Source organism: Roseateles albus (genome assembly GCF_028595345.1).
Taxonomy (GTDB): domain Bacteria; phylum Pseudomonadota; class Gammaproteobacteria; order Burkholderiales; family Burkholderiaceae_C; genus Paucibacter_A; species Paucibacter_A albus.
The window spans coordinates 1-55,862 of the sequence record NZ_JAQQXT010000008.1 but is presented as its reverse complement, the minus strand read 5'-3'; the positions used below and the strand labels follow the sequence as shown (position 1 = coordinate 55,862).

Sequence of the window (55,862 nt, the reverse complement as noted above, 5' to 3'; positions counted from 1 at the left end):
GCAAGCGCTTACGGATCCGGCTCAAGGCCTCCGGCGTGACGCCCAGGTAATGCGCTATGTCCCGCACCTGTATGCGCTTGGCCAAGGCCGGATAAGTCTGCAAAAAGGACTGGTAACGCTCCTCGGGGCGCATGGTGAGCAGTTCGCGCTCGCGCTGCTCCTTGCGCACGATATGGCTTTGCAGCAGCTGCGAAATCGCCCGCTGCCAGGCCGGGTGAAGAGCCATCAACCGCTTCATCGCGGCGTAATCGATTTGTTCGACCTGGCAGTCCTCCAGCGCCACGGCGCCGTAGTCGGTCTTAAGGCCGGCAACCAAGACATTGGGGCAGGCAAAGAAGTCGCCCTCGCCAATGAAGGACTTGATCCATTCCTCGCCCTCCGCGTTGGTATAGCTGAGTTTGACCAAGCCACGGCGCAGCACATAGACGAAGGGCTGCCACTCGCCGGGCGCAAAAATATCGACGCCCTTGGTAAATTGGCCGAGTTGGTAAGCCGGTGCCAAAAAATCCCAGTCTGGCAAGGCTTGATCGGCGGCTTTTTCTAAAAGGATTCGGGTTTGTTGCATGGCTGTGGTGGAGTCTACTTGGGCTCGCCTGGGCCCACTAGTCGCACAAGGCTGCTGGGCCCAGGCTGCTAGCATCGCTCGGCGCACATGAACCCTGGAGCCTCGGATGAACAACGACACTTTCTTCGTCCTGACACTGCTGGCCCTGGCTATCGCCTTGTCCCAGCTGGTGGGCATTCACACGCGGCTGCGGGAGAGCGAAGCCAAGCTGAACGCCTTGCTCACACATATGGGCATCAAATGGGGCCAGTACGCCGAACCTTCAGATGAAGTCAAAGCCCTGGCCAAGGACCCGAAAGCAAAAATTGCGGCGATCAAGGCCTACCGTGAGCAAACCGGACTGGGTCTGAAGGAAGCGAAAGACGTGATTGAAAAGCTTGGTGCGAGCTCATAGCCGAATCACATTGACCGCCTCGCCGAACACCGCCCGCACCAAAGGCAGCAGATGCGCATGGTGACTAAGAAAAATCACCTGGGTTCGCTCTGACAGCGCTGCCAATGCCCGCAAGCCGGCCTCGGCGCGGGCGTCGTCGTAGTTGATGAATAAATCATCGGCGACAAAGGGCAAGGCATGAACCGGATTCTGCTCGATATGCAGCTCCAAGGCTGCCAAGCGCAGCGCCATAAACAGCTGGTCGCGGGTGCCTTCGCTCATGCCGCCCACGCCCACCAGCCGGCCATCGGCGCGCAGGCCGTGCAGGCTCAGCGGCTGTGCCTCGAAGTCAACGCTGAGGCGCTGAAACGAGCCCAGGGTCAGCGCGGCAAATATTTCGCCGGCCCGCCCCAACATCGGACCCTGCTTGGTTTCGCGGTAACGATCGATGGCCCATTTCAGCAGGCGTGAGGCGGTGTAGACCTTGACATAGCGCTCGGCCGCATTGGCCATCTTGGCCAACGCGTCTTGGCGCTGACCCTCGACGCGCGCAGCATCGTCCTGCCCCGCAATCAGGCCCAGAGCCGTCTGCGCTTTATCGAGTTCGGCGCTCAAGCCCTCGCTTTGCTGTTGCGCTTCAACGATCTGGCGCGCCAGCTCGGCCACAGCCACCGAGATCTGCGTCCCATCCACGCCCGCCACCTCGGCTTCTAGCGCAGCGAGGCTGAGGCCATCATCGCCCTCGGCCAGCGCGCTCTGCGCAGCCCGCAGCGCGGCTTCGGCCACGCGGCGCTGGTCCGAACTCGCGATGCAATCCCGCAGGCCGGCCAGCTCGCTCACACCGGCCTGCCGCAAGAGCGGCTGTAAACGCGCCCTAGCTTCGCTCAGCCGCAGCCCGGCCGCATCCGCCTTGCTTTGCAGGCCGGCCAGCTCCAGGCGCAGGCGCTGCGCTTCTTCCTGGGCACGCTGGGCGGCGCCCAACTGGCCCAGCAAGGTCTGCACGCTCGCATCGCCCGGGCCGCCGAGGTCCAGCTTCAAGCTGCCCGCACAAGCCTGCCACTCCAGCTCGAAGTCGCTCAGCTCGCGTTGCATGCGCTCGATCCGCCGCAGGCGCAGATCGCGCATCTGCTGCAAGCCGGCGTCGATGTCCGACCAAGACGCGCAGACCTGCTCAGCGGCATCCGCCAGCACCGTCTCGGGCAAGCTCATTGCTTGCAAGGCCTGCGCCCAAGCCTGCTGCCACTGGGCAAACTCGGCCTGCGCAGCCTGCCGCTTGTCCAGCAGCTGGCTGGCGGCATGGCGGCCCTGCTCGATTTGCCGCGACAAAGCCTCGGCGCGCACCGTGGCCGCCGCCGCCGCGCCCATGGCTTGGTCGGCCATCAGCATCAGGGTCTCCAGCGCCTCGCCCTCGTCAAAAGCAATCTGGGCTGCGCGCAAGCCGCCGGCCAAACCCGCCCAGGCCTCGGCCGCCTGCTGGCTGACAGCCTGCTGCTCTTGCACGGCCTCCTCCAACTGATCCTGAGCTTCCAACACGCGCTGGCGCGCCTGCCGCAAGGCTTCCAGGTCCAAAGCCGCCAGCCCGCCCAGGCCCAGTCTTTCGCTCAGTGCCTGCCACTCGGCAGCCAGCGCTGAGGCAAGGTCGGCCTGCTGGCCGTGCGCCTGCGCCATTGCCTCCCTCTGCTGGCGCAGCCTGGCCAAAGCGTCCAATTTGGCCTGCAACTCGCTTGCCTCGCGCGCTTTGGCGTGACGCTGGTCGGCCATGCCGTCGGCCTGCGCCATGCTGGCCTCGAAGCCTTGAGCAGCCTGCTGCAGCGCCGCCTCGCCCAGCTTGATGCGCTGCCATTGGGCGTTACGCTGTTCGCGCGCCTGCGCCAGATCGGCGGAAGAAATCGGTTGATGGGCCTGGGTGTATTGCTTGATCTCCAGCTCGAGTGCCGACTCATCGGCCCGCAGCTCGGCGAGCCGCTCCTGCAGAGCCTGCAACTTGCTTTGTGCATCAAGCTGGCGCTGCAAGCGTTGCTGCATCGCCGCCTCGGAGGGCAGGCTCAGCGCGCGCAGCGCCGCCATATCCAGATCGGCCCTGCCCCAGGCGCCCAGACCGTTGCGTGCGTTCAAGAGCTCCCGCTCGGCGCGCTGGCGCCTGAGCTCCACCCGGGCCAGCGTGGCGCGCACGTCGCCCAGCGCTCGGGCTCGGCTCAGGGCTAAACCCAAGCTGGCCGGCAGCTTGACACCGCCATGCGACTGTCCTTGGGCCTGCAAAGCCAAGGCCTGCAGCTCGGCCGCCTTGTCGACCTCGGCGCTGAGCGCGGTGCGGCATGCGAGGTCGAGCAGACCATAACGCTTGGCCAAAGCGGCAAAGCCGGCGCGCACCGGCAACGGCGGCACGCGCAGCGTTAAGGCTTGCTCATCCAGGTCAGGCCACCCCAGGCGGCGCAACTGGGCCGCAATCTGCTGCCAATGACCGCTCAACTCGGCGCGGCAGGCCTCGATTTCCCGGCCATGGCCGCGCACCTGCTGGCGGCGCTGCTCCAGCGCCAAGATTTCCGCCTCTTGGCGCAGCAAGTCCTCATCCACCTGCAGCGCCGCGAGCCGCTCCGCCGCCGCCTGCGCCTGGCCCATCAACAGCTCCTGCGTGCGCCCGGCAGTGGCCAGCTCCAGTTCAAGCTCGCCCAGCACAAGCGCCGCGTCCGCCGGCAGCAAGACCACATGCTGCAGCTCCGTCAGGCTGGCCTGCGCGGCGGCGATCTGCCGCAGGCTAGGCGCTACCCGGCGTACACGCTCAAACACGCTGCGCTGCAAGGCCAGCCCGTGCATCTGGGAGCGCAGCGCCTGCCGGGCTTGCTCCAGCTCGGCCACTTTGGCGCGCGCGTCCAACCATTCTTTGGTGCGCACGGTGGCGGCCTTCAAGGCCAGGTCGGCCGCTGCCAACTCGTCGCTGCCGGCGTAATAAGCACGCTCACCGGAGCGGCGCTTGGCCCAGAGCTTGTCGGCCTCGGCATCGAGCCGCTCGCGCACCGCGCCCAAACTGCCGATGCCGGCAGCCGACTGGAACAGAATCTGCCCCAAATCGTTGGAGGCGCTCAGAATCGCCTTGCCGCCTGCCTCCAGCCGCCCGTGGTCCAGCCCGAACATCTGCTCAAAAAAGCTCCGGTCGCTGGGCCCCAAGAAAGCCGCCAGGGCCGACTCGGGCAAGGCCTGACCCCGCGCGTCGAACAACGACTTGTTGCGCGCCTTGCTGCGCTCAAATTGCAGCTTCAACTCACCCTGCGACAAGATGGCCCCCAAGCGCATATCGGCCTTGGCATGCAAAAAGTCGTAGCTGGAGCGCGTCTCGATGCCGAACAGCAGGTCGAGGATGGCGTTGCGGGTGGTTGATTTGCCGGCCTCATTGGCGCCGACGACAAAATGAAAATCGCGCGCAATTGGCGCTGCTGGGGTAGCGCCGGGGGCAGGGAACTCCAGGCGCTGATCGGTGAACTTGCCGTAGCGAAGCAGGTCTAGTTCTTGGATGCGCATGGGTAGGTTTCGACTTGTTTTCGCGGCTCAGACATGGCGGCGATGGTAAGCCAAGCTCAGGCCCTGCTTGCGCCCTACAATCCGCGCCAAATCACCGGAGTGAATCCCCATGACAGCGCCCATCGACTTCTATTTCGACTTTGCCTCGCCCTATGGCTATATTGCCTCGGAGCAGATCGACCAGATCGCCGCTCGCCATGGCCGCACGGTGACTTGGCGTGCCATCGTGCTGGATGCAAACTTCCAGTCGCTGGAGCGCATCCGCATCCCCAACAACATCATGCGCAGCGACTACATCCGCCGTGATGCCGAACGGCTGGCCGCTTTTTACGGTGTGGAATACAGCACCCCCAGCAATCTGGGCGCCCACACCGAACAGGCCGCCAGGATTTTTCACTGGATACATGACCGCCAACCTCAGCGGGGCCGCGACTTCGCCAGTCGCGTCATGAAGGCCTATTTCGTCGACGACCAGAACATCGCCTCCGAAGAAGTACTGGAAGCGCTGTGCACCGAGATGGGCATGAGCGCCGAAGACTTCGCCGAAGCCAGCGCCAACCCGGCCAGTCGCTCGCGCCTGAAGGCCGAGGTTGACATGGCAGAAGCACGCGGTGTTTTCGGCTCGCCCTTCTTCATCGTTGAAGGCGAGCGCTTCTGGGGCAATGACCGGCTGCCGCAGCTGGAGCGTTGGTTGGCCAGCGGGCCTTACTGAGGGAAGCTGAGCCGGCTGACGGCAAAGTGCCTGGAGCTACCAGGCGGTCTTGGCTGCTTGAAGGCAATACGCAAGGCCTGACCCTCTCGCCTATGTCTGTCTCGCCCGTTTTTCTTTTATCCCTTTCATCCACTTCATCCTGGCTGAAAATTTCCTCCGGTGCAGCCGCCGCTAGTCTTCGCCTAAATAACGATTTCCGAACGACTTGTACGAGCAAGAAATCGGAGCCTGGATGGAGGGGATAAAGAGGATAAGAAAAAAGATTGCTGCGAAGCTGGCACAGCTGGGACATGAGCAGAACCTTGTTTACGCCGCTTCGCAAGCGATGGACTTCTCCGTGCCCATTGCTGTCGCCCGTCGCGCGAGATCGTCCGACGCAGGAAGGTTGACTGCAGTCGCTCGAATTTGGCAAGTCAGCGGCCGCTGCCTAATACGGTTTAACCTCAGGCAGCAATCCACTCCTGAAGGAGAACCGGAGGTTCAAGAAATTGGAAACAGGCTCGCTCGCGGCATGCTATCGGACCGCGCTTCAAGTGATTCAGGCTGCTTGGCTGACGAGCATCTTAATGGCGTTGCGCTGCTGGTCGATAGCGGAATTGATGCGGGGCAGCAGCATCGCTAACGCATGCCCTTGGCACACAGAAAAATTCAGGGCTTTGTTAGTCAATGGTGTGCGCATCACGACGACATCGGCATTCTCGTGCTTCTGCAAGGCCCTTTCCAAGCGCTCGGCCTCAAGGTGAGAGGTCACAACAAGCACATCACAGCGGTCGGCGCTCAGCATGGCCAGACCCTGGCTGAGGCGACCGCTGAAACGCTCCACGCGCAGACCCTCAGCACGCAAGCGTTCAAACTCCGCACCTAGCGTCATTCCCAATCCGGTACACATGGCATGGCCACGCAGATCGTCCGGGGCTCTGTATGCAAAAACATTGTTGCGACGAGTGACCAGCCAGACGTAGCCGCTCGTGACAGAGTCGCTGAAGGCGAGCGACTGTTCGCGTTCGGGTGACTTGCTTACCCCCAAGGCCAAAGCCTGCCCCCCTTTCACCGTCTGCAACATCCTTGCAAACGGCACATACTTAATCTGCCATTCAATGCCGGCGGCCTCCCCTATCAAACGAACCAGTGGCAACACGAAATTAATGGAAGCACCTTCTAAGAGCAATAGGTCTACCCGCAAAGCGCCGCCCGCACGTGCATAGAGCGGCACCATGCAGCTCAGACCTAGCCATTGCAGGCATTGACGACGATGAAGCGTGCAGTCAGCATCGGCGAAGCGCTTGTGCCAGTCGTTCTTGACCTTCATGTCCACTCACCCCGGATTGAGTTGCAGTTCATCGCATCAATGCATCAATGCCGCAGCAACCGTGCCAACCAATGTACACGCAAAAATTCCGCCTCGCTTCTGCTTCGCAGGATCAAGTAGTAGACAATTTTCCGTGTTTTGTCGGGTCGCGTGCGCTGCAGGCTTCGATAGCAGCAGGTCACTCGGGACAGGATGTTGGATTAGCCAACACTGGGGCTGGTCAGTGACCGCTGTTTGTCCGCCACCGTGAGTCCGGCTCTCGACCGCCAATGACCGCAGCTGCTGTGGCATTGACCTACAAACCAGGACTTTGAGCTTCGGCAATGGGCACACCACCGACCTTGGACCACGAATGCAAACTGCCGATTGCAACCGCTTGAATCTGGCGTTCGAACAGAAAGAGCCAATGCCTGATCTTTTCCCTGCACTCTTGCCGCGATAGGCGGGCGGCGGCTCGGTTTTGACTCCTCATCGGCGCTACCCGCACGATACGGAAGGGTCTACGCGAGCAATTTGAGACCTCGCCTGCGCCTCGTCGCAAGGAACGAGAGAACAGAGCGATTCAGCGCAATGCGCCCAGGCGCAGCATCAACTGACTCCAGTTTTCCACGCCGTCCACCTGCCCTGCGGCATCGCGACGAAACCGAAAGGCCTCGCCCAGGCTACCGTCATCACGCAGGACGCGAAATTCGTCCTTGCCCATTGATTTGAGCACTTGCATGTCGCCCGCCGGGTCATGGGTGGGCAAAGGCAGCAGTGCCAATTGCTCGCCCCAGGGCACGATCACCATTTCACTCGCCCAGGGCTGGGCGTTGTAGCGGCCGGCATAAGCCAGCAAATCAGCGCTTCCCACGGGCAGCTTCATGCCCTTCTCCATCAGCTTGCGGATCGGTTTGGTAAAGCGGGGGCCAAAGTCCTCGGTTTCATTGGCATTGCTCATGGCGGCCACGGCCAGTTCATCCTCCAGTACCAGCGACAGACTCGACTGGTAGCCAGGGCACAGACCGCTGTGGCCGGCCAGCGTCTGGTTGCCATCACGGTAGACCGCAAAGCCCAGACCCCAGGTCTCCTTGCCATCCGGGTTGGTCCATTGCACGCGCTGCATCTCCCGCAAGGTGGACACCTTCAACAACTCGCTGCCGCCCTGCTTGCGCAAGCGGAATTGCCAGGCTGCAAAGCGCGCCAAGTCTTCCACCGTGGAGCTGAACCCGGCCGCCGGTGTGATACCGCCTGCGACATAGGGCTTGAGCGCCTCGCGTGTGCCGTCACGACGCGGCGCACTCCAACCTTGGGCCAGCCGCTTGCCCTGCAGTTCGGTCGGTAAGGCGGTGCGCGTGTCGGCCAACTGAAGCGGCACCAGGATATGGCGCTGCACATAGTCCTCGTAAGGCATGCCCGACAACTGGGTGACCAACTCACCCAGCAAGGACATGCCCAGATTGCTGTACTGGAAGCGATCCGCCGCCCGCATAAAGCTGCTTTGCCCCGCCAAGGCTTGCATCATCTGCTCGCGCGTGGGGAACTTGAATTCCGGCGGAGTCCAGTAGGCAAAGTCGGCTTCGCGCGGCAAGCCGGACGAATGCGTCAGCAGGCTGCGCACGCTGATGGGGCCGCTGTCGGGGTCCGTTCGCTGCAGCGTGAAGCCGGGCAGCAGCTTGCCGATGTCATCATCAAGCGAAAACTTGCCCTGCTCCCATAACTGCATCACCGCCACCGAGGTGAACAGCTTGGAGATGGAGCAGATGCCGTAGACGGTGTCGGTGCCGGCTGGGAGCTTGCCGGCGGCATCGAGCTTGCCGTAGCCCTTTTTCCACAAGAGCTCGGGGCCATGCTGCAGCGCCACCGAGAGCGCCGGGACACGTTCGTAGGCCACTTGCGCATCGAGCCAGAGGTCCAGCAGCCGCAACACGTCTTGCGGCTGGGTCGGCGTTGCGGATGGCAGCGCCGCTGGCGCGGCAGCGCTCAAAACAGGGTTGCTGGCCTGCTGCGCAGCGGCAGCGCCGGCCAGCAAAAAGGTACAGGCCAGTGCCAGGCGGCTCCACCGGACGGATCTTGAATGCATCTTGCGTTTCCTCTGCTCACCAAGCGGGCTGAGGCATCCTATAGCAGCCGGCACAACAAGCAAACTTGGCGTTAGCCCTGATTTCTCAGCCTGCTGCCCGATCCAGTGAGCCTTTGGCGTTGGCGTCGCCGCTTAGCCTAGCAAGCCCTGCGCCAGCTTGCGCAGGGCAGCCGCATCCAGGGTCTTGCCCGGGCTTTGCTCGCAAATTGCGGCAACCCGGTTCAACACGCCGGCAGCAAAGCGGTGTGCTGCGGCCAGCGTTTCTTCGTCTGTGTCATAGGTGTCATAGGCCTCAACGGCGACACCGCTGTCCGAGGCAATGGCCTTGATGTCGATCTTCTGGGCGGGGGATTGTGTGGCCATGCTGGCACTCCTGTGGCGATTGAATTGGGCGCTACTTTACTGTCTACCGGCGGCATGCGCCTTGTCGAGTGCTTTGCGCAATTTTCGCGCCCAGCCCGAGGCGATCAATTCACCCTCGCTCTGATTCATCACGCGGTTGGTCCAGCTCAGCTGACCGCCCCGGATATTCGACTCCTGACGGTCGACCACTCGCGCCAAGACCTGGCCCGTTTCGGAGTCAAAGGCCTCCAGAAAAAGCGTCATCTCGCCGGCGGACGTGACATAGGTCTTGCTCCGTCCGGCAGTTGCCACATCGGGGGCGTTGACATAGAGCTCGATGATGCTGACCTTGAGCTTGAGCACATCCGGCCCGGCCGTGTCCACGACCTGATAGCCATCCTTGGCCTGCAAGGCCTTGACGAATTCATCCCGCACCAGATTGGCCACGCCGGAGCGAATTTCCTCGCGTTCCTCGGCGGTGATCCTGAAATTGCTGCCGGGGCGTTTGGGGTCCCAGTTCTTGGAGAAGGCCACATCAACCGGCCCCAACATCACCTTGCTATATCCAGCCAGCGACGCGCCCGGCCGGGCGTAAACCAGATCCGCATCCTTGGACTTGCGCTGCTCCAGCCCGTCATGACTCAACTGCTCCTTGACTGCCGCTTTACTGTCGGCCTTGCTTGCGGCGCCAGCCTGCAAGGGCGCTGCGACCATCATCAAACACAAGGCCAAGGAAAAGAACTTGGGAAGGTTCAAATGGAATTGACGCATGAAATAACTCCTCCTGAAAGGCAATCGGTGGCGACCTCAGCCACACACCATTCTGCACCGGAAACCCTCGTTAGGTTCCCGCCTGGCCCTGCTCCGCCTGCGCCAGCTGAGCCAGCAGCGCCGGCGTGACGGCCGCCACAATACCCGCCATATCGCCGGCGCGAATGGCCTTGAACTCGGGCAAGGCGTCGATCAATTCCAGCGGCGCCTTGGCGGTGAGCTGCTGCAAGTCCTCAGTCAGGCTGCGCATGAAGTCGCCGTCTTGCGGCACCTCGGCCAGCAGCGCTTGCAAGTCGGCGATGGCGTCGGCGCGTGCGCTGATCTGCGCCGCATCCAGGGCGGGCGTGGTCTCTATCCTGAGTTTTTCTATCCACAACCTGTCGCCGCTCAGGGCGGCGGCCTGCGCCAAGACCTCCTCGCGCAACTGCGCCTCCAGGCCAAACAAGGCGCCATGAGCCGGCGTGCGCCCGACCAGCGTCACCCGCACCGCCAGCGGCCAGGCCCCGGTTTGCGCGAGCAGCAAAGCCTCCAGCGCCTGGCCCGCCAAGCTGACCACTGCCGGCAGATCGGCCGCCCCGCCCACCTCCACTTCCAGCCGCTCCCAGCGCAAGACATCGACGATCAGGCGCTCCACGCTTTGAATGCCGGCCTCGCTGGCTGTGACCATGACCGCACCGCGCGGCCCGGCCTCGCGGATATGGCGCCCCTGCAGATTGCCGGGGAAAACCACCCAGGGCGCCTCGCTCAGCACCGCATACTCATGCACATGGCCGAGCGCCCAATAGTCATAAGCCTTGGCCTGCAGCTCCTGGACAGAACAAGGCGCATAACGGGCATGCGCAGCGTAGCCTTCCAGCGCCGTGTGCAAGACGCCGATATTGAGCCAACCGGGCACGGCCGCCGGGTAGCCCAGGGCCAGGTTCTCGGTCGTGGCGGCCTCCTTGAAGCTGCGGCCATGCAGCGCGACCCGCAAGGCCTCTATCTTGTGCGTTATCGCCTTGCGGCTATCGAACAGATGGACATTGGCCGGCAGCGTCAGCCGCCGCGTCATCTCGCTCTCGGCATCGTGGTTGCCGTAGAGCAGATAGACGGGGATGCCGGCCTGGTTCAGCCGGCCCATTTCGCGCACGAAGAAATGCCCGGTGTTGTAGTCGCGCCAGTTGCCGTCGTAAAGGTCGCCCGCGATCACCATAAAGTCCACCGCCTCGTCGATGGCCGCATCGACCAGCCTGGTGAAGGCCTCTCGGCTGGCGCCGCGCAGCGCCTGCGCCGGAGCGTTCTGATAACTGGCCAGGCCGCACAAAGGGCTGTCCAGATGGATGTCGGCGGTGTGGATAAATTTGATCATCAGCTTTGCTCCCGGCTCTCGGCCAGACGTTCCAACAGCCCGCTGGCGCGCCGCGTGCGCTGCGCCAGCGCCTTGGCGAAACCCGGTGGCCAGCCGTTGACCAGGGTGAAGGCCTTGCGGGCGCGGGTGATGCCGGTGTAGACCAGCTCGCGCGTCAGCACCCGGCTGGGCTCGGTCGGCAACACCAAGACCGTGTGCTCAAACTCCGAGCCCTGCGACTTGTGCACCGTCATCGCAAACGCGGTCTCCACATCGGCCAGCCGGCTCACCGCCACCGAGCGCAGCTTGGCGCCGTCGGAGAAATAAGCACGCAGGCGCTGGGCCGAGCCTTCCGTGCCAGCGGACTCTCGCTGCGGCCGCAAGACAATGCCGATGTCACCGTTAAAGACGCCCAGGCTGACATCATTGCGCGTCACCATCACCGGCCGGCCCTCATACCATTCACCGCGTTTGACCAAGAGCCGCTGCTCGGACAAGGCCTGCTCGACCGCCTGATTCAGGACTATGGCGCCGAACTGCCCCTCGCGCACCGCACACAAGAGACGAAAGCGCTCGAAGGCCGTCAAGATCTGCCCCACCCATTGTTCAAAGCCGGCCGCGTCTGGCTGGGCCGGGCCTTGTTTGACCAGCTCCAGATAGCGGCGGTAGCCGCCCTCGGCGCCGGGCCGGCCCTGCACCGCCAGACGCAGCAGAGCGGCCAAATTGGGTGGCTGCAACTCATGCAAGATTTCGCGCTCGCCGAAGCGCAACAGCTCGCTCGCCGCGCGGGCGTCGCCGCGGTTGACGGCCAAGGCCAACTGGCCGATCGGCCCGCCGAAACGGTGGCTGCGGCGCAGCATCACGGTTTGCTGGGCCAGCTTGGAAGCTTGGCTCGCCTGGTATTCGGGCGCGATAGCCTGCCCGGTGACGGCTTGCGCGTAGGCGGCCGTTGCGGGCAAGTAACGGCCCAGCTCAGCGTCGGTGCAAAGGTCACCCAGGACCGCGCCCGCCTCGACCGAGGCCAGCTGATCCTTGTCGCCCAGCAGAATCAAGCGACAGCCGGCAGGCAAAGCCTCCAGCAAGGCCGACATCATCTCCAGATGAATCATCGAAGCTTCGTCGACGATCAACACATCCAGCGCCAGCGGGTGGGCCGCATCGGCCTTGAATTTGCGCGTGTCAGGGCGTGCGCCCAACATCGAATGCAGGGTCCGCGCCGGGCCGATCTGTGTCGCCAACTGCTGCAGCGGCAAGTTGCTGCCCAGCTGCGTCTGCAAGTCACCCAGCGCCGAGTCGATCGCCTGTTTGAGGCGCGCCGCCGCCTTGCCGGTGGGTGCAGCCAGGCCCACGCGCAGGCGCTGCGGCTCGGGGTCCACGGCAAACAGCAGCGCCAGCAGGCGCGCGACGGTGTAGGTCTTGCCGGTGCCCGGGCCGCCGGTGATCAGCGACATGCGGCCGTTCAAAGCCAGGCCGCAGGCCAGCTTTTGCCAGTCAAGGTCGGCCGGCTCAACTTCGCTTTGGGGCGCTGCCTCGGGGAACAACAAGTCCAGCCAGCGCCGAACGTCCACCTGCTGGGGCTTTTCCGCCTCGGCCACTCGCGCCAGCACCTGCGCGGCCACCTTTTGCTCGCAAGACCACATGCGGCGCAGATAGAGCTTGGAGCCGCTCAGAACCAAGGGTTCGGCCCCGCCTTGGCGGTCATCCCCAGCCTGTTCCACCCAAACCAGCGGGCTCGCCCGCAGCGCGGCCAGCCAGCTGGGTAGATCGGGCGGCAGCTGCTCCTGCATCAGCTGGCGCAAGGCACCCGCCGCGTCCGCCTTCCAGCCCAGCAGTGCCTCGCTGTCTTGCAGCAAAAGATCAAGCTCCACACAGCTGTGACCGCGCCCTTCCATATGCGCGACCAAGGCGGCCGCCAGGAGCAGCGGAGCCGTCGCGTCCGGCTGTTGCTCGGCTGCAAAGCGCGCAAAAGCCGCGTCCAGCCGGCGCAGCCAGCCCTGCTCACTCCATTGTTTCAATGCTGCCAAAACTGCCAAGGCGGCCGTCATGCCTCGCTCCCGACCGAAAATTGTTGAACCTGCAGGCCTTGCATCAGCTGATCGAGCTCATCCAGCATCTGCAGCGGCGGCACCACCACGCAGCAGCCCCGGCTGGGTGCTTGCAAGCCGCGCAAGAAGAAATAGACCGCGCCGCCGAGCTGCTTTTGCGGCTCGTAGCTCGCCCCCAGGCGGGCGCGCAGCAGCCTGTGCAAGGCCAAGAGATAGAGCGCGGCCTGCAGGTCATAGCGATGTTCGGCCATGGCCGCGGCCAGCGCAGGCGGCTCGTAGTCGGCGTCGCCGGCACCGAGGAAATTGGACTTGTAGTCCAGCACAAAATAGCGCCCCTGATGCTCGAACACCAGGTCGGCAAAACCCATCAAGAGCCCATGCATCTGGCGCTGCGGCAGCGCCGGGCGGGCCAAGTCGCCGAGCAAATGCCGGCGGCAGATCGCGTCCAATGCTTGCGACTGCAGCTGATCCGAAGGGAACCAAAACTCCATCTCGGGCAGCGGGCGGCGCAGATCGCTCAGGGCTGCACCGACCTCGGGCAGCGGCGTGGCGCACAGCTGCAGCAGCCAGCTCAAGACGTCCTGCGCATGCGGGCCCCAGCCCTGGCGCTCGCAGCGGCGCAGCAGCTGAGCTTGCAGCTCCTGCGATTCGGCCAGCCGCTGGAAGCCCTCCTCGGCCAGCCATTCCAGCTGATCATGCAAGAAGTTGCCCGGCAGCGCGCCGCGCGGGAAGCTGTGCCAGGGCTGAGGGAGCGGCTGCTCAGGCGCGGCAAGGCCGCTGTCAGCGGACATGGCGGGAATGGCGGGCACGGACGGCATAGGCGGCATGGCCGGCTCATCCATGCACGCCGCAGCGTTCGACAACAAGGCCTGGCTGGGCAAGGCCCGCACCAAGGCCGAGAAGCTGCCAATGCCCCAGCGCCGCTCGAATTCAGCGTTATAGGCCGGAGCCTCCTGCAGCGGCGGCGGCGCGCCGCGTGCCTGCATCAGGGTCGGGCCCAGCGCCGGCGCGCGCGCGGCCGGCAATAGCGCAATTTGCGGGTTAGCGGCAGCCAGCTCGCGGGCCAGCAGCGGCAGCTGCTGTGCCTCAAAAGGCTGCACGCCGCCCAAGATATAGCCGATGGCGCTGCGGTAAGTCATGCAGTCCTTGGCCTGCCCGACCTTGAGCGCGCTGACGCCTATCCACAGCGCATGCCGCGCCCGCGTCAGCGCCACATACAAAAGCCGCAAGTCTTCGCGCTGCCGGGCGATGTCGGCCGTCTCGATCTCCTCATCGCTGGGCTGCAAAGAGAGCTGGCCCTCGGCGCCCTGCTGCTTGACGTAGGAGGTACGGGCCTTGTTGACGGCTCGAAAGCTGCTGGCGAAGGGCAGGAAGACCAGCGGGTACTCCAGGCCCTTGGACTTGTGCACGGTGACAACTTTGACCAAATCGGCGTCGCTTTCCAGGCGCACGACCGCGTCTTCCGCCGCGCTGGCGCCGGGCTGGCCGCTTTGCTCGATCTGCGCCGCCAACCAGCGAATCAGTCCGGCCTCGCCGCTTTGCAGGCCGCTGGCGGCCTGCAGCAATTCGGCCAGATGCAAGTAATTGGTCAAACGGCGCTCGCCTTGGCCGCCTTCACCGGTATGGCCAGCATTGCCTTGCTTTAACCACAGCGCCGGCAATTGCAGTCGGTGCAGGAGTTGGCGCAACATCGCCAGCACGCCCTGCGTCTGCCAAATGCCTTGCAAGGCCTTGAACTCATCGCTGCGCGCATCGAAGGCTTCGTCGTCTGCGGCCAGGGCGCTCAGCTCGGCCAGGCTCAAGCCCAGCAAGCGGGTCGCGAGCGCAGCGCGCACCAAACGCATATCCAGCGGCGCGGCCACCGCCTGCAGGCAGCGCAAAAGATCGCTGGCCTCGGCACTGGCAAAGACCGAGTCCTTGTCCGACAAATAGACAGAGGCGACACCGCGCCGGCGCAGCTCCCGGCGCACCGCAGCGGCCTCGCGGCCGGTGCGCACCAGGACCGCCATATCGGCCGGCGCCAGGCGTTTGAACTCACCCTTGCCGGCATCAAAAAAACCGGCCTCGGGGTCATTCAAGTAAGCCACCATTTGCTCGGCACAGCGTGCAGCGAAGAGGCGCTGGCTGCTGCCCGCGTCAAGCAAGCTCTCGTCGACCACCCAGCTGAGCGCCGGCACCGTGCCGCCCGCCTCAACAAAGCGCTCGGCCCGGCCACGCGCCGCCACGCCCGCGAAAGGCAAGGGGTTGAGCCCGGAGCCAAGCTCGCGGAACCTGAATGCGCCCTCGCCTGCGCGCGCCTCGGCAAACTCGAAGACCTGGTTGACCGCCGCCACCAAGGCTTCGGTGGAGCGGTGATTGGTGCCCAGCACATAGTGGCGGCCAGCGGTCTTGGCGCGCACGTCCAGATAACTGTAAATGTCGGCGCCACGAAAGCCATAAATCGCCTGCTTGGGGTCGCCGATCAGCAGCAAGGTGCTGCCGCGAGCCTCATCTTCAATCCGGTAGAGGCGGTCGAAGATGCGCGTTTGCAAGGGCGAAGTGTCCTGGAACTCGTCGATCAAGGCGACCGGGTACTGCGCCAAGATGCGCGCGCGCAAGCGCTCGGCGCTGAGGCCTAGCGCGGGGTCCAGCGCCTGATCCAAGCGCGTCAACATATCGGCAAAGCCGAAGAGGCCGGCGGCCGCCTTCAAGCCCGCAAGACGCTGCGCAATACGGCTGGCCGCATGCAGGCGCAGCGGCGGCGCCAGCGCGGGCAGCCCGTCCAAGGCTGCCAACAAGGCCTCAAAGGCGGCGAAATCAGCAGGCAGCTCAGGCAAGGCGGCGTCAGCCTTCAATGCCTCGGCCAAACCGCCCGGCGTGAGCCGAGCGCGCCCGGCGGCCGAAATCTCTATCTCCTCCATCGCCGCGTCCTGGCTCCACGCCGCCAGCGCCCGCAACCAGGGCTGATAAAAGTTGGGCCGCAGCTTGGATTTATTGAAGGGGCAAGCCTTATCGGCCGCCATCTGCCCCTCCAGCCAGTCCTGCATGGCGACAGCTCGCTCGGCCCAGCCCTGCTTCAAGACCTGCAGCCCGTCCGCCCGCTCGGCCGCCACCCGCTCAATCAAAACAGCCAAGGGCTCTTGCGCCAGCTGCGCTGCTTCGGCCGGCAGGCCTGCGCCCAAGAGAGCACGGGCGTCTGTGTTCAAGGCCTCAACCGTGCCGAAGACCGCCAGCGCGTGATCCAAGGCCGGGCCGCCGAGCGGGTAGAGCTGGGCGCGCCAATAGTCTTGCGTCGCTTCCAACAACATCGCCTGCTCGTCGCCGATCAACGCTTCATCAAACAAGCAGCCGCTGTCAAAAGCATGCTCGCGCAACATCCGCTGGCACCAGGCATCGATGGTGTGCACGGCCGCGTCATCCATGCTCTCGGCCGCCAGGCTCAAGCGCCGCGCGGCGATGCTGCGCAGGGCCGGGTCTGCGTAGCCTGCCAACAAGCCCTGCAAAAAGTCGTCATGGGCAGCGACCTGGGCTTCGCCTCGAAAGCACTGGGCCGCCTCCAGCAAGCGCGCGCGAATGCGGTCCGACAACTCGCGCGTGGCGGCGCGGGTGAAGGTCATCACCAAGATTTCAGCCGGCAACAGGGGCCGAGCAAAACCGTTTTCACCGCCATGGCCCAGCACCAGGCGTAAGTACAGCGCGGCAATGGTCCAGGTCTTGCCGGTACCGGCGCTGGCCTCGATCAGCCTGCTGCCCCACAAAGGGAAGCTGCCGGCGTCTAGCAGCTGATGGCTTTTGTTCTCACTCATGCCTGTGCGGCCTCCAAGAGATTCGCCGCCTGATGCAATTCCAGCTTGGCGCAGCTCTTCACCCATTGCTGAAATGGCTCGTACAAGCGCCGCGCCAAAACCTCGAAACGCCCGTCGGCGCTGAGCGCCGCAAAGTCGGGGAACAGCCTTGCCAGGCAGGGCTCCTCGCCCTCCCCGTCGCTGCGGAAGCCACCCTCATAGACCTGGGCTGCATCACCCTTGCCGCTGAGCAGCGCTAGGCCGGTACTCAGCGCCAGCGGCAAGGGCGCGTTGGCGCCATTCATGCCTCCATGCATACCTTCGCTCCAGGCCAGCAAGAGATCGCTCAGCAAGGTTTGGGCCTGATCGCGGGGCAGCGGCTCCAGCGTCACGGTCGCGTCCTTGCCGACCAGCACGCCGCGCAGCGTCACGCCGCAAGCACTCGCCGCCAGCAGCCGCACCCAGGCCTCCAGCAAACGCTCCGGCTGCACCGCTTGAGTCTTCTCGTTCAGGCAAAGCCGGCTGCTGCTGAGCTCAATCCAGACGCGCTGCCCGCCCAGTTCCTGGCAGCGCACATCGGCCAACCAATCCTCAAAAACAGCTGCCCCGTCCGCTGTCGCCTCCTCTGTCGCCTCCTCTGTCGCCTCAAAAGGGAAACGCAGCAAGTCCTTGGGCGCCGCCAGCGGGTACAAGGTCTGCAGCGCCAGCCAGGCCTGCAGCATCGGCGTCAGGGTCGCGACCAGCTTTCTCTCCACCCGCAAGCCCTGCTCGGCCATGGGTAAATTGCCCGCACGGCGCAGGCGCGCGGTGTAGGCCGCCACCCGCTCGGGCAAATCCTGTTCGGTGTTCAGGTCCACCAGCAGCTCGTCCAGCAAGTTGCGCAGCATCGAATACTCCAGCAGCCCGGCGACGGCAAAGGCCTCATCGTCCTCGGCCGCAAGTGCCTGGCTGTCAAACTGCACCAGCAAGCGCTGCTTGAAGAAGGCTTTGACCGGGTTCTTCAAAAACGCGGCCAGGCTGCTGACGGTCAAGGGTGACGGTGACTCCGCGCGTTCATCCAGCGGCGGCGCTGGCTCCAGACCGTCCGCTGTCTGCACCTGCACATGGGCATCGCGCCATTCACGGGCATGGGTGAACAAGCCCGGCTGCGTGGCTTCGAAATAGCGCCGGCTGAAGGGCTGCAGCGGATGCTCGGTGCTCAGGCGCTGCAACACATCTTTGTGCCAGCCGGCCTGCAGATAGTCGCGCAGTTGCGAGACCAGCACCGAGGGCGGCTGCTCGCTGTTGTCGCGCACGCTGCGGCCGCTCCAGCTGATGTAGAGCTTGGCCCGCGCGGACAGCAAGGCCTCCAGCATCAGCTGCCTGTCGTCATCGCGGCGCGAGCGGTCGCCGGGGCGAGCCAGGCCGGGCAAGCCCATCAAATCGAAATCGCTGCGGCTGGCGCGGCGCGGGTAGTCGCCGTCATTCATGCCCAAGAGGCAAACCACCTCGAAGGGCACGGCGCGCATAGGCATCAAGCTGCAAAAGGTCACGCCGCCGGCCTTGAAGCGGCGATTCAGCGTCGGCGCGTCGAGGCTCTCCAGCCAGGCTTCGCGCACGACGGCCAGCTCGATGGACTCCTCAAAGCCTGCCAGCGCACAAACCTCCAACCATGCATTCAGGCCCGCAGCTGCGGCCGCCAACATCAAGCTGTCGGCCTCGCTGCTGGCCGAAAAAAAGTCCGCCAGCAAGGCCCGGCAGCGTTCGGCCCAAACCGCAGGCGTGGCGCCCTCAGCGATCAGCTGCCACCAGGCATCCAGTGCAGCAGCCAGATCGGCCAAGGAGCCGGCCAGACCCGCACTCAATCCGCCAACCTCTGCATAGGGCTGTATGCCCTGAAAGGCCGGCCCTTCGCCGCTGCCATAGCCCAGCAAGATGCGGCGCAGGCCAAAGACCAGGCTGTTTTGCTCGCCGCAAGCGCCCAAGCCCATCTCGGCGCGCTGCTCAGCGCCTAGGCCCCATCTGATGCCGGCGCCCTCCATCCATTGGTTCAGGCGCGGCAAATCGTCCAGGTCCAGGCCAAAGCGCGCGGCAATCGCCGGCACCTCCAGCAAGGCCTGCAACTCACTCAGGCGGCAGCGCTGCTGCGGCAGGCGCAGCAGCCATTCCAGCGCGACCAGGAGCGGGTTATTGGCGCGCTCCTTCAGATCGGCGATGTCATAGGGGATGAAGCGCTTGTCGCTGCTGCGCGCGCCAAAACCGAACTGCCCAAACACCGAGCGTATTGCCGGCGCGAAGGCTTCGATATCGGGCACCATGACGACGATGTCTCTGGGCGTGATGCTGCCCCCCGCCTGCGCCAGCAGGGTCAGCAGCTGGTCATGCAGGATCTCGACCTCGCGCTGCGCGCTGTGCGCGATGTGAAAGGCAATCGAGTAATCATCCAGCGCCAAGGCCGGGCGCGGATGCTCGGCCAGCGGTGTCAGGTCGCGGATATGCGCTTGCACCTGGGCCAACAAGCTCTTGCCCGGTGCTTCGTCAAACAAATCGACCTTGCTGACCTGGAAGCGCTCCTGCGCCTGCAGCACATCATCAAACACGTCCAGCTGGCGCACAAAGTCGCGCCCCTGGCGCCCCCAGCTGGCCAGCAAGGGATGAGCGTGGGCATGCATTTCTTCAAGGGACAAGGTGGCCAGATCCAGCCCTTGGCGCAGCGGCTGGCGGCGCCTCTCGGCGCGCAGCAACTCGCGCCCGTCCATGATGTCGGCCCAGTGATAGCGGCAGGGGTTGGGGATCGCCAGCACCACTTGGCAATGCTCGGACAGCGCCGCCAGCGCCTGCAGCGTCTGCATAGGCACATGGGTCATGCCGAACAGAATAACGCGCCGGGCCAGCGGGCTCTCCCTTGCCCAGTGCGGCGCTTGACCCTCCTGCAGCGCCGCAACAAAACGCTGGTGCAGCTGCGGCCGCGAGCTGGCCCGCTCCGTTTCACTCAGCGGCGCTTGCAGTTCGCGCCACAACGCCGCCTGCCAAGCCTGGTCGGGCGGCAAGGCCTTAGCGCTGCGGGCGTCTTCGTCGAGCGAGCGCGGCAACACATCTTGCCCCGCACCCCAGGCGGCCAGCCAGTCGCTGCGATAGACCTGGTATTGGTCGAACAAATCGGCCAGCGCCGAGGCCAGCTGCAACCGCCGCTCCATGCCGCCCAGACGCAAAAAACCGGCCAAGGGCTCGAAGCCGGGTCGCTCCATCAGCCCGGGCAAGAGCCGCATCAGCCCCCAAGTCAGCGGCAGCTTGTCCAGCCGCGACTGCGCCGGTACCGCCTCCCGACCCAAGAGCTGCCGATACGAGCGCCACAAAAAGCGCCCCGGCAACTCGACCCGGGTGGCGGCGCAGATGCCGCTCGCTTCGGCCAGCGTCATCTTCAGCCACTCGGCCACGCCATTGCTTTGCACCAGGAAGATTTCTTCCTCCAGCGGGTCCAGAGGCTGACGCCGCAGCCACTCGAACACCGCCTCGCCGAGCAGTTCGGCGCGGTTGCCATGCAGGACCAGCAGCCCCGGGGTGATTGTTGTTGTCATCTGTCGAGAAATCCCTGATCGGTCGCTGTCGCGCGAATGGCCGGCCATGCTTTGAGTCTTGGGCCTGGCATTGTGGGGCCAAGCGCGACGCGGCCTCTGGCGGCCCGAGCAGCCAGCTCAAGCTCAGACCTAATCTTTAGCCTTTGCGGGGCTTGAGCTTGGCGGGGTCGACCGTCAAGGCCCCCAGATCCAGATCCTCGTGACCGCGCGGCCGGCGCTGCTCATCCAGCGCCTCGCGCAAGGCCGCGCCCGGCTGCCAGGCCGGCGCTTCCTGCGGCGCTTGACGGGCCGTGCCGGCGACCTGCGCCAACAAGCCGCCCAAGTCCAAATTGGCGTCGGCCGGGCTGCTTGCCGGCGCAGCCATCTTGGGCAGATTGATGCTGGACAAATCCAATTCGGCGCGTGCAGCGCTGCGCGGCAAATCCACCCGCAAAAAAGGCGCCGCATCGAGCTTGGCCTGCGCCTCAAGCTTGGCTTTGGCTTCGGCGCGCGCCTTGGCTTGGGCCTCGGCCTCCGCTTGGGCCTGGGCCAGGGCCTGGGCTTGAGCGGCCACCTCAGCAGCGGCTGCGGCTGCGGCTTCGGCTTTAGCCATGGCCTGGGCCTGGGCCTGGGCGGCAGCGCGCGCTTGGGCTTGGGCTTGGGCTTGGGCTTGGGCTTGGGCCTGCGCGGCGGCTTCGGCGAGATCGTGTTGCGCTTGTTGCTCGGCCCTGGCTTGCTGCAAAGCTGCCTCGCGCTGCTGCTCGGCTTGGCGCTCCAGAGCCAACTCACGGGCCGCTTGTTCAGCCAGCTTGACCTGAGCAAGCCGCATGGCCTCAGCTTCAGCCTCCGCCTCAGCGTCGGCTTTTGCCTTTGCCTTGGCCTGCGCCTCTTCCTGTGCCTGTGCCTCTGCCAAGGCTTGTGCGCGCGCCGCGGCCTCGGCCCGCTCGCGCATCGCTTCTTGCTCGGCCAGCAACTGTTGCGCACGCGCTTGTTCGGCACGTGCTTGTTCGGCACGCGCTTGTTCGGCACGTGCTTGTTCGGCACGCGCTTGTTCATCAAGCAGTCGCTGCGCTTCCCGCTGCTGCTCGGCCTGCTTTTGCAGCGCCAAGGCCTGCTGCGCCTGCTTGGCTGCCCTTGCCTCACTGGCCTCGCGCGCCTTTTGCTGATCAAGCTTTGCTTGGGCTAGGGCCTGCGCTTGGGCTAAAGCCAGGGACTGAGCCCGTGCCTCAGCCTCGGCCTGCTCACGCAGCGCCTGCTGCTCAGCCAGCAACTTTTCCGCCTCGAGCCGCTGCGCCGCCAAGCGCTCGCGCTCCAGTTTTTCCGCCGCCTGCCGCGCAGCCTGCTCTGCCAGCCTGGCTTGTGCTGCGGCCTGGGCCTGTGCTTGTGCATGCGCCTCGGCAGCAGCTTCGGCCTCGGCCTTTTGGCGAGCAGCCTGTTCTGCCCGCAGGCGCTCGGCCTCTTGTTTGGCTTGCTGCTTGGCCTGTTTTTCAGCCAACTCTTGCGCCAACTGCCGCTGGACCTGCTCGCGCTTGCCTTGCTCTGCGGCCTCTATAGCGGCTTGCTCGGCGGCCTTCTTTGCGGCTTGCTCGGCGGCTTTTTCCTCAGCCAACTGCGCCGCTACTCGGGCGGCCTCAGCGGCCGCCGCTTCTTTCTTTTGCTCAAGTGTCAGCTTGCTGGCTTGCGCTCTTTTGAGCTTCTCGGCTTTCTCGGCGGCTTCCGCCGCGCGGGCCGCGGCTTTTTGTTCCGCCAACTGTTGCTTCTCGGCAGCCAGCTGGGCCTGGCGCGCCGCTTTGGCTTCCAGCTCCGCCTGCTTTTTCAGCGCCTTGGCTTGAGCCGCCTGCTGAGCAAGCTGTTTAGCCCGTTCCTGGGTCGCTTGCCGCACGGCCGCAGCCCGGGCAGCAGCTTCAGCGGCCTGCTTGATCTTGGCTTCCTTAGCGGCCTGTTTAGCGGCCTCTTTAGCCGCCTCCTTAGCGGCCAACTGGGCTGCGACTTGGGCGGCTAGTTCTGCGGCAGCTTCTGCGGCAGCTTCTGCAGCAGCTTCAGCGGCAGCTCGGGCGGCCTGCTCGCGAGCCTCGCGTTCCGCCGCCGCGACCCGGGCCTGCTCTGCCAGCAGTTGCTGCTGGGCCATTTTTTCTTGCTCGGCGGCCCGCTGCTGTGCAGCAAGCTTTGCCGCCTGAAGCTCCGCCGCCGCGCGCTCGGCCGCCAAGCGCTCGGCCGCCAAGCGTTCAGCCAGCAAGCGAGCGGCAGCGGCTCGCTCTTGTTCAGCCTGCTCGGCCGCCAAACGGGCCTGCTCTGCCTGCTCGGCTGCCAGGCGCTCTATTTCTGCTCGCTCTTTATCTGCTCGCTCTTTTTCGGCTTGCTCTATTGCAGCCCGCTCCATTGCAGCCTGCTCTTGTGCAGCCTGCTCTTGTGCGGCGCGCTCGGCGGCCGCTCTTTCCACTGCTTCTCTCGCCGCTTCTCTTGCAGCCTCAGCAGCGGCTTGTTTTGCTATAGCTTCTCGCGCCGCAGCTTCTTGCGCTGCCGCGAGGGCCTGGCGCCGCTCGGCGAGTCGCTCGGCGGCCAAGGTGGCCTGCAGAGCGGCAGCGGCGGCCTCGCGCTCCAGCTCAAGCAGCTCATCGGCTTCGCTTGGCGGCACAAGTCCGGGCGCAGTTTCGGGCACGACTTCTTCAAGCAGCTCCGGCTCAAGCGGGGCGCTAAGGGCAGACCGACGCTCGCGCAAATCTTCAACATCGGTGACGTCATGCATATCCCAGCGCCCCGCGCCCGGCCGCCCGCCGGCACGCGGGCTGGGGCGCGCGGCCTGGCTGGCAGAAGCCTTGTGCGCAGCCGCTCCCGCCTTGGGCGCGCTATTGGCTTTCAAGGTCTCTTGCGAGATCGACAGGTCCACCGGCTTGTCGCGCTCGCGCAGCATTTCGGTGAAATCCTGAAGTATCGAATTGGGGTCAAAGCCGTCGTGCGCCGTCATGCCCACATTGTGCCCGCGCGACTTGCCGCCCTTGCAGCGTAGAAGCCCCTACGCCGCCACAATTAAAGCCCACCCGCACAGAGTCGGTATTTTTACCAGCGGCAGCCCTTATTGCCCTTGGCCGCATCCAGCGCCAGCGGCACCACGGCCAAGAGCCCAAGCTGTTCGCCATAAGCTTTGCGACAGTCTTCCCGGGCGGCCTTCTCCATATCCTGCGTCAATTTGGACTTTTGCTCGGGCGGCGTGGGCAACAGTTGCAAGACCCCACTCGAGCCCCGGCTCGACAACTCACCACCACGCGGGCGCGGCAGATTGAGATTCAAGGGCGGCGGTTTGGCGGCCGCCGAGGCGGGCGTGGCCACATCTTGACCCAGTCGCGGCCCAGCCTCCGGGGTGCCCGGACTCGGCACGGCCGACACCAAACTCGGCGTGGCGGCCGGCGCATTGCTGACGCTCACCGCCGAGGCAGCCATGGCGGCCAATGGCGCGACTGCCTGTGTTTGGGTCGCATTTTGAGCCGGTGAATTGGCCGACAAGGCTTGCACCTCCTTGCGTTCCTGGCGGCTCAACAAGGCCGGCGGCGCCGCCATCTGCTTGTTGACGGGCTCGGCTGGGGGAGCTAGAGGAGCCGGGGGAGCCGGGGCTGACTCAACAATCGGCGCGGCTGAGGCGGCAGGAGGCTCAGACGGTGCCGCTGGTGCCGCTAGTGCCGGCAAGCTGTCCGGTTTGAACTGCGGCAAGGCGGGCTGTGGCGTTGCAGCGATCAAGGCTGGCGTGAGCCGGCTGGCCGGGCGCGGCGCGCTGGGCAATGGGCCAACTCGTTCAATCGCCTCGGCCTTGGCGCGCGCAAGCGGAACCACCGGCGCCGCTTCCATCACCCTCACCCGCGCCTGCGGCAGCGGCAGCTGATCCAAGAGCTGAGGGGCGACCGGCGGGGAGTCCAATCCGGTCACAGGCTTGGACTTGAGGCGCGTCAACGCCTGCTGGGCGGCAGGCGCGGCCATCTGCAGCGGCGCAGGGCTGGGCAGAGCTTGGGCCAGCTCTGCGACTTCAGCAGTTTTGGCCACTTCGCCCGCCTGGGCCGCTTCGGCGCTGCTGGGCGCCTCCACACGCTCGGCGCGCCAAGGACCGACTTCGGCCGCACCCGGTGTCGTCGGCCTGGGGGCGCGCCGGGCCGGGTCATCCTGCGGGCGCACCCTGCCCCCATAACGCTGCTGCTTGGCCTGGCCGGGCGGCCCGGGGCTAACTTCGGGCAGAGGGGGCAAGGGCTGTGCCGCCGCCTTGCCGGTTTCGCCCTTGTTGCCGGCCAAGGTGACATTGAGCCGGCCCCAGACGCCGTCACCGGGCTTTGCGGTGCCGGTCGCATTGCCCAACATCAGCACCAGCCAGAGATGCAGCAACACGGCCAAGAGCAGGCATTGGCCCAGCTGGCCGTTGGCCGCCGGCAAAGAACCGCCTTGCGCTGCCTTGGGGATGATGTGCTTGAGGAACAATGGAAGCCGAGCTAAATCCTGAATTGAACGCAGTCTACTTGGCAGCCACCCGCCTGCAGCAATGAACGCCGAACTCTTTCCCCTCGAGACCGACCTGTCCATCGCCGACGGCGCCTGGCTGCTGCCCGGCTTTGCCCTGGATGCAGCGGCGGCTTTGCGGGAGACCGTCGAGGCGGTGCTGACCGAGGCGCCGCTGCGCCATCTGCACACGCCCGGCGGCCAGGTGATGCAAGTGGCGATGAGCAATTGCGGCCCGCTGGGCTGGGTCTCGGATGCGCGTGGCTATCGCTATCAGGCCTTGGACCCGCTGTCCGGCCGGCCTTGGCCTGCCCTGCCCCCGCTGATCGCCGGGCTGGCCCGGGAAGCCGCCGCGCGCGCCGGCTATGCATCTTTTGACGCCGACGCCTGCTTGATCAACCGCTATTTGCCCGGCAATCGCCTGAGCCTGCACCAGGACCGCGACGAGCGTGATTTCAGCCAACCGATTGTGTCGATCTCGCTGGGCCTGCCCGCCACATTTTTGTTCGGCGGCCTGACCAGGGCCGACAAGCCGGCCCGGCTGACCTTGCGCCACGGCGATGTGCTGGTCTGGGGTGGCCCGTCACGGCTGCGCTTTCACGGCGTGCTGCCGCTGGACGATAGCGAGCACCCGCTCCTGGGCCGCCAACGCCTCAACCTGACGCTGAGGCGCGCCGCTTGATGGGGAGCGCACTCAGGGCTTGACCTTGAGCTCGACAAACTGCGAGCCACAGCACTTGCCCGGCCCATCATTGAGCACAAAGCCATCCAGGTCGAGCCGGCCCAGCGAGGCCATGCCAGCCAGCAGCGAGGCCCGTGTCAGCGGCAATTTGCTGCGGCGCAGCCCCTCCATCAGCACCGTGGCAGCGATATAGCCCTCCAGGCTGATCGAGTCAAAGTGCTTGTCACCGGCCTCACGCATCGCCTTTTGATAAGCCGCCACCAAGGCAATGGATGCGTCCTGCGCATCGGGCACGACTTGCGCAATCGTCACGCCACCCAGTTGCTTGCCCAAAGCACCCCACAAGGGCTCACGGCCGGCAAAAGACAGGGTATAGAAATGCCCGGCGTAGCCCGCCTGGCGCGCCGCACCGATGAAGGCGGCGCAGGTCGCATAGCTGCTGACCATGAAGATCGCGTCGCTGCGGCTGTCCTTGACCAGTTGCCTTACCTCGGCAGCGACTTCGGCGCTGTTGCGCTTGATGCTGGCGACGGCCTTGACTTGAATGCCTAGCGGGCTTGTCGCGGCCCTGATCGCCTCCAGGCCGCTGCGCCCAAACACATCGGCTTGGTAGAGCACATTGATGCTTTTGACGCCGGCCGCCTGCATCGCAGCGGCCAATTTGTTCGCCTCGTCAACATAGCTGGCTCTGACATTGAACACATAGGGGTTGGCCGGCTCGCGCAGCATCTCGGCCCCGGTGTAGGCGCCGACAAAAGCGATCTGGCTGCGCTTGACGGCGGGCAGCGCCGCCCAGCTGGTCGGCGTGCCGATATAGCCGAACAAAGCCAGCACGCGCGCGTCATCGATCAAGGTTTGGGTATTGGCCTCGGCCCGGCCCTGCTCATAGGCATCGTCAAGCAACTCAAGGTTCAATTTTTGGCCATGCAAGCCGCCGTGCGCATTGACATGCGCAAAGGCAGCCCCCGCACCCGCATGAAAGCGCCGACCCAAGATCGCCGCTGGGCCGCTCAAGGCCGCCGAACTGCCGATCCGAATTTCGGCCCCGCCGCGCTCTGCCGCCCCAGCGAATGCCCAAGCCCCGCAGGCCATCAAGGCCAGGCTTATCTTCAGACACAGGGCAAGGAGTTTGGACATCGGGGCTGGGGGCTGGGCTAAAAACCGCTGCTAACACCGCCGTCGGGCGGACGGTCAAGCGCGTGTGGATCAGTCTACGCCGAATGCGCCGCACGCTTGGGGTCCCCGCAGTGAAGGATTGCCGGCTATGCTGCGCGCGCTGGTTTGGGGCTGACCGGATCGGCAGCACTCAAACCCGACTGGATAAAGAAAGACCCCATGGACCTCAAACTCGCTGGCCTGCATGCCGTCGTCACCGGCGGCTCATCCGGCATCGGTGCAGCCATCGTTCGCACACTCGCCGAAGAGGGCTGTCGAGTCTCCTTCTGCGCGCGCGCTCAGGCCGGTGTCGATGCCGCAATGGCCGACTGCGCGGCCTTGCCCGGCCGCGTGCAAGGCGTGGCACTTGATGTGGCCGACACGGCCAGGGTCGAGCAATGGTTTTCAGAACTCGCCTCGTTTGACATCTTCATCCCCAATGTGAGTGCGCTATCCGCCAACTGGGCTGACGCGATCGCGACCGATATCAACGCCACCGTCGCGGTGACCGAAGCGGCGATTACCTACCTGCAGGATTCGCCGAACGCTGCCATCACCTATATCGGCTCCAAAGCCGGTTCGCTGGCCGCACCCAATTCCGCCGCCTATGGCGCCGCCAAGGCGGCAATGGCGCACTATATGAAGTCGCTGGCCCTGCGGCTGCTGCCTTCGATTCGCGTCAACACGGTGTCACCCGGTGACACCTTGGCGCCGGGCGGGCTGTGGGACAAGGTGCGACTGGGAGATCCTGCGGCCTACCAAAAAGTGCTGGCTCGCAACCCCCTGGGCCGGCTGGCCAGCCCGCAAGAGATTGCTCGCGTTGTGGCCTTTGTTTCCAGCCCGGCCGCCAGCTTTGTAGCCGGCGCCAACTGGTATGTGGACGGCGGCTCGGTGGCGCATGTGCAGATCTAGCTTGGCGCTAAGAACTTGTCCGTAAATAGCCGGGTCAGAGGATGGCGAGGCGATTTGAGCGCAGAGCAAGGCGCAGACCACAGCGATACCCGTAGGTATCGCGAGGATCTGCAACGCAGCTATGGGTTCAAATCGACCGTCAGCCGACCCCGGTTATTTACGGACAAGTTCTAAATCTTGATCTCATCGCTCAAGGCCTGACCCGTGGCGAACTGGCTCACGCTTTGGATTGTGGTTTCGCAAATCGTGCTGATGGCCTCCTCGGTAAAGAAGGCCTGATGCCCGGTGACGATCACGTTAGGGAATGAGAGTAAGCGCTGGAACACGTCATCGGAAATGATGGTGCTGGACAGATCGCGGAAAAACAGATCGGCCTCTTGCTCGTAAACGTCCAGCCCCAGGCCGCCCAGCTGGCCGCTCTTGAGCGCCTCAATCGCGGCCTCGGTATCGACCAAGCCGCCCCGGCTGGTGTTGATCAACAAAGCGCCACGCTTCATGCGCGCCAATGTCTCCTCATTGATGATGTGCTGCGTTTCTGGAGTCAAGGGGCAGTGCAGCGAAATGATGTCGGCACGGGCGCCGATCTCGCCGGCCCCGACATAGCGGGCGCCAAGATCCAAAAAAGCCTGCGAGGGGAACTTGTCATAGCCGATCACCTCGCAGCCAAAGCCCAGCATGATGCGCGCGAACACCAGGCCTATCTTGCCGGTGCCGACCACGGCGACGGTCTTGCCGTGCAAATCAAAACCCATCAAGCCGTCGAGCGCGAAGTTCGAATCCCGGGTGCGGGCGTAGGCGCGATGCACCTTGCGGTTGATCGCCAGCAAGAGCGCCACCGCATGCTCGGCCACCGAATAAGGCGAGTACGTCACCACCCGCACGACCTTGAGCCCCAAGGCGGCGGCCGATTTCAAATCAACATTGTTGAAGCCGGTGCAACGCAGCGCCACCAGCCTGGTGCCGCCTTGCGCCAAAGCCTTGAGCACCTCGGCGTCGGCCTTGTCGTTGACGAAGATGCAGACAGCCTCGTGGCCCGCCGCCACCGCCACGGTATCCATATCCAGCGGCGCATCGATAAAGTGCAGCTGATGGCCGGCCTGCGCCTTCGCATTGGCCGCGCTTAAAAACTCTCGGTCATAGCGCTTGGCGCTGAATACGGCAATCTTCATTCCTTGACTCCCCTGAACTTGGCCCGCATGCTTGGCGCCCTTGACACTATGGCATGGCGCTCACTGATATCCGCAACAGGGGCATTGCGGGCAAGTCTGCGTAAGATGCAGGCATGACTCCGCTGTCCATTCTTGACCTCGCCCCCATCGTCGAAGGCAGCAACGCTGCTGCGGCTCTGGCCAACAGCATCGCCCTGGCCCGCCACGCCGAGCACTTGGGCTACAAACGCTTCTGGGTGGCCGAGCACCACAATATGGACGGCATCGCCAGCTCGGCCACGGCGGTCGTGATCGGCCAATTGGCGGCGGCGACGCAGAGCATAAGGGTCGGCTCAGGCGGCATCATGCTGCCCAACCATGCGCCCCTGGTGATCGCCGAGCAGTTCGGCACCCTGGCGACCTTCTTCCCCGGCCGCATCGATCTGGGCCTGGGCCGCGCGCCCGGCACCGATGGGCCGACGATGCGCGCACTGCGCCGCCACCTGGACCGCGCGGGCGAAGATCGCTTCCCCGAAGACGTCGTCGAGCTGCAGAGTTATCTGGCGCCTGAGCGCGAGGGTCAGGTCGTGCGGGCGGTTCCGGGCCAAGGCACCGAGGTGCCGATCTGGTTGCTCGGCTCCAGCCTTTACAGCGCGCAGCTCGCCGCCTATCTGGGCCTGCCCTTTGCCTTCGCCTCGCACTTCGCGCCCGAACTGCTGATGCAGGCCCTGGACATCTACCGCGCCCAGTACCGGCCCAGCGTCCAGCATCCCAAGCCCTACGCCATGATGGGCATCAACATCATCACCGCCGCCAGCGATGCCGAAGCCGCCTATTTATTCACCTCGCTGCAACAGCGTTTTTTGGGCATGCAACGCGGCAAGCGCGGCCTGCTGCCGCGCCCGGTGGACAGCATGGCGGGCTTGTGGACGGCAGCAGAGCAGGCCGGTGTGGCGCGCATGTTGGCCGAGTCCCTGGTCGGCTCGCCCGCCACGGTGGCCGCCGGCCTGCGGGCGACGCAGGCGCGTACCGGCGTGGACGAATTCATCGTTGCCTGCGCGGTGCACGACGCACAGGCCAGATTGCGCTCCTATCAACTGCTGGCGGAGTTGAATCCCAAGGCTTGAACAAACGGTCTGGCTCAAGGCATCTGCAGGGTCTGCGCCAGATGGCCATAGACGACGGACACGCGGCGCAAATGGCGGGACTCGGGATGAGTCAGCAGCCATAGCTCGGTCTCGCAATCGTCCAGCGGCTCGGTCAAACGGAGCACATCGCTGCGCCCCTCGGCCAGGAACAGCGGCGCGATGCCGACACCCATGCCCAGCGCCACCAATTCCAGCACCGACAAGATGCTGCTGACCCGGTAGCGCGGCTGGGCCTTGGGGAAATTTCGTCTACGCCAGACCACCGATGGATGCTCGGGCAGCGCCTCGTCGGGCGCGATCCAGTCGACCCGGCCGGCTTCCACATCGGCCAGTTTGATGCTTGGCTTGCCAGCCTGTTTGGCTTTGGCCGCATACAGCGCGACCCGGATCGGCCCGATCTGCTTGCCCACCAGATGCTGAGGCGGGCGCTTGGTGGCGCGTACCGCAATGTCGGCATCGCGCCGGGTCAGGCTGACCAACTCGTTGCCGGTGTGCAAGTCAAAGCCCAGCAAGGGATGGACCTGCTGCAAGCTGCGCAAGGCTGGCGCCACCAGGCCGTGCAAGATGGTATCGGTGCTGCTGATGCGCACCATGCCGGACACCTGCGCCGGCGCCGTTTCGACGGCCGAGCGTGCGGCCTCCAGCGTCGCCTCCAGTTGTTCGGCATGTTCGGCCAGCTGCGTTGCAAGCTCGGTCGCGATATAGCCGGCACGCGAGCGCTCAAACAAGGCCCTCCCCAAGCCGCGCTCGATGCGCTGCAGCGAGCGGAACACCGTCGAGGCATCGGCCCCGACGCGCTCGCCCGCGCCGGCCAGGCTGCTGCCGCGCACCAAGGCGAGCACCACGGCCAAGTCGGCCGGCGTCATTTTGTATTGCGCTTTTGCAATCATTACCTGTCGATCCGCATATTCCAATTTCGTTAACGCAATCCTACAGTGAAGCCCTGTCAACCCACCAGGAGTTTCTTCATGTACACATCTGCCGCCTCTCAACAACTCGGCATCACCGTCCTGCGCCTCAGCCTGGCCGCCATGTGGATCTCGCATGCGCTGCTCAAGCTGCTGGTTTTCACGCTGCCCGGCACCGCGCAATACTTCGCCAGCATCGGCTTTGCCGGCTGGCTGGCCTACCCGGTCTTTGCCTTCGAGTTGCTGGGCGGCATCGCGCTCTTGCTCGGCGTCTACGCCCGCCAGGTTGCACTGGCGCTGCTGCCGGTGATGGCGGTGGCGGCCTGGGTGCACCTGCCCAATGGCTGGGTTCACACCAGCGCCGGCGGCGGCTGGGAGTACCCGGTCTTTCTGATGGCCGCGTCGCTTGCGCTGTACTTGCTGGGTGACGGCGCCGCCGCACTCAAGCGCAGCCCGGCGCTGTTGCCGGCCTTCTTCTTCGGTGACGCAATGGATGTAGCAAAATGAGCGGCCCCTTGCTGCTGGTCTCGCACCTGCTCTGCCCCTATGTGCAACGCGTGGCCATCGTCTTGGCCGAGAAGGGCCTCGCCTTCGAACGGCGCGACATAGACCTCGCCCACAAGCCCGATTGGTTTTTGAAGCTCTCGCCTTTAGGCAAGACGCCGCTGCTGATGGACGGCGACGCGGCCATCTTCGAATCGGCGGTGATTTGCGAGTACCTGGAGGAGACCGCCCTGCCCCGTCTGCACCCCAGCAATGCCTTGCTGCGCGCCCAACACCGAGCCTGGATGGAGTTTGGCTCGGCCTTGCTGAACACGATTGCGGGCTTCTACAACGCGGCGGACGAGGCTGCGCTAGCCGCCCGTGGAGCCGAGATCAAGCGGCGTTTCGAGCAGCTTGAGGCGCAGCTCGGAGAGGGTCCGTACTTCGCAGGAGCCAGTTTCAGCCTTGTCGATGCGGTGTTCGGCCCGGTGTTTCGCTACTTCGATGTATTCGACGACAGTGCCGACTTCGGCTTCTGGACCGGCCTGCCCAAGCTGCAGCGCTGGCGCCGGCAGCTGGCCGCACGGCCCTCGGTCATCGCTGCCGTGCGACCCGACTACCCCCAGCGCTTGCAGGAATTCTTGCTCGCCCGCCAGAGTGCTTTGGCGGGCCGCATGCTGGCGACGCGCAAATAGAACTTCAAGCGCTGGCCATGCAGCGGCGCCAAGGGCAAAACTCAAAGGCGACCTCAAGCAAGCGTGGCCTCCGGGCAAGCTCGGTCAAGCTCGGTCGATCTCGGGCAAGAGCACCCGCCACTATGATGCCGATCCGCCTCGGCCGCCGCCGCTGCGCCGCAACTTGCAATTGCAGTATGACGACTCAAGAAACCGCCCACCTCACGCCACCCTCGCCCGTCAGCTTCTGGCAGGCCTTTGCCTTCTGGCTCAAGCTGGGCTTCATCAGCTTTGGCGGCCCGGCCGGGCAGATCGCCATCATGCACACCGAGTTGGTAGAGCGCCGGCGCTGGATCAGCGAGAAACGCTTTTTGCATGCGCTGAATTACTGCATGCTGCTGCCCGGCCCCGAGGCGCAGCAGCTCGCCACCTATATCGGCTGGCTGATGCACCGCACGCGAGGAGGCATCGTGGCGGGAGCGCTGTTCGTGCTGCCCTCGCTGTTCATCCTGATCGCCCTGGCCTGGGTCTATATGCGCTTCGGCGACTTGCCCCTCGTGGCCGGCATCTTCTACGGCCTCAAGCCCGCCGTCACCGCGCTGGTGCTGCATGCCGCACACCGCATCGGCAGCCGCGCGCTGAAAAACCGCTGGATGTGGGGCATCGCGGCTGCAGCATTTGTGGCGATCTTTGCGCTCAACACACCCTTCCCCGTCATCGTCTTGGCCGCCGCCTTGATCGGCAGCGCAGGTGCGCGCTGGGCGCCGCAGGTCTTCGCGCTCGGAGGCGGCCATGCTGCGGCCAAAGCCGGCTACGGCCCGGCGCTGATTGACGACGACACACCCACACCGGCGCATGCACGCTTCACCCGCAGCCGCTTGATTCGGGTCTTAGCCATAGGCGCAGGCCTCTGGCTGGCCGCCATGGGCTTGCTCTTGCTGACCCAAGGTTTTGAGAGCCTGCTGACGCAGATGGGATGGTTCTTCACCAAGGCCGCGCTGATGACCTTCGGCGGCGCTTATGCCGTGCTGCCCTATGTCTACCAGGGTGCCGTCGAGCAGCATCAATGGCTGAGCGCTGCGCAGATGATGGACGGCCTGGCACTGGGCGAAACAACGCCCGGGCCCTTGATCATGGTGGTGGCTTTTGTCGGCTTTGTCGGCGCTTGGCTGCAGCCTGTCTTCGGGTCCGACAGCCTGTTCTTGTCGGGCGCGGTGGCGGCCACCGTCGTCACCTATTTCACCTTCTTGCCGTCCTTCGTCTTCATCCTGGCCGGCGGCCCGCTGGTCGAGGCCACGCATGGCAAGCTGGGCTTTACCGCGCCGCTGTCAGCCATCACAGCGGCGGTGGTCGGCGTGATCGTCAATCTGGCCTTGTTCTTTGCTTACCATGTGCTTTGGCCCACCGGTTTTGGCGGCCACTTCGACTGGGTCTCGGCATCGATCGCGCTGGCCGCCCTGCTGGCGCTCTTCCGATTCAAGATCGGCGTGCTGCCCTTGTTGGGCGCTTGTGCGGCACTTGGTTTGGCTGTGACTTGGTTGGCTCCAAACCTGATTTGATTGCAGCCAAAGACGCTGCGAACTGGTCGCTAACAGCGTGCGTCTCGGTGACTCAAAGCGGCTACAGTCCAAGCGCTTTGCACAACGTACAGGCCTGCAGCGGCCGACATTACCACCCGCCTTAGCAATCCATAGAGCCAGACTGAGCATGTCACCTACATTTGCCAAGTTCATGGGCGCAATCGCCCTCGCCGCCTTACTCGTCGGCGCCTATAGCTATTGGCCGGCGGCGCAAGATCGGCAGCCCGCCATAGCCACCACAAGCACCATAGCGCCCGTCGCACTGCCATCAGCTGCCGCATCCTCGCCCATCGCTTTGCCGCTGGCGCTAGCGGCCAGCACAGTTCCGAAGAAAGACTTAGTCAAAGCCCCAAGCCAGCCAAACCCCATAGGTTCTGAAGGTTATGGCCCTCATATTGAGCGCGCCCATCAGGGCGTTGACCCAAAGGCGGCTTGGCAGGCAGTAGAGTGGCTGTTTAAATGCGCCAGCCATGCAGGGGTGGAGGAAAACTGGCAGGCGACCTTGGATAGCGGACTCCTTCCTAAAGAGTCAGCGGCCATGATGACAGAACTACTCGCGAAACACCGAGCTGACGCTGGCCGCTGCCAGACCGTTATCGCAGCCCATCAAGCACTTCTACCGGACTTGGCCTTGAAAGCAATGCGCGGCAATATCCCAGGAGCTGCTGCGGCCTATGCTGGCGGACGCAACTTGGACCAACTGGATCCGACCTTGCAGACAGAACTGCAAAGCGCGATCCGCGCCGACGCGCAGGCGGGCGACATGCAGACACTGTTCAGTTCATTCAGTTCCGATGAAAAATGGGGGCTTGGCTACACCGAACGCCTGGGCTATATGGCCGCCTGGATTGCCTTGCAGCCGCCCGGCCACGGCCAAGCGGTCATCGAAGGGCAAGTACAAAGTGGGCGCTTCAAGATGAAACCTCCCAGCGCAACCCAGTTGGCTGAGGCAATGCTGCTCGCGCAAAAAATCTACGAGACCGCAAGCAAGGCTCGCAAGCCGTCTGGGGCGTAGGCGAGGGACAGCCCGGTATCCCCTCCATCCAGGCCAAAAAGTATTCGCCAGGATGGAGGGGATGCAGGGAATCAATGCCAATGCGAGACGCCAGGCTGAGTGCTTGAGCGCAGCGATTCTCAGTAACGCCAATTGCTCAATGAAAACTCGGCCGAGCGCAATTCGTCGCGCTTGCGGCGCAGGCGGCGATCCGTTTCGCTCAGGTCACTGCGAATGTCGCGACGCTCGTCGTCGATCGCTTTGCGGATGGCCTTGCGCTGCTCATCGCTCGTCGCGTCCGCCAGGCGCTTTTCTTCACCTCGGTTGACGTCGCGCAGGCGGCGCTCAAGGGTTTCGATGCGCTGATCCAGATTGCTCAGTTCGCTGCGCAGGCCATAAACATAGCGTGCAGCTTCGTAGCCCTGCTGAAAGGCCGCATGAGATTCGGGTGGACAAACGCCAAAATAATAGCCTCCGCTCAAACCCACGCGTATGGCGTTATCCGGGCGGCAGTAGCTGCGAAGGCCAAGATCACGACCCTGTTGATAGACCTGGGTGTTGACGCTGACGCCGACCTTGGCGCAATCCTCGGCCCGGTCATTGAGTTGGGCGAGTGTCTTGCCTTCGGACCCATCGCGCTGGCCGATCTGCGCCCAGTCGGCGAGCTTGCATTCCTCCGGGGACATGGTTGCGCAAGAGGTGAGCAAGGCCCCGAAAAATGGGGCCAAGGCCAAGCGGCTGAGACTCGCGCGCATAAATGAACTCCTGGAATTGATATCTGTGACCCGATTTTATGGGGCGCAAGGCTCACAAACAAACGCTTGCCTAGCCAAGCCCGAAGCGGTGACTCAGCCGAAATGCCTGGCCGGCTTCACTTTGCTGAAAGATGCAAATCGAGTCGCAGCGCAGCGTTTGCTTCAGCGCTGGCGCAAACAAGGCCCGCAAGCGAGCCTGCAGCGCCTCAGCAGCGGAGCTTGGCTGTGCTTGCCGCTCAGAAATAGAGTTAGTCAGCGTCATGTGAAAGCGCCAGCGCTGCAGCACATGCGGGTAGCCCCAGCGCAGAAGCAGCGCCTCTTGCTGCGAATCCAAGCCTGCCGCACGGCGCTTTTGCAGCTCAGCCTCATTGGGGGACCGACGAAAACCATCCAGCTCGGTGACGCAGGCATCGGCCAAACGCCACAGCGGATGCGCAGGCGCGATCGGCTGCGTCGGTCTCAAGGCAAGAAACCCTTGTAGCCAGTCGACCTGCAAGCTGGGCATGTCAAAAGCCGGATGGCGCTGGGCCAAAGCTTTCACATGCGCCTGCAACTCTGCTTCTGAATAGGCAGCCGCCAAGCTGAACGGCGGCTTCAGCGTGGCGTGAAAACCGTACAAGGCGGGCTCGGCCACCGGAGCATCGGCCGCATTCTGGCTCAGCCATTGCTCGCCAACTTGGGTCAGCGCGCTTTGCGGCTCGGGCGCCCAATAGACGGCATAACGTGATCCGGCTGCGGCTTTACTCATCATGAACGCTCCCAGCCATCGGGGCCAACCGTCAGCTGAACGGCGTCGGCGGCAAACAAGGTGCGGCCGGCTTCCACCGGCACACCGGCGGCGTCCACATTGCAGTAGTCGACCACCAAGACCGGCTGCGTGACCGGGCGGGCCAGCGCATCCGCTTCTTGCTGATTGGGCAGGCGGCTTGAAATAACGCTGCGTTCGCGCGTGTAGTCAGTCACACCCAACTCGGCCAAGGCGGCGGTGATGCTGCCCAGGCGTGCGAAGGCCTGAGCCATGGCGCCCAGGCGTGGCAGCGGATAGGCGGCGCTGCACAGGCTGACCGGGCGGCCCCGCACCAGCGCGCGCGTGCTCATCTGCAGCACCGGCGCGCGCGGGCTGAGGCGCAGACGATTGGCCCAGAGGCTGCCGGCCAGTCCCTCGCTGTGGCTCAGCAACTCGCGCCGGCCTTGCTCGCCGGCCTCGGCCAGGTTCTCGCTCATGCGGGTCCGGCGCTGCAAGGCGTAGTCCAGCACCAACTCGCGCACAAAAGTGCCGCTGCCATGGCGCACCTGCACAAAACCCTCGCGCGCCAGGCTCTGCATCGCATGGCGCAAGGTGTGGCGATTGACCTGAAAACGCTCGGCCAGCGCCGCTTCGTTGGGCAGCCGCGAGCCGGGAGGGAAAACGCCTTGCACGATATCGACCCGCAGGTCTGCGGCGATCGCCTCCCATCGCGTGCCCTGGGGCTCGGCTTGCAAGGAGAAATGAGGTTCTTCATTCAACATGATTTGAATCGGTCAAGAAACTGTCACCGGCCGCTGTGATACTGGCTGCATCTTAAAGTCGTCTAGATGACATCACCATGAACTCCTCAGCCGAACTGCCCGCGAGCGAGCGCCAACAATGGCTGTCCGTACTGGCCCATGCGCCGCGTGAAAGTCTGCAGCAATTGCTTTGCCCCTTGATGACAGGCTTGCAGTTTGAGCCACTGCGCGCGCCGGAGGTCGGCCTGACCATGCTGCGCGCGCGCGCCGGCAACAGCGGCGAGCGCTTCAATCTGGGCGAGGCCACGCTGACCCGCTGCGTTTTGCGCTTTGAGCTTGAGGATCGCCTCAGCGTCGGCGTCGGCTATGTGCTGGGCCGCGACGTCGAGCGCGCCAGCTGGGTCGCGCAGGCCGATGCCTTGTTGCAGCAGCCGGCTTGGGTTGAGCGCCTGCAGGCCGAAGTGATCGCACCGCTGCGGGCTTTGACGCAAGCCCGGCGCGCCCAGCAGGCCAGCCAGACGGCGGCCAGCCGCGTGCAGTTCTACACTTTGCAGGCGGAGACCGCGCCATGACGCTAGCCACTCATTTGAACGGCAACCATGATCTGGCCACGCTCAAGCGCGGTTTTACCGAGCCGGTGTTCGGCGCGCAGCAGGTATTCAGACATTTGCTTGATGCGATGTCCCTGCCCGGGCGCGTACATGAGCTGGCAGCCGTGGACAGCGGTGTGCAAGCACCCAGCGTGACCTTCGGCCTGGCCATGACGCTGAGCCTGTTGACGCTGCTGGACGCCGAGAGCCCGCTCCATCTGGGCGCGGAGTTAGACAGCAAGGCGGCTCAAGCCTATTTTCGATTTCACTGCGGCGCCAAGCTGGCCGAGCCACAGCAGGCCCAGTTCTCGGCCTTCAAGGCGATGCAACTCGACGCCCAACAATGGCAGGCGCTGCCGCTGGGCAGCGATGAGCAGCCGCAACTAGGCGGCACGCTCTTGCTGGAAATCAAGGGCCTGGATGAGCAAGCGGCGTTGGCCGGCGCGAGCTTGCTGACGCTGCGCGGGCCGGGCATTGCGACGCAGCAAACGCTGGCGGTGCAAGGCTTGCCGACCGAATTCTGGCGCTGGCGCCAGGCGCTGGCGACGGACTTTCCGCGCGGCATCGACTTACTGCTGTGCTGCGGCACGCGCTTGGCCGCCATTCCCCGTTCCACTTTGATCACGCTGGAGGGCTAAGCCCATGTATATCGCCGTCAAGGGAGGTGAGTCAGCCATCAAAGCCTCGCGCGACCTGCTCGCCGCCACGCGCCGGGGCGACCTGAATCTGCCCGCCATCGGCGTGGCGCAGGTGCAGGAGCAAATGGGCTTGCTGGTCGGGCGGGTGATGGCCGAAGCCTCTCTCTACGACCCCGAGCTGGCCGCCTTGGCGCTGGTGCAGGCGCAGGGCGACGCGATCGAGGCCGCGTTCTTGCTGCGAGCCTACCGCAGCACCCTGCCGCGCCTGGCCTTCAGCGCGCCCCTCAATTGCGACGCCATGCGCCCGCAGCGCCGCATCTCGGCGATCTTTAAAGACCTGCCCGGTGGCCAAGTGCTGGGGCCGACCTATGACTACACGCAGCGCTTACTGGACTTCGGCTTGCTGCGTGGCGATGCACCGGCAGCAGTGGATCAAGCGCCGGCACCGGAGCAGGCACAGGCCGTTATCAACAACGCCTTGGAAAGCCTGTCCGCCCAAGGCCTGATCGAGCCCGCACTGCCGCCCGACGGCGACCCCGAGCCGCTGGACATCACCCGCGACCCGCCGCGCTACCCACTACCGCGCTGCGGCCGCCTGCAAATGCTGGCCCGCGCCGACGAGGGCTGGGTCTTGGGCCTGGCCTATTCGACCCAGCGCGGCTACGCTTTTACGCACCCCTTTGCCGGCGACATCCGCTTCGGCGCGGTGACGGTGGTGCTGCAGCCGGATGAGCTGGACTTCGAAATCGAGGTCGGCGAGATCGAGCTGACCGAGTGCCAGATGCTGAACCAGTTTGTCGGCAGCGAAGGCGCGCCGCCGCAATTCACGCGCGGCTACGGCCTGGTGTTCGGCCACGGCGAGCGCAAGGCGATGGCGATGTCGCTGCTGGACCGCGCGCTGCGTGCCGATGAGTTCGGCGAGCAGGTCAGCAGCCCGGCGCAGCAACAGGAGTTCGCGCTGCCGCAAGGTGACAGCGTCGAAGCCTCGGGCTTCGTGCAACATTTGAAACTGCCGCATTACGTGACCTTCGAATCCGAGTTGCAACTGATACGGCAGCTGCGCCAAGAGCGTAGCGACAGACAAGCAGCGGAGCAGCCATGAGCGAAAGCATCAAGCAACAGAGCGCCGAAGGCTATAACTTCGCCTACCTGGACGAGCGCAGCAAACGGATGATCCGCCGCGCCTTGTTGAAGGCGGTGGCCATCCCTGGCCACCAAGTACCGTTCGGTTCGCGCGAGATGCCGCTGGCCTATGGCTGGGGGACCGGCGGCATCCAGGTCACGGCCGCCGTGATCGGGCAGGACGATGTCTTGAAGGTGATCGACCAGGGCAGCGACGACACCACCAACGCGGTCAATATCCGCGACTTCTTCGCCCGCACGACCGGCGTGGCCACCACCACCCGCACGGTGGACGCCACGCTGATCCAGACCCGCCACCGCATCCCCGAGACGCCGCTGCGCGAAGGCCAAGTCTTGGTCTACCAGGTGCCGCAGCCCGAACCCTTGTACCGGCTGGAGCCTAACCGGGCCGAATGCGAGAGCCTGCATGCGGCCGAGGAATATGGGCTGATGAATGTGAAGCTGTACGAGGACATCGCGCAGTGGGGCCGGGTCGAGACAGCTTATGACTACCCGGTGCTGGTGAACGGCCGCTATGTGATGGCGCCCAGCCCGATTCCGGCTTTTGACAACCCCAAGATGGACCGGATGCCTGCCCTGCAACTGTTTGGCGCCGGGCGCGAAAAGCGGCTCTATGCCGTGCCGCCCTACACCAGCGTGCGCAGCCTCGACTTCGAGGACCACCCGTTTGAAATCAAGCCGCAGGGGCACGCCTGCGAGCTGTGTGGCTGCACGAGCAGTTTTCTGGATGAGGTCGTGCAAGGCGAAGGAATGACGCTGTGGACCTGCTCGGACAGCGACTGGTGCGCCACGCAAATGGAGCGAAAGAATAACCAAGATGAATGAGCACCCCTTAACGATTCGTGATGCGCAGATTAGCGACCTGCCGGCCTTGTTGGCGCTGTACCAAAGCAGCGGCCTGGACGGCCCAGGGAACGCTGACCTTGCTAGGCTTGAACAAGCCTGGCAGCAGATTCAAGCCCTGCCCTCGGCGCGCGTGCGCCTGGCCGAAACGGATGAGCGCCCGGTCGGCACGCTGACGCTGTTCGTCCTGCCCATGCTCTCGCACCAGGGAACCCCCTCGGCGGTGGTCGAAAGCGTCGGCGTCGCGGCCGATCTGCAGGGGCAAGGCGTCGGCCGCGCCTTGATAAAAGATGCTATTGCTCTGGCGGCGGCGGCCGGCTGCTACAAGCTGGCGCTGTCGTCCAATCTGCGCCGCACCGAGGCCCATGCTTTCTACGAGAAGCTGGGCTTCGAGCAGCATGGCAAGAGTTTCCAGATCGAGTTGAAGCCATGAAGAAAGCCGTTCAACCTCTTTTGCAAGTGACGGGGCTAACGCACCGCTTCAGTGCCGCCGGGCAAACCCGCGCGGCGGTCAGCGAGGCCTCGCTGAGCCTGTTCCCCGGCGAGGTGGTGGCGATTGTGGGCGAGTCCGGCTCGGGCAAGAGCACGCTCTTGAACTGCATCGCCGCACGCTTGCAACCCGCCGCCGGCCAGGTGCTGTACCGCAGCGCGGCCGGTGAGCAGGTGGACGTACACCGCATCAGCGAGCGCCAACGCCGCTTGCTGGCCCGCACCGAATGGGGCTTTGTCGAGCAGCATGCGGCCGATGGCCTGCGCATGAACGTCAGCGCCGGCGCCAATATCGGCGAGCGCCTGATGGGCGCCGGCCTGCGCCATTACGGCCAGCTGCGCGCCACCGGCGAGGACTGGATGAGCCGCGTCGAACTCGACCCGCTGCGCATCGACGACTCACCCCGCGGCTTCTCCGGCGGCATGCGCCAGCGCCTGCAAATTGCCCGCAATCTGGTGACGAAGCCGCGCCTGGTCCTGATGGACGAGCCGACCTCGGGGCTGGATGTGTCGGTGCAGGCCAAGCTGCTGGATCTGATTCGGCTGTTGGTCGCGCGCATGCATCTGTCGGCGCTGATCGTGACCCATGACTTGGGCGTGGCGCGCCTGCTCGCGCATCGCACGCTGGTGATGCGCGAGGGCCGCATCGTTGAAGAGGGACTCACCGACCGCGTGCTGGATGACCCGCAGCATCCCTACACCCAGCTGTTGGTCGCCTCGGTGGTGGCGCCATGATGATGAATTCAATAACACCTGTTTTGAGCGTGCAAGATGTGCGCAAGCATTTCACCCTGCACCTGCGCAGCGGCCAGGCGCTGCCGGTCCTGCATGGCGTCTCGCTGGATGTGCGGGCGGGTGAATGCGTGGCCCTGGTTGGCGCCTCGGGCCAGGGCAAGTCCACCTTGATCAAATGCCTGTACGGCAGCTACGGCGTCGACAGCGGCCGCATCCTGTTTGCCAGCGAGCAGCCGGGCAGCGAGCCACTCGATCTGGCGCAGGCGAGTCCGCAGCAAGTGCTAGCGCTGCGCCGGCGCGAGTTGGCCTATGTCAGCCAGTTCCTGCGCGCGCTGCCGCGCGTCGGTGCGATCGATGTGGTGGCCGAGCGCCTGCTGCAGGCCGACCCCGAGCTGCAATCGGGCAGCGCCGATGAGGCTCGCTGGCACGCCGCGCAAACGGCCGCGCGGGCTCAGGTGGCCGAGTTGTTCGCGCGCCTGAACTTACCGGAAGCGATCTGGGACTTGCCTCCGGCCACCTTCTCGGGCGGCGAGCAGCAACGCGTCAATATCGCGCGCGGCTTTGTGCAGCCGGCCCGCTTGCTCTTGCTGGACGAGCCTACCGCCTCGCTGGACGCGATGAACCGCCGCGTGGTGATCGATATGATTGCCGCCGCCAAGGCCGCCGGCAGCGCCATCGTCGGCATCTTCCACGACGAGGAAGTGCGCGAGGCGGTCGCCAGCCGCTGCGTCAGCCTGCCGGCCGCTCAGCCAGAAAGAAGCTTTGTATGAAGAATGATTTGTTGTTGACGAATGCGCAACTGGTGCTGGGCAAGGAAGTCATCCGTGGCCATCTGCGCGTGCAAGGTGGCGTGATCACCGAGATCGCCACTGGCGGCAGCGCAGTTGCGGGGGCGATCGATCTGGGCGGCGACTATCTGCTGCCGGGTCTGGTCGAGGTGCATACCGACAATCTTGAGCGGCATGTGATGCCCAGGCCCAAGGTCATTTTTCCGATGCTGGGCGCCGTGATGGCCCATGACGCCGAGATTGCCTCGGTCGGCATCACCACGGTGCTGGATGCCATCGGCGTCGGCGACCCTTATGGCGACGGCTTTCGTGCGCGCGACCAAAGCGCCTTGTTGGACGTGTTGGACCAAATGCAGGCGGCCGGCGTATTGAAGGCCGATCACCTGATCCATGTGCGCTGCGAGCTGCCGGCGCCAAACGCGCGCGAGCTGTTCGAGCCCTTTGCCGCGCACCCGCGTCTGCGCCTAATTTCATTGATGGACCACACACCGGGCCAGCGCCAATGGACCAATCTGGACCATGCCAAGACCTATTACACCGGAAAAAAAGGTTGGAGCGACGCGGTCTGGGAGCGCGAAGTCGGCATTGCGCCGCAGCGTCAGGCCGAGCATGCCGAGCCCAACCGGGCCTGGTTTGCCGACTTTGCGCGCCGTCACTCGGTGGCCTTGGCCACGCATGACGACACGACTATTGCCCATGTCGACGAGGCGCGGGCCTTGGGTGCGGGCATGAGCGAATTCCCGACCACCTTGGCGGCGGCACAGCATGCGCATAGGCTGGGCCTTTGCACGGTGGCGGGTGCACCCAATGTGCTGCGCGGCGGCTCGCACTCGGGCAATGTCTCGGCGCTGGACCTAGCCCGCGCCGGTGTGCTGGATGCCTTGAGTTCCGACTATGTGCCGTCCAGTCTGCTGCAATCTGCCTGGTTGCTGCGGCGCGACGCGGGTTTCAGCCTGCCCGAAGCCCTGGCCGTCGTCAGCCGGCGGCCGGCCTTGGCTTGTGGATTGGCTGACCGTGGAGAAATAGCGTTATGGCTTCGGGGGGATTTGCTGCGGGTGCGGGAAGTGGCGGGCCAACCGGTGGTTTGCGAAGTGTTTGTGCAGGGGCTGCGGGTGGCCTGAGCCCGCCAGTTGCCTTGAATCCTTGCATTTCTGATGGCTGGCCGCTGCGCGGAGCTGCCACATGCAAGCGGCCGCCCATGCGCAAAGCCCGGGCGCCAGAATAGTTGTGGCCTCCGTTTTTCACGGATGTTCCGCGCCGCAGAGACATTGCAGGACCAGAAGACATCATTCGCCGGCCCCAAAAGTCCGGCAGGTTCCTAGGGCGCCGCAGGTGCCCGCACGACAAGTACGGAGCCGTGGGCGTTGTGGATGACCTGCTGCGCAACAGACCCGAGCAACAGGCCGTCTAAGGCCGAAAGCCCGCGCGCGCCGATCACGATGCCGCGGGCACCGAGCAACTCGCTCAACTCGACGAGGCGCTGTGCGGGCTCACCCATCAGTGCATGCAGCCGCCAAGCAAAACCGCGCGAGTCGAGCAGGGTGCGCGCTTCGGCACTCGTGCCCCAAGCACGAACGGCAAGCTCTGTCTCGGCGGCTTCGGTGCTCAGCCAGTGTTGCACGGTGGCAATGTCGAGCGTGTTGACACCGCTCTCGGTCGCCAATTGCATGGCCTGGGTCAGCGCATGTATCGAATGGCCGGAGCCATCAAAGGCGACGCACCAGCATTTCGCAGGGGGCGCGACCGGACGCGCGACGGTGGATTCGAAGGTCAATGCGATGCGCCGGCCAAATTCGTCACGCCGCTCGCCTGTGGCCGAGCTAGGGCCGCCCGTGTCAGATACGGGTGCTGCAGTGTTTGATGGCGTTGACATGGCATAGGTCCTTTTCAATGTGGAAATAGTGGTTCCAGACATTTTGGCGGGCCTCACTGCATCGAACAACTCAGATTAGCTTTTGTGATTGTTCGGAAAAACGGATACCTCCATCCGACGACAGGGCCGCTCATGGACTGACAACTGCGCAACTGCTTGGCCTGACCATCCCAGGTCGCAAGCAGGTCGCATCCAGAGTCCTGAGGCTCAGGTCTCCCATCGTGCGAAAACCCAAGTGGCCTCAGTCTTCGCCCATTGAAATTTTGGAAACCTGACCCTCGGCTGCTGTCAAGCGAGCGGGCCAATGAGGCCCAAAGCTGAAGTGAGCCTGCGCTGCGCAGTCGGCCTACTGGCGACGGGCTGGCAAGCGGCGAAAGGTCGGCATCGCGACCAGCCCCGCCAGCAAAAGCCAAGCTGCGGCCGGTTCCGGAACGGGCAGCGCGCTAAGGCTGACGTTCACGTTGTCAATGACCGGCCCGTAGGCAGTACCCAATACCGATGCTGCAAAGCTTAGCGTCGTGTTTGAGCTCATAGCCACAAACGAGAAATTCTGAGCATGGAAGACTTGGTTGGCAAAATCGTTGATCGCCGAATACGTCGGTGCGAAGCCAACCGTCAAGTCACCCGCGCTGACCATCCCGGCGTTGTTGTATGTTGAGAAGCCGGGCACCGCTGCAGCGTCGAAGCTCAAGGCGTAGGTGGCACCAATAACCGTGGGCAGGACGATTGAAATCGAGCCCGCACCGCCGTCGTAGTAACCCAGATCGACCGCGTGCATGCCAGCGCTGGCGCCGTAATTCGGCTTATTCAGCCAATCCACACCGACCCCGCCCACGAGCCAACCATTGATGGTCGTCGACCCGCCAAGAAGCGACTGGAAGTTGAAGTTGTCGGAGCCTATGGGTGCAAACGAGCCCACTTCAAAACTGCCAACCCCCGCTCCATAGGTCGCATCAATCAAGTTACTCGCGGCTACAGGAGCCGCGGTGCTCAGTATGGCCAGGCTGGCAAGAACGAGGACGGGTACACGGCGAGTAATCATCAATGCTCCTTGAGGCAGTTGGCGAGGCACAGAAGTTCTGGCGGCTGAACTAACTGAATTCATATTACTCCTCGCTCAGGGCTGACTGCACCCCCCCAAACCCGGGGGGGGCAAGCCGGGCAGACGGAACATCTTGGCGTCAAGATGTAGGGATTCGCAAACGAGCCAAAGGCTAGTTCGCCAAGGCCACCTCCCCCAACAAGGCCAAGTAATAGTCCAAGGCCGGCGTCACCTGCCCCGGCAACTTGGCCTGATCATCCCAGCGCCGCAAAGAAATCGCATCCCGTGCATACGGCAAGGCCTCGAACGCAGCCGCTTCGGTCGCTGACATAGCCCCACCCTGCAGCCCCAGCGAATGCAGCGAGGCCGGCGTCAGCTGCGCCGCGTAGCCCTCGTCCATCGCCACCAGATAGCGCTTGGCTGCCACATGCCAGCGCACCGGCTCGGCCACCGCCGGGCCAAAGACCTGCATCAGCAAAGGCTGGGCACGCGCCTCATGCACATCATCGACGTCATCAGCGACGCCAGCCGTTTCTATGAAGTGGCCAATATCGTGCAGCAAGGCAGCCGCCACCAAGGGCGCAGGCGCGCCGGCCCATTCGGCCAGCTGCGCGCATTGCAAGGCATGGGCCAGGCTGCTGACAGGCTCGGCACGGTCGCCTTCATAGGCGATGTCGGCGTTCTCACGCAAGAGCTGTTCGATCAGTTCAACACTCATTGTCATCATCAAATTCACCGCTTAAATCAGACGTTTGCGCACCTGCGCCGACAACACATCGATCACCGACACGCTGAGCACCAGCATCATCAGCACCGTGCAAGTCTGCTGGTACTGAAAGCCGCGCATGACATCCCACAGCACCATGCCGATGCCGCCCGCGCCCACCATGCCGACCACCGAGGCCGAACGCACGTTCGACTCCAGCCGATACAAGGCGTAGGAAATCCACAGCGGCAAGACCTGCGGGATCACGCCGTAGATGATCTCGGCCAGCGGGTGGGCACCAGTCGCCCGGATGCCTTCGACCGGCTGCGGATCGATCGCTTCGACGGCTTCGGAGAACAGCTTGGCCAAGATGCCGGTCGTGTGCACCCACAGCGCCAGCACACAGGCAAACGGCCCCAGGCCCACGGCGACGACAAAGATCAGCGCGAACACCATCTCGTTGATCGAACGAAAAGCATCCAGCAGACGGCGCACCGGCTGCCGTACCCACCATGGCGTCAAGTTAGCCGCTGCCAGCAAGGACAGTGGTGCTGCGCAAACGACGGCCAGCGCCGTGCCCCAGAGCGCAATTTGCAGCGTGATCACCAGCTCTTGCAGGTAATAGCGCCAGTCATGCAGATCGGGCGGGAAGAAGCTCCGAGCGAACTGCAGCATATTGCCGCTGTCGCGCCACAGCTCGGCCGGGCGCATATCGGCCCCTTTCCAACTGCCGGCCAGCAAGGCGAGCAACACACCCCAGGTCAGCAGACTGGTCAAGGTCTTGCGGGGTGGTTCTGGCATGGCCCGGCTGGCGATCACGGCTGCGCTCATTTTTATTGTTAGACCTTGAACTCGGATTTACTTGGCGCTGGCGGTCTGGCGGCCCAGCTCATCCAGGCGGCGCTCGACGTCTTGCAGCTTGCGACTCTTTTCTTCCGCGCTCAGGTTCGCGTCGGCTTCGATCTTGCCGCGCTCGGCCGCCAGGGCGAGCTGACGGATGGGGGTCAGCTGCGCGTTGTCGGAGCGCACAAAGCCGCTATAGGTCAGCGTCTTCAGATTGTCTTTTTCGCGCTGATCACGGCCATAGCTGGCGAAGAAGTCGGCAATCTTCTTTTTCGCATCGGCGTCAACATCCTTGCGCCAGACCAGCGGGTCGCTGGCGATCAGCGGCGAGCGCCAGACTTCGCGCAGCTCGGCCGCCTTCTCGGGCATCTTCATCTTCATGCGCTCGATACCGTCGCTGGCGACAGCCGCTACATCGACCTGCTTGGCCGCCACGGCCAGGATATTGGTCTCGTGGTTGGCTCGCACGGTGCGCTTGAAGTCGCGCGTCGGGTCTACCTTGCTCGGCGCAAAGGCATAGAAGCCCGGCACCAAGGTGCCGCTGGTCGAGTTCGGGTCGCCCAGGCCGAGGTTCAGGCCGGCGCGGGCCTTGATCACATCGTCGAGGCTGCGCAGCGGGCTGTCCTTGTGCACGATCATCAGACTGTGATAGCCCTGAGTGCCGTCCAGATTGACGACCTTGGCGAAGACCTCACCTTGCGCGCGGTCGACCGCTTCCATCGCCGACTTGTTGCCCATCCAGGCGAGTTGCACCTTGTTGAAGCGCATGCCTTCGATCACGCCGGCATAGTCGGGCGCGAAAAAAGTATTGATCTTGATGCCGGTGGACTTTTGCATGTCATCCAGCAGCGGCTGCCAAGCGGCCTTCAGGTTGTTGCTCGACTCGGTCGAGATGATGCCGAAGTTGAGCTCTTTGGTAGGGCTTTGGGCCAGCACGGGCTGGGTCAGCAGGCCGGTGGCCAGCAAGGAAAAAGTCAGGGCAAGGCGGCGATTCATGGTGACTCCGATGCGGGGTTGTATTGAGGAAACTGTGGTTTGGAATTCAGGCGGCGCGCAAGCCGTCCAGCGAGTAACTCGGCGACTGCGCGGGAACGGCCGGCGCCAAGCCCGGTGAGACAGGGGTGATCAACTCATCGATCTGGCTGCCATAGAGCTCGCGCAGTTTGAGCGGGGTCAGTTCTTGCGTCGGCCCATCGAACACGACCTGGCCCTGGCGCAGCGCGACGGTGCGCGGGCAAAAAGCAAAGGCATAGTCGACCTGGTGCAGCGACACGACAACGGTGACGCCGAGCTCCCGGTTCAGCTCCGCCAGCAAGCTCATCACGCGACGCGAAGATTCAGGGTCCAGCGACGCGATGGGTTCGTCGGCCAGAATGATCTCGGCGCCCTGCACCAGCGCGCGCGAGATCGCGGCCCTCTGCTGCTGGCCGCCCGACAAGGTTGACGCACGCTGCCAGGCGCAAGCCTCGATGCCCACGCGCGCTAGCGCGGCATAGGCACGCTCTTGCTCGGCGCGCGGGAACAGGCCCAAAAGCCCACGCCACAGCGGCAGGCGGTGCAGCGCGCCGGCCAAGACATTCGTCATCACCGGCAGGCGCTCGACCAGATTGAATTGCTGAAACACGGTCGCCACCTCGGCGCGCGAGGCGCGCACATCGCCGGCCAAGCGGCCGCCGCTTTGCAGCTCGCGGCCCAGGATGGTCACGACCGAGCGGCTGCCCGCGTCGGCGCGGTGCAGGCCGCTGAGGTGACGCAGCAAGGTCGATTTGCCGGAGCCCGAAGCACCCAGCAAAGCGACCATCTCGCCGCGCCGCACTTGCAGCTCCACATCACGCAAGGCGGGCGCCTTGCCCGCGCCGAAGGTCTTGCGCAGGCCTTGCACATCGATCACAAGAGGAATTTGAGGATGACTCACTGCCCGACTCCAAAGTCAAGCCGCAATCATCTAGATGACATGTGACGGGGCGGTGATGCTTGCGTGACAGTTGCAGGACGAAGCGCCCTGCCCCGCAGCCACGCTGGGCGGCGATGAAGGGTCGCCAGCAGACCAAGCGGCAGATCACAGCGCGCAGACCCAAGACAAGGAGAAGAACTGCCCGAGCTCGGTCAAGCTGAAAGAACATGCCCTTGGGGGCTTGGTGTCCCGCGGCTTTGTGGTCGGCTCCGTCGGCCGCTAGGTCTACATCGTGTACCGGCAGAACATCGCCTCGACCAAAGGCCATCAGCGCGCACTGATCATCATTTCCTGAATCGCTTGCACAACCGCCTCCGGATTGGCTTTCTGGATCTGGTGATCGGAATCCAGCACCACGGTCTTGGCGCCGGGGTAAAGCGCACGCACGCGGGCAATCGTGGCCTCGTCAGCATTGACGACGCCGAAGTCCACAGCGATCGCGCCCGCACCCTTTGGCACGTTGACCAAACGGGTGACCGGAATCTGCGCCGACCAGGGCAAAGCGAGCACGGCCTCGCCGGTGGCGTGGATCGCGTCGATCTCGCGAGCGGCCATGCGGCTCATGAAGACGGCCTTGGCCCAGCGCGTGTAGAGCGGAAAGTCTTCGGGCTTTTTGATGATGCCTGGGTATAGCGAATCCACCAGCACCAGCCCTTTGACCTCGCTCGGGTATTGGCGCGCAAAGAGCTGCATATACAGCCCACCGAGCGAATGGCCGACCAAAACGTAAGGCGGCTTGTGGCCTTGCTGCTGCAACAACTCACGCAAATCGGCGACGATTTGGCGCCCATCGCGCGGGCGTTCGGTGGCTTCGCTGCGGCCGATGCCGGGGCGGTCATAGGCAAACAGCGACCAGGCTTTGGCGCTTCCCGGAGCCGACTGCTGAGTGAGTTGGTACTGCTGGGCCGGAGCCACGAAGGCGCCGATGACGGCGCTCCAGCCCTCCATGTCGGCACGCGATCCGTTCTCGAACACCAGCGTCCCCTGCGCATCAGGGGCCTTGATGCTCAACTGCTCGATCTCCTGTCCATGCAGGCGAGCCAGCGCCGGCATCGCTGCCGCCTCGCTGGCATGCGCGCTGCCGAGGCCGGCCAAGACGGTCGCCAGCAAGGTGAGCACAGCGAGCGCGCAGGTGCGCATGAACGGGCTGGCACTGGGTCTATAGGAGCTAACGATATTGATAGGCATGGAACAAGCGAGTCAGAAGAGGGAGCCGCGTTTGTATCAACTCGCTCCGCACAGGTCGCGCGGCTTGCGACAGCCCGTTCACCTGCAGGGGCAGGCCGCATAGCGAGCCCCCCCACCCCCCCCCGCTCAAACTTGGGGGCGCGCACTCATTCGTGCGATTTTGGCTATGCTCCAGCCTTCATATTCAGGAGCCGCCATGCAGCGCAAAACCGCACAGGATTTCGACCAAGACCTGCTGATTTTGTTTGACGCCTATGTGCACGGCACGCTGGACCGACGCGGCTTCCTGGAGCGTGCACAGAAGTTCGCGGTCGGCGGCCTGACGGCCACGGCCTTGCTGGCCTCGCTGTCCCCCGACTTCGCGATGGGCCAAGTGGTGCCCAAGGACGATGCCCGCGTAAAGACCGAAATGGTCGAAATTCCGTCTCCGAGCGGCTACGGCAGCATCAAGGGCTATCTGGCGCGGCCCACCGAGGCAAAGGGCAAGCTGCCCGCAATCTTGGTGGTGCATGAGAACCGCGGGCTCAACCCGCATATCGAAGACATTGCGCGCCGCTTGGCCCTGGAAGGTTATCTGGTCTTGGCTCCAGATGCCCTCAGCCCCCTGGGCGGCTACCCCGGCAACGAGGACAAGGCCCGCGAACTCTTCGCCAAGCTGGACCAAGCCAAGACGCGCGAGGACTTCCTCGCCAGCGCGGCCTGGCTCAAGGCCCGGCCAGACAGCACGGGCAAGCTCGGCGCGGTGGGCTTTTGCTACGGCGGCGGCATGGTCCATATGCTGTCAACCCGCTTGCCCGACTTGGCCGCTGCCGTGCCCTTCTACGGCAATCACCCCGCGCCCGAAGAGGCGGCCAAGGTCAAAGCGCCCCTGCTGATTCACTTCGCCGCCGTGGACGAGCGCATCAACGCGGCCTGGCCGGCTTACGAGGCTGCGCTGAAGGCCGCCGGCGTGCCCCATACCGCGCACCAATATGCCGGCACCCAGCACGGTTTCAACAACGACACCACGCCACGCTTTGACGCCGCAGCAGCCAAGCTGGCCTGGGAGCGAACGCTGGAATTCTTCAAGCAGAACTTGCAAGGCATCTAGCTCAGCGCCCCTGGCCGGGGCGATTTTGTTCAATACAACGGCGACCCAAAGCCCTATCTTTGGGTCCTCCTGTTGCTGTTGATTGAACAAAACGATGAGTGTTTATCTGTCCATGGCCGCCTTCGCGCTGGCCTCGTCCATCTCCCCCGGCCCGGTCAATCTCGTCGCGCTGAGCGCGGGTGCGCAGCATGGCCTGCGCGCCGGCCTGCGCCACGTCACCGGCGCCACCGTAGGTTTCACGGCTCTGTTGCTGCTGATCGGCCTGGGGCTGAACGAGTTGATCGCTCATAGCGGCTACGGGCCCAGCCTGATGCTTGTGCTGCGCTGGGGCGGCTTGAGCTTTCTGGTCTATATGGCCTGGCAGCTGGCCCGCAGTGATGGCAAGTTAGGCAGTAGCAAGTCAGCTAGTAGCGAGGCGCAGCGCGCCAAGCCCTCCTACCTCTACGGCGCCACTATGCAATGGCTGAACCCCAAGGCCTGGATCGCCTCGCTGGCCGGCATGGCTGCCTACGCCTCAAGCGGCGACGGCTTGCTGGTCTGGCAGTTCGCCGCCATCTACTTTGTGATTTGCTATGCCTCGCTGGCCAGTTGGGCCTGGGCCGGCGCCTCGCTGCGCCGGCACTTGAACGAGCCGCGCAAGCTGATGTTCTTCAACCGGACGCTGGCCGCCTTTCTGCTGCTGGCTGCCCTCTATATGGTTTGAAATTCATCTTTGCCGATATTGCCCCGGCGTCGCCGCCACCACGCGCTTGAAGGCGCGCTGCAAATGGGCCTGGTCGGCAAAGCCCGCCTCGATCGCTATATCCACAATCGCGCCACGCCCACCGCGCAGTTGCTCGCGGCAGAACTGCACCCGCCGGTTCACCTGGTAAACATGCGGCGTCAGGCCGAACTGCTGCTTGAAGGCGCGGATCAGGTAGGACACCGACAGGCCCGCGCAGGCCGCGATCTCCTCCAGACTCAGGTCCCTGCGGAAATGCGCATCAATAAAGGCCGACGCCGCCAATAGCTTGGCGCTTGGCGCCGGCCTCGGCTGTGCCAAGGGAGCGGACTGCAGCAGCAGGCCGGAGAAAAATGCCAAGGCGGCAGCCTCTTTCTGCGGCACGGTCACGACACCGTCGTCCAACACATCGCACAGGCCCAGCAAGCCACGGTAGAGCGCTTCGTCGTAAGTCAGGGCGAAGGGTATAGGCTTGAATCCGCCCGCATTGCCGCAATTCAGCTCACGCTGCAAACTGCCCAGCCAAGACGCGCCGACATACAACATGCGATAGGTCCAAGGCGCGCCGGCCAGGGGATTGCAAGCATGCGCCTCGCCTGGATTCATCAGCACCACCGCGCCCACATCAACCTGCTCCTGCACATCACCATGCAGATAGATGCTGCTGCCGCCAGTGACGGCGCCGATAGAGAACTCATCGTGAGCATGCTTGGCGTAGCCGATGGCTGAGCAGCCTAGAAAGCTGCGCAACTCCAAAAACGGCAAGCCCTGATCGCGCCAAAACAAGGTGCTAGCGCTGGCCTTCATTGCCAATTTCTCCTCATGCCAAAAAGTCTCCCGCGCGGGCTTGCAAAGACACTTGCAAAACCTGCCCAAGTCATCATCCTAGAGTCAAGCTGATGGAATTTCGCCGGTCGACATGCAAGAATCGGCCCCCAATCACCGGTCACGACCAGCCACGAAAGTAGTATTGAAGCCATGAGCCCCTACCTCGGAACTTGCTTGTGCGGCGCAGTGGCATTGGAAATTCAGGGCGGCATTGAGGCCATCATCCATTGCCATTGTTCCAAGTGCCGCAAGGCGAGTGGCACGGCCTTCGCGACCAATGGTTTCATTCGCTCAGGTGGCCTGAAGATTACACGGGGTGAGCAGAACATTCGCAGCTACGAGGGTGCGCCGGGTCGCAGCCGGCATTTCTGCGGCATCTGCGCGTCGCCGCTGTTCAGCTCGAACAGCGCGGATCCTGATCGACTCCGGCTACGCTTGGGTATCCTGGACTCTGACATCGTCGAGCGCCCCATCTCGCATAACTTTGTATCGTCAAAGGCCTCGTGGGAGGAGATGGATGCGGAGCTGCCTCGCTATGACGGCCACGAGCCGGGGCGCTGAGGGCTTCCGGTGCATTCAAGTTGGCGCCAGACAGATGTAGCCTCTTGCTGTGGAAGCTCAGCTCACGCACCTTCTCGCTGCTTCATCGCCCGCGCATGCGCGGGTGCATGAGGAGAGTCAGGATTTGACCTGATTGCGTGCCGCCACCTTGGCCTTGACGTCTTCGGGCGACCAGAACAGCCAGTCATGCGCCTGCATATGCGCGCGAATCGCCTCGCTCTGGCCCTGGTTGACCTTGCCGGCAATCATGCCCAGCTTCACCTTGGTCTCGGCGTTAGCCATGCCCAGAGCAATCAAGTCCTGCAAGAGCCGAGCCAGCACCAGATTGCGGTAGCGCTCGGAGGTGAAGAGCTTGAAGCGCCCGGTCGGCACCTCATGCTCTTCCTGCAGCAGTGACAGCTTGGCGCCGGGCGAGTCAAGATAGGCCTTGACGTCCAGCGCCAGCACTTCATTGGTCCTCAAATTGAAGGCCAGCATATCGATCTCGGGCTTAGGCGCGGACTGCTTACCGATTTGCTTCTTCTCTTCCAGGCTGACGCTAACCTTGAACTTGTGCCGAACCCAAAACCCCTCTTCTTCGAGCAGGGTGGTGACAATGTTCTCGAACTTGTCGATGGTTTTGAATACTTCAATCATTTGCGCCTACGCCCTCTGCTGTGCCGTCACTATCAAGGGCGGATTCTATTCGGGCAGGCTTCAAACCAGCGCAGCGCCGGCCCCGGACCCGGCCGCCGGCCGGTCATTGATACGCCGGATCGGCGTCACCGTCAGGCCCAACAGCACGATCAAGAGCAGGGCCATGCCGCAGGCTGTGAACAGCGCCGCCGGTGAGATCAGCCGCAGTGCCGCCCCCGCAGCAGCCGCAGCCAGCGGCGCCAAACCCATGAAGATGAACATGAAGACACTCATGGCCCGCCCCAGCATCGCCGGCGGCACGCGCTTTTGCATCCAGGTGAACACCGCCACCTGAACGAAGCCGGCCAAGGCGCCCAGCGGCGCCAGCAGCGCCAAGCCCTGCCAGACCGCCGTGATATGGCCGAAGGGCAAGAACACCAGGCCTGCCACGCCGTCGATCGCCAGCACCGTCAAACCCAGCGTACCCAGCCGCCAAGTCGGCCGCATGCCAGCAACAAGCATGCCGATCAAACTACCCACGCCGTGCCCGGCCAACAAGAGGCCCAAGGCCGCCGCGCCGCCGGCCACTTGCGTGCTGGCCAGCACCGGCAATGCAACCTGTATCGGGCCGCCGACAAAGAAGGCGATCGCCGCGAAATACAGGCACAGCGTGCGCAACTCGCGATCGGCCCACATCAGCCGCATGGCCTCGGCCACCGCCCCCAATACCGATTGCTGATCGGCCAACTGAGCGGACTCAAAGGGACGCACCTTGCTCAAGGTCCAGGCTGAAATGGCGAAGCTGGCCGCGTCAAGGGCGAAAGCCAGGCCCAGCCCTTGCGCATTGGCCAAGCCCGCCGCTTGCTCGCTAAAGGATGCAATCAACAGGCCCGCCATCAGCGGCCCGAGCAAGGCCGTCAACTGCCGCAAGGCCATCAAGGTCCCATTGGCCGTTTGCAAGGCCTCGGCCGGCAGCGTCTTGGGCAGGATAGAACTGCCGGCAGGGAAGCTGAATGCCGTCACCAGACCAATGGCCAAGGCCAGCGAATAGACCATCCACAACTGCACCGCGCTGGTCCAGACCAACAAGGCCAGCAAGCCAAGCAAACTGGCGTTGAGCAGCTTGGTCCACATCAGCACGGTCTTGGGCGAGTAGCGATCCACGATGGCGCCGCCGATCAGAATGAAAAGCGCGCGCGGCAGGCCGACGATGGCCAGCACCAGGCCCAACTCCAGCGGATCGTTGCTCAGCTTGAGCACCAGCCAGGGCAAGGCAATCAGGGTGAACTGATCGCCCAGCATTGACAGCGCGCCGCCGCCCAGCAGCCAACGGAAATTGGCGTTAGCGAACAGAGCGCGGCGCGCGTCCTTGGCCGCATCGGTGGCGGTGGCCCTTGCAGGCGCTGTTGCAGCAGGCTTCATTGTTTTGTTCCTTTTGTCCTTGCTTCGGTCCTGGCGGCAGATGCCGCTGAAGCGCGCAAATAAGCAATCAACTCCGGCGTGACGCCGGTGTCTCTCTGCATGGCCGGCTCGTTCGCCCACATGGTTTGAAACTTCGCCCTGACCTCAGCGTCATCTCCGGTGAACTGCGCCATCAAGGCCTGCCAGCGAGTGACCAAGGCTCGTACGCGCGCCGAGGCAGGGTCGGTGCCGCGTGCCATTTCTTTGTGGACGGCCTTGATCAGCGCCGGCCATTCGGCCTCGCTGGCGCGCAGCGTCTCGGCCCCCAGTTCGACGCGGCGACCCTCAAGCCGGGCCAAGTCGGCTTCGCTGAAGTATTTTTCGTAGCGGCGCATCATGCCCATGGTGGCCAACAGGTGCTCGGTAACGCCGGCCTCACCTTCAGGCAGAGCGGCGCACTCGGCCACATGCCTGAGCGCACGCAGCAGGCGCTGTTGGCGCTGCAGCTGCAACTCCACATCGGCAATATGGCGCGTCAGCACCTCCACAAGCGGCGGGCTTTCAGCGTCCAACAGCGGCGCAATATCTTTCAGCGCCAGGCCAGACTGCCTGTAGGCCAACAAGCGATGCAGACGCAAAACATCGGCATCGTTGTAAAGGCGATAGCCGGCCTCGCTGCGGCCCGAAGGCGTCAGCAGCCCGAGCTTTTCATAGTGATGCAAAGCGCGCACGGTCAAGCCGCAACGCTTGGCCAGATCACCGACGGTGTATTCCATGGCAGAAAGCCGAATCCTTGGTTCAACAAGAACCGAATCATGAAGCCTTACCTAAGGTGAGGGTCAAGCGCTTTTTTTGCTTGGCTCTGCAGGATCCGGCATGAGGGCATTAGCATCAGCCAGCCGGCCACCGAGACCTCGGCCAGAGTTGAAGCCTGAGCTGTTGGCGATCACTGAAAACTGACCCACTTGCAAGGGCCGCGATCGCGCAAAACTGACCCATGTATCGACACTGTCCTGCTCAAGGCTGAGCGGGGAATCAGGAGTGATTAACGTGGGCATGTTGGCCAAGATCAGGAGAATGCACCTGAGG

At 64.3% G+C, this 55,862-nt stretch carries 51 protein-coding genes (1 of these 51 running past the window's edge); 21 read left to right on the top strand and 30 right to left on the bottom strand.

The window, feature by feature from the left end; genetic code table 11:
* A protein-coding gene (locus PRZ03_RS13865) for a Crp/Fnr family transcriptional regulator (RefSeq protein ID WP_273600858.1) crosses the window boundary here: on the bottom strand, positions 1–565 show its 5' portion. 8 nt of this gene lie to the left of the window's left edge; only the first 565 of its 573 coding nucleotides appear in the window; it begins with the start codon at positions 563–565; the stop codon falls past the left edge of the window.
* 106 nt (positions 566–671) lie between these two features.
* Between PRZ03_RS13865 and PRZ03_RS13860 the strand changes: the two genes are divergently transcribed.
* Positions 672–959 carry a ribosomal protein L7/L12 gene (locus tag PRZ03_RS13860; protein ID WP_263533954.1) on the top strand — a complete coding sequence of 96 codons (288 nt, stop codon included), beginning with the start codon at positions 672–674 and terminating at the stop codon, positions 957–959.
* Here the strand turns inward: PRZ03_RS13860 and PRZ03_RS13855 are convergent.
* Positions 954–4,454: an ATP-binding protein gene (locus PRZ03_RS13855; RefSeq protein WP_273600857.1), complete on the bottom strand. Its 3,501-nt coding sequence runs from the start codon at positions 4,452–4,454 to the stop codon at positions 954–956. The genes PRZ03_RS13860 and PRZ03_RS13855 overlap by 6 nt on opposite strands.
* Before the next feature lie 109 nt (positions 4,455–4,563).
* On the opposite strand from PRZ03_RS13855, the gene PRZ03_RS13850 reads away from it, so the two are divergent.
* The gene (locus PRZ03_RS13850; protein WP_273600856.1) at positions 4,564–5,166 is read left to right on the top strand and encodes a 2-hydroxychromene-2-carboxylate isomerase; all 603 of its coding nucleotides are present in this window, start codon (positions 4,564–4,566) and stop codon (positions 5,164–5,166) included.
* A gap of 538 nt (positions 5,167–5,704) precedes the next feature.
* Here PRZ03_RS13850 and PRZ03_RS13845 read toward each other — a convergent pair.
* From PRZ03_RS13845 to PRZ03_RS13800, 10 genes are all read right to left on the bottom strand, one after another.
* Positions 5,705–6,475: a substrate-binding periplasmic protein gene (locus PRZ03_RS13845; RefSeq protein ID WP_273600855.1), complete on the bottom strand. Its 771-nt coding sequence runs from the start codon at positions 6,473–6,475 to the stop codon at positions 5,705–5,707.
* Between the two features lie 562 nt (positions 6,476–7,037).
* Positions 7,038–8,537: a serine hydrolase domain-containing protein gene (locus tag PRZ03_RS13840; protein ID WP_273600853.1), complete on the bottom strand. Its 1,500-nt coding sequence runs from the start codon at positions 8,535–8,537 to the stop codon at positions 7,038–7,040.
* Between the two features lie 132 nt (positions 8,538–8,669).
* Positions 8,670–8,900 (bottom strand): hypothetical protein, encoded by a 231-nt coding sequence (locus tag PRZ03_RS13835; protein WP_273600852.1) that lies wholly within the window; start codon positions 8,898–8,900, stop codon positions 8,670–8,672.
* Between the two features lie 36 nt (positions 8,901–8,936).
* Positions 8,937–9,650, bottom strand: coding sequence for a DUF3313 domain-containing protein (locus PRZ03_RS13830; RefSeq protein WP_273600850.1), 714 nt, complete (start codon positions 9,648–9,650; stop codon positions 8,937–8,939).
* Between the two features lie 70 nt (positions 9,651–9,720).
* Positions 9,721–10,995 carry a metallophosphoesterase gene (locus PRZ03_RS13825; RefSeq protein WP_273601031.1) on the bottom strand — a complete coding sequence of 425 codons (1,275 nt, stop codon included), beginning with the start codon at positions 10,993–10,995 and terminating at the stop codon, positions 9,721–9,723.
* 2 nt (positions 10,996–10,997) lie between these two features.
* The gene (gene recD, locus PRZ03_RS13820) at positions 10,998–13,022 is read right to left on the bottom strand and encodes an exodeoxyribonuclease V subunit alpha (protein ID WP_273600849.1); all 2,025 of its coding nucleotides are present in this window, start codon (positions 13,020–13,022) and stop codon (positions 10,998–11,000) included.
* Positions 13,019–16,807: an exodeoxyribonuclease V subunit beta gene (recB, locus tag PRZ03_RS13815; protein WP_273600848.1), complete on the bottom strand. Its 3,789-nt coding sequence runs from the start codon at positions 16,805–16,807 to the stop codon at positions 13,019–13,021. The genes recD and recB overlap by 4 nt, the downstream gene beginning before the upstream one ends.
* A complete protein-coding gene (recC, locus tag PRZ03_RS13810; protein ID WP_273600847.1) occupies positions 16,804–20,343 on the bottom strand; it encodes an exodeoxyribonuclease V subunit gamma in 3,540 nt (1,179 codons plus the stop codon). The genes recB and recC overlap by 4 nt, the downstream gene beginning before the upstream one ends.
* 136 nt (positions 20,344–20,479) lie before the next feature.
* Positions 20,480–23,287: a coiled-coil domain-containing protein gene (locus PRZ03_RS13805; RefSeq protein ID WP_273600846.1), complete on the bottom strand. Its 2,808-nt coding sequence runs from the start codon at positions 23,285–23,287 to the stop codon at positions 20,480–20,482.
* 92 nt (positions 23,288–23,379) lie between these two features.
* Positions 23,380–24,780 carry a hypothetical protein gene (locus tag PRZ03_RS13800; RefSeq protein WP_273600845.1) on the bottom strand — a complete coding sequence of 467 codons (1,401 nt, stop codon included), beginning with the start codon at positions 24,778–24,780 and terminating at the stop codon, positions 23,380–23,382.
* 61 nt (positions 24,781–24,841) lie between these two features.
* Between PRZ03_RS13800 and alkB the strand changes: the two genes are divergently transcribed.
* Positions 24,842–25,480, top strand: coding sequence for a DNA oxidative demethylase AlkB (alkB, locus tag PRZ03_RS13795; protein WP_273600844.1), 639 nt, complete (start codon positions 24,842–24,844; stop codon positions 25,478–25,480).
* A 12-nt stretch (positions 25,481–25,492) separates the two neighbouring features.
* On the opposite strand, the gene PRZ03_RS13790 is transcribed toward alkB, so the two are convergent.
* Complete coding sequence (locus PRZ03_RS13790; protein ID WP_273600843.1) at positions 25,493–26,617, bottom strand: ABC transporter substrate-binding protein; 1,125 nt, start codon at positions 26,615–26,617, stop codon at positions 25,493–25,495.
* Positions 26,618–26,815: 198 nt separating this feature from the next.
* Between PRZ03_RS13790 and PRZ03_RS13785 the strand changes: the two genes are divergently transcribed.
* Complete coding sequence (locus PRZ03_RS13785) at positions 26,816–27,547, top strand: SDR family NAD(P)-dependent oxidoreductase (RefSeq protein WP_273600842.1); 732 nt, start codon at positions 26,816–26,818, stop codon at positions 27,545–27,547.
* 170 nt (positions 27,548–27,717) lie between these two features.
* On the opposite strand, the gene PRZ03_RS13780 is transcribed toward PRZ03_RS13785, so the two are convergent.
* Complete coding sequence (locus PRZ03_RS13780; RefSeq protein ID WP_273600841.1) at positions 27,718–28,716, bottom strand: 2-hydroxyacid dehydrogenase; 999 nt, start codon at positions 28,714–28,716, stop codon at positions 27,718–27,720.
* A gap of 113 nt (positions 28,717–28,829) precedes the next feature.
* On the opposite strand from PRZ03_RS13780, the gene PRZ03_RS13775 reads away from it, so the two are divergent.
* Entirely contained in the window at positions 28,830–29,822 is a 993-nt protein-coding gene (locus PRZ03_RS13775) for an LLM class flavin-dependent oxidoreductase (protein ID WP_273600840.1), read from the top strand.
* Between the two features lie 14 nt (positions 29,823–29,836).
* Here PRZ03_RS13775 and PRZ03_RS13770 read toward each other — a convergent pair whose 3' ends face one another.
* Complete coding sequence (locus PRZ03_RS13770; protein ID WP_273600839.1) at positions 29,837–30,733, bottom strand: LysR family transcriptional regulator; 897 nt, start codon at positions 30,731–30,733, stop codon at positions 29,837–29,839.
* 78 nt (positions 30,734–30,811) lie between these two features.
* Between PRZ03_RS13770 and PRZ03_RS13765 the strand changes: the two genes are divergently transcribed.
* The 4 genes from PRZ03_RS13765 (at position 30,812) to PRZ03_RS13750 (ending at position 34,503) form a co-directional block, all read left to right on the top strand.
* The gene (locus PRZ03_RS13765; RefSeq protein WP_273600838.1) at positions 30,812–31,258 is read left to right on the top strand and encodes a DoxX family protein; all 447 of its coding nucleotides are present in this window, start codon (positions 30,812–30,814) and stop codon (positions 31,256–31,258) included.
* The gene (locus tag PRZ03_RS13760; protein ID WP_273600837.1) at positions 31,255–31,929 is read left to right on the top strand and encodes a glutathione S-transferase family protein; all 675 of its coding nucleotides are present in this window, start codon (positions 31,255–31,257) and stop codon (positions 31,927–31,929) included. Before PRZ03_RS13765 ends, PRZ03_RS13760 begins: the two co-directional genes overlap by 4 nt.
* 176 nt (positions 31,930–32,105) lie before the next feature.
* Entirely contained in the window at positions 32,106–33,467 is a 1,362-nt protein-coding gene (chrA, locus tag PRZ03_RS13755; RefSeq protein ID WP_273600836.1) for a chromate efflux transporter, read from the top strand.
* Positions 33,468–33,639: 172 nt separating this feature from the next.
* Entirely contained in the window at positions 33,640–34,503 is an 864-nt protein-coding gene (locus PRZ03_RS13750) for a hypothetical protein (RefSeq protein ID WP_273600835.1), read from the top strand.
* A 119-nt stretch (positions 34,504–34,622) separates the two neighbouring features.
* Here the strand turns inward: PRZ03_RS13750 and PRZ03_RS13745 are convergent, their stop codons facing one another.
* The 3 genes from PRZ03_RS13745 to phnF form a co-directional block, all read right to left on the bottom strand.
* Positions 34,623–35,237 carry a DUF2799 domain-containing protein gene (locus PRZ03_RS13745; RefSeq protein ID WP_273600834.1) on the bottom strand — a complete coding sequence of 205 codons (615 nt, stop codon included), beginning with the start codon at positions 35,235–35,237 and terminating at the stop codon, positions 34,623–34,625.
* A gap of 70 nt (positions 35,238–35,307) precedes the next feature.
* The gene (locus tag PRZ03_RS13740) at positions 35,308–35,988 is read right to left on the bottom strand and encodes a DUF1045 domain-containing protein (RefSeq protein WP_273600833.1); all 681 of its coding nucleotides are present in this window, start codon (positions 35,986–35,988) and stop codon (positions 35,308–35,310) included.
* Positions 35,985–36,746, bottom strand: a complete 762-nt coding sequence (phnF, locus tag PRZ03_RS13735) for a phosphonate metabolism transcriptional regulator PhnF (RefSeq protein WP_273600832.1) — start codon at positions 36,744–36,746, stop codon at positions 35,985–35,987. The genes PRZ03_RS13740 and phnF overlap by 4 nt, the downstream gene beginning before the upstream one ends.
* Before the next feature lie 77 nt (positions 36,747–36,823).
* Between phnF and phnG the strand changes: the two genes are divergently transcribed.
* The 8 genes from phnG to PRZ03_RS13695 are packed head-to-tail and all read left to right on the top strand — an operon-like array spanning position 36,824 to position 43,072.
* Positions 36,824–37,297 carry a phosphonate C-P lyase system protein PhnG gene (gene phnG, locus PRZ03_RS13730; protein ID WP_273600831.1) on the top strand — a complete coding sequence of 158 codons (474 nt, stop codon included), beginning with the start codon at positions 36,824–36,826 and terminating at the stop codon, positions 37,295–37,297.
* Positions 37,294–37,953, top strand: coding sequence for a phosphonate C-P lyase system protein PhnH (gene phnH, locus PRZ03_RS13725; protein ID WP_273600830.1), 660 nt, complete (start codon positions 37,294–37,296; stop codon positions 37,951–37,953). The genes phnG and phnH overlap by 4 nt, the downstream gene beginning before the upstream one ends.
* Before the next feature lie 4 nt (positions 37,954–37,957).
* Positions 37,958–39,055 (top strand): carbon-phosphorus lyase complex subunit PhnI, encoded by a 1,098-nt coding sequence (locus PRZ03_RS13720; protein ID WP_273600829.1) that lies wholly within the window; start codon positions 37,958–37,960, stop codon positions 39,053–39,055.
* Positions 39,052–39,921 (top strand): alpha-D-ribose 1-methylphosphonate 5-phosphate C-P-lyase PhnJ, encoded by an 870-nt coding sequence (locus PRZ03_RS13715; protein ID WP_273600828.1) that lies wholly within the window; start codon positions 39,052–39,054, stop codon positions 39,919–39,921. The genes PRZ03_RS13720 and PRZ03_RS13715 overlap by 4 nt, the downstream gene beginning before the upstream one ends.
* Positions 39,914–40,372 carry a GNAT family N-acetyltransferase gene (locus tag PRZ03_RS13710; protein WP_273600827.1) on the top strand — a complete coding sequence of 153 codons (459 nt, stop codon included), beginning with the start codon at positions 39,914–39,916 and terminating at the stop codon, positions 40,370–40,372. The genes PRZ03_RS13715 and PRZ03_RS13710 overlap by 8 nt, the downstream gene beginning before the upstream one ends.
* The gene (gene phnK, locus PRZ03_RS13705; protein WP_273600826.1) at positions 40,369–41,163 is read left to right on the top strand and encodes a phosphonate C-P lyase system protein PhnK; all 795 of its coding nucleotides are present in this window, start codon (positions 40,369–40,371) and stop codon (positions 41,161–41,163) included. Before PRZ03_RS13710 ends, phnK begins: the two co-directional genes overlap by 4 nt.
* A gap of 2 nt (positions 41,164–41,165) precedes the next feature.
* Positions 41,166–41,933, top strand: a complete 768-nt coding sequence (phnL, locus tag PRZ03_RS13700; RefSeq protein WP_273601030.1) for a phosphonate C-P lyase system protein PhnL — start codon at positions 41,166–41,168, stop codon at positions 41,931–41,933.
* The gene (locus tag PRZ03_RS13695; RefSeq protein WP_273600825.1) at positions 41,930–43,072 is read left to right on the top strand and encodes an alpha-D-ribose 1-methylphosphonate 5-triphosphate diphosphatase; all 1,143 of its coding nucleotides are present in this window, start codon (positions 41,930–41,932) and stop codon (positions 43,070–43,072) included. Before phnL ends, PRZ03_RS13695 begins: the two co-directional genes overlap by 4 nt.
* 197 nt (positions 43,073–43,269) lie before the next feature.
* On the opposite strand, the gene PRZ03_RS13690 is transcribed toward PRZ03_RS13695, so the two are convergent.
* The 6 genes from PRZ03_RS13690 to phnC all read right to left on the bottom strand — a co-directional run bounded on the left by PRZ03_RS13690 (position 43,270) and on the right by phnC (position 48,315).
* On the bottom strand, positions 43,270–43,824 hold the full coding sequence (locus tag PRZ03_RS13690; protein ID WP_273600824.1) for a universal stress protein: 555 nt from the start codon (positions 43,822–43,824) through the stop codon (positions 43,270–43,272).
* 346 nt (positions 43,825–44,170) lie between these two features.
* Complete coding sequence (locus PRZ03_RS13685) at positions 44,171–44,866, bottom strand: DUF642 domain-containing protein (RefSeq protein WP_273600823.1); 696 nt, start codon at positions 44,864–44,866, stop codon at positions 44,171–44,173.
* 172 nt (positions 44,867–45,038) lie between these two features.
* A complete protein-coding gene (locus PRZ03_RS13680; protein ID WP_338109610.1) occupies positions 45,039–45,584 on the bottom strand; it encodes an HD domain-containing protein in 546 nt (181 codons plus the stop codon).
* A gap of 21 nt (positions 45,585–45,605) precedes the next feature.
* Positions 45,606–46,403 (bottom strand): phosphonate ABC transporter, permease protein PhnE, encoded by a 798-nt coding sequence (gene phnE, locus PRZ03_RS13675; protein ID WP_273600822.1) that lies wholly within the window; start codon positions 46,401–46,403, stop codon positions 45,606–45,608.
* Between the two features lie 27 nt (positions 46,404–46,430).
* On the bottom strand, positions 46,431–47,411 hold the full coding sequence (gene phnD / locus PRZ03_RS13670; protein WP_273600821.1) for a phosphonate ABC transporter substrate-binding protein: 981 nt from the start codon (positions 47,409–47,411) through the stop codon (positions 46,431–46,433).
* Between the two features lie 46 nt (positions 47,412–47,457).
* Complete coding sequence (gene phnC / locus PRZ03_RS13665; protein WP_273601028.1) at positions 47,458–48,315, bottom strand: phosphonate ABC transporter ATP-binding protein; 858 nt, start codon at positions 48,313–48,315, stop codon at positions 47,458–47,460.
* Between the two features lie 85 nt (positions 48,316–48,400).
* Here phnC and PRZ03_RS13660 point away from each other — a divergent pair, with 85 nt between their 5' ends.
* Positions 48,401–48,592 carry a hypothetical protein gene (locus PRZ03_RS13660; protein WP_273600820.1) on the top strand — a complete coding sequence of 64 codons (192 nt, stop codon included), beginning with the start codon at positions 48,401–48,403 and terminating at the stop codon, positions 48,590–48,592.
* Positions 48,593–48,636: 44 nt separating this feature from the next.
* On the opposite strand, the gene PRZ03_RS13655 is transcribed toward PRZ03_RS13660, so the two are convergent.
* Complete coding sequence (locus PRZ03_RS13655; RefSeq protein WP_273600819.1) at positions 48,637–49,557, bottom strand: alpha/beta fold hydrolase; 921 nt, start codon at positions 49,555–49,557, stop codon at positions 48,637–48,639.
* 196 nt (positions 49,558–49,753) lie between these two features.
* Here PRZ03_RS13655 and PRZ03_RS13650 point away from each other — a divergent pair, with 196 nt between their 5' ends.
* Positions 49,754–50,647, top strand: a complete 894-nt coding sequence (locus PRZ03_RS13650; RefSeq protein WP_273600818.1) for a dienelactone hydrolase family protein — start codon at positions 49,754–49,756, stop codon at positions 50,645–50,647.
* A gap of 94 nt (positions 50,648–50,741) precedes the next feature.
* Complete coding sequence (locus PRZ03_RS13645; RefSeq protein WP_273600817.1) at positions 50,742–51,350, top strand: LysE family translocator; 609 nt, start codon at positions 50,742–50,744, stop codon at positions 51,348–51,350.
* Positions 51,351–51,353: 3 nt separating this feature from the next.
* Here PRZ03_RS13645 and PRZ03_RS13640 read toward each other — a convergent pair whose 3' ends face one another.
* Positions 51,354–52,175 (bottom strand): AraC family transcriptional regulator, encoded by an 822-nt coding sequence (locus PRZ03_RS13640; RefSeq protein ID WP_273600816.1) that lies wholly within the window; start codon positions 52,173–52,175, stop codon positions 51,354–51,356.
* A 171-nt stretch (positions 52,176–52,346) separates the two neighbouring features.
* Here PRZ03_RS13640 and PRZ03_RS13635 point away from each other — a divergent pair, with 171 nt between their 5' ends.
* The gene (locus tag PRZ03_RS13635; RefSeq protein WP_273600815.1) at positions 52,347–52,757 is read left to right on the top strand and encodes a GFA family protein; all 411 of its coding nucleotides are present in this window, start codon (positions 52,347–52,349) and stop codon (positions 52,755–52,757) included.
* A 117-nt stretch (positions 52,758–52,874) separates the two neighbouring features.
* Here PRZ03_RS13635 and PRZ03_RS13630 read toward each other — a convergent pair whose 3' ends face one another.
* The 4 genes from PRZ03_RS13630 to PRZ03_RS13615 form a co-directional block, all read right to left on the bottom strand.
* Complete coding sequence (locus tag PRZ03_RS13630; RefSeq protein ID WP_273600814.1) at positions 52,875–53,393, bottom strand: hypothetical protein; 519 nt, start codon at positions 53,391–53,393, stop codon at positions 52,875–52,877.
* Between the two features lie 60 nt (positions 53,394–53,453).
* Positions 53,454–54,794, bottom strand: a complete 1,341-nt coding sequence (locus PRZ03_RS13625) for an MFS transporter (RefSeq protein WP_273600813.1) — start codon at positions 54,792–54,794, stop codon at positions 53,454–53,456.
* Positions 54,791–55,549, bottom strand: coding sequence for a MerR family transcriptional regulator (locus PRZ03_RS13620; RefSeq protein WP_273600812.1), 759 nt, complete (start codon positions 55,547–55,549; stop codon positions 54,791–54,793). Before PRZ03_RS13620 ends, PRZ03_RS13625 begins: the two co-directional genes overlap by 4 nt.
* A 63-nt stretch (positions 55,550–55,612) precedes the next feature.
* Positions 55,613–55,862, bottom strand: a 250-nt coding sequence (locus PRZ03_RS13615) for a hypothetical protein (RefSeq protein ID WP_273600811.1), incomplete at its 5' end; no start/stop codon positions are given.

Excerpts from the sequence above, each read along its gene's own strand:
- PRZ03_RS13860 (WP_263533954.1), top strand. The coding sequence starts at position 672 with ATGAACAACGACACTTTCTTCGTCCTGACACTGCTGGCCCTGGCTATC.
- PRZ03_RS13855 (WP_273600857.1), bottom strand. The coding sequence starts at position 4,454 with ATGCGCATCCAAGAACTAGACCTGCTTCGCTACGGCAAGTTCACCGAT.
- PRZ03_RS13850 (WP_273600856.1), top strand. The coding sequence starts at position 4,564 with ATGACAGCGCCCATCGACTTCTATTTCGACTTTGCCTCGCCCTATGGC.
- PRZ03_RS13845 (WP_273600855.1), bottom strand. The coding sequence starts at position 6,475 with ATGAAGGTCAAGAACGACTGGCACAAGCGCTTCGCCGATGCTGACTGC.
- PRZ03_RS13840 (WP_273600853.1), bottom strand. The coding sequence starts at position 8,537 with ATGCATTCAAGATCCGTCCGGTGGAGCCGCCTGGCACTGGCCTGTACC.
- PRZ03_RS13835 (WP_273600852.1), bottom strand. The coding sequence starts at position 8,900 with ATGGCCACACAATCCCCCGCCCAGAAGATCGACATCAAGGCCATTGCC.
- PRZ03_RS13830 (WP_273600850.1), bottom strand. The coding sequence starts at position 9,650 with ATGCGTCAATTCCATTTGAACCTTCCCAAGTTCTTTTCCTTGGCCTTG.
- recD (WP_273600849.1), bottom strand. The coding sequence starts at position 13,022 with ATGACGGCCGCCTTGGCAGTTTTGGCAGCATTGAAACAATGGAGTGAG.
- recB (WP_273600848.1), bottom strand. The coding sequence starts at position 16,807 with ATGAGTGAGAACAAAAGCCATCAGCTGCTAGACGCCGGCAGCTTCCCT.
- recC (WP_273600847.1), bottom strand. The coding sequence starts at position 20,343 with ATGACAACAACAATCACCCCGGGGCTGCTGGTCCTGCATGGCAACCGC.
- PRZ03_RS13805 (WP_273600846.1), bottom strand. The coding sequence starts at position 23,287 with ATGACGGCGCACGACGGCTTTGACCCCAATTCGATACTTCAGGATTTC.
- alkB (WP_273600844.1), top strand. The coding sequence starts at position 24,842 with ATGAACGCCGAACTCTTTCCCCTCGAGACCGACCTGTCCATCGCCGAC.
- PRZ03_RS13790 (WP_273600843.1), bottom strand. The coding sequence starts at position 26,617 with ATGTCCAAACTCCTTGCCCTGTGTCTGAAGATAAGCCTGGCCTTGATG.
- PRZ03_RS13785 (WP_273600842.1), top strand. The coding sequence starts at position 26,816 with ATGGACCTCAAACTCGCTGGCCTGCATGCCGTCGTCACCGGCGGCTCA.
- PRZ03_RS13780 (WP_273600841.1), bottom strand. The coding sequence starts at position 28,716 with ATGAAGATTGCCGTATTCAGCGCCAAGCGCTATGACCGAGAGTTTTTA.
- PRZ03_RS13775 (WP_273600840.1), top strand. The coding sequence starts at position 28,830 with ATGACTCCGCTGTCCATTCTTGACCTCGCCCCCATCGTCGAAGGCAGC.
- PRZ03_RS13770 (WP_273600839.1), bottom strand. The coding sequence starts at position 30,733 with ATGATTGCAAAAGCGCAATACAAAATGACGCCGGCCGACTTGGCCGTG.
- PRZ03_RS13765 (WP_273600838.1), top strand. The coding sequence starts at position 30,812 with ATGTACACATCTGCCGCCTCTCAACAACTCGGCATCACCGTCCTGCGC.
- PRZ03_RS13760 (WP_273600837.1), top strand. The coding sequence starts at position 31,255 with ATGAGCGGCCCCTTGCTGCTGGTCTCGCACCTGCTCTGCCCCTATGTG.
- chrA (WP_273600836.1), top strand. The coding sequence starts at position 32,106 with ATGACGACTCAAGAAACCGCCCACCTCACGCCACCCTCGCCCGTCAGC.
- PRZ03_RS13750 (WP_273600835.1), top strand. The coding sequence starts at position 33,640 with ATGGGCGCAATCGCCCTCGCCGCCTTACTCGTCGGCGCCTATAGCTAT.
- PRZ03_RS13745 (WP_273600834.1), bottom strand. The coding sequence starts at position 35,237 with ATGCGCGCGAGTCTCAGCCGCTTGGCCTTGGCCCCATTTTTCGGGGCC.
- PRZ03_RS13740 (WP_273600833.1), bottom strand. The coding sequence starts at position 35,988 with ATGATGAGTAAAGCCGCAGCCGGATCACGTTATGCCGTCTATTGGGCG.
- phnF (WP_273600832.1), bottom strand. The coding sequence starts at position 36,746 with ATGTTGAATGAAGAACCTCATTTCTCCTTGCAAGCCGAGCCCCAGGGC.
- phnG (WP_273600831.1), top strand. The coding sequence starts at position 36,824 with ATGAACTCCTCAGCCGAACTGCCCGCGAGCGAGCGCCAACAATGGCTG.
- phnH (WP_273600830.1), top strand. The coding sequence starts at position 37,294 with ATGACGCTAGCCACTCATTTGAACGGCAACCATGATCTGGCCACGCTC.
- PRZ03_RS13720 (WP_273600829.1), top strand. The coding sequence starts at position 37,958 with ATGTATATCGCCGTCAAGGGAGGTGAGTCAGCCATCAAAGCCTCGCGC.
- PRZ03_RS13715 (WP_273600828.1), top strand. The coding sequence starts at position 39,052 with ATGAGCGAAAGCATCAAGCAACAGAGCGCCGAAGGCTATAACTTCGCC.
- PRZ03_RS13710 (WP_273600827.1), top strand. The coding sequence starts at position 39,914 with ATGAATGAGCACCCCTTAACGATTCGTGATGCGCAGATTAGCGACCTG.
- phnK (WP_273600826.1), top strand. The coding sequence starts at position 40,369 with ATGAAGAAAGCCGTTCAACCTCTTTTGCAAGTGACGGGGCTAACGCAC.
- phnL (WP_273601030.1), top strand. The coding sequence starts at position 41,166 with ATGAATTCAATAACACCTGTTTTGAGCGTGCAAGATGTGCGCAAGCAT.
- PRZ03_RS13695 (WP_273600825.1), top strand. The coding sequence starts at position 41,930 with ATGAAGAATGATTTGTTGTTGACGAATGCGCAACTGGTGCTGGGCAAG.
- PRZ03_RS13690 (WP_273600824.1), bottom strand. The coding sequence starts at position 43,824 with ATGTCAACGCCATCAAACACTGCAGCACCCGTATCTGACACGGGCGGC.
- PRZ03_RS13685 (WP_273600823.1), bottom strand. The coding sequence starts at position 44,866 with ATGATTACTCGCCGTGTACCCGTCCTCGTTCTTGCCAGCCTGGCCATA.
- PRZ03_RS13680 (WP_338109610.1), bottom strand. The coding sequence starts at position 45,584 with ATGAGTGTTGAACTGATCGAACAGCTCTTGCGTGAGAACGCCGACATC.
- phnE (WP_273600822.1), bottom strand. The coding sequence starts at position 46,403 with ATGAGCGCAGCCGTGATCGCCAGCCGGGCCATGCCAGAACCACCCCGC.
- phnD (WP_273600821.1), bottom strand. The coding sequence starts at position 47,411 with ATGAATCGCCGCCTTGCCCTGACTTTTTCCTTGCTGGCCACCGGCCTG.
- PRZ03_RS13655 (WP_273600819.1), bottom strand. The coding sequence starts at position 49,557 with ATGCCTATCAATATCGTTAGCTCCTATAGACCCAGTGCCAGCCCGTTC.
- PRZ03_RS13650 (WP_273600818.1), top strand. The coding sequence starts at position 49,754 with ATGCAGCGCAAAACCGCACAGGATTTCGACCAAGACCTGCTGATTTTG.
- PRZ03_RS13645 (WP_273600817.1), top strand. The coding sequence starts at position 50,742 with ATGAGTGTTTATCTGTCCATGGCCGCCTTCGCGCTGGCCTCGTCCATC.
- PRZ03_RS13640 (WP_273600816.1), bottom strand. The coding sequence starts at position 52,175 with ATGAAGGCCAGCGCTAGCACCTTGTTTTGGCGCGATCAGGGCTTGCCG.
- PRZ03_RS13635 (WP_273600815.1), top strand. The coding sequence starts at position 52,347 with ATGAGCCCCTACCTCGGAACTTGCTTGTGCGGCGCAGTGGCATTGGAA.
- PRZ03_RS13630 (WP_273600814.1), bottom strand. The coding sequence starts at position 53,393 with ATGATTGAAGTATTCAAAACCATCGACAAGTTCGAGAACATTGTCACC.
- PRZ03_RS13625 (WP_273600813.1), bottom strand. The coding sequence starts at position 54,794 with ATGAAGCCTGCTGCAACAGCGCCTGCAAGGGCCACCGCCACCGATGCG.
- PRZ03_RS13620 (WP_273600812.1), bottom strand. The coding sequence starts at position 55,549 with ATGGAATACACCGTCGGTGATCTGGCCAAGCGTTGCGGCTTGACCGTG.